General features: G+C 74.1%; 55 protein-coding genes and 2 pseudogenes (1 of these 57 only partly in view). 28 read left to right on the top strand and 29 right to left on the bottom strand.

Going from position 1 to position 56,759, the window contains the following annotated elements; all coding sequences use genetic code 11:
- The 6 genes from CKY47_RS22820 to CKY47_RS22795 all read right to left on the bottom strand — a co-directional run.
- Window positions 1-1,176: the 5' portion of a class I adenylate-forming enzyme family protein gene (locus CKY47_RS22820; protein ID WP_306748018.1), read on the bottom strand. Its footprint begins 234 nt before the window's first position; the window shows 1,176 of its 1,410 coding nt (coding positions 1-1,176); its start codon is at window positions 1,174-1,176; the stop codon falls past the left edge of the window.
- A gap of 319 nt (window positions 1,177-1,495) precedes the next feature.
- The gene (locus tag CKY47_RS22815; RefSeq protein ID WP_306748016.1) at window positions 1,496-2,716 is read right to left on the bottom strand and encodes a cytochrome P450; all 1,221 of its coding nucleotides are present in this window, start codon (window positions 2,714-2,716) and stop codon (window positions 1,496-1,498) included.
- Window positions 2,713-4,350, bottom strand: coding sequence for a condensation domain-containing protein (locus CKY47_RS22810; RefSeq protein ID WP_306748014.1), 1,638 nt, complete (start codon window positions 4,348-4,350; stop codon window positions 2,713-2,715). The genes CKY47_RS22815 and CKY47_RS22810 overlap by 4 nt, the downstream gene beginning before the upstream one ends.
- Before the next feature lie 3 nt (window positions 4,351-4,353).
- Window positions 4,354-6,000 carry a class I adenylate-forming enzyme family protein gene (locus tag CKY47_RS22805; protein ID WP_306748012.1) on the bottom strand — a complete coding sequence of 549 codons (1,647 nt, stop codon included), beginning with the start codon at window positions 5,998-6,000 and terminating at the stop codon, window positions 4,354-4,356.
- A 263-nt stretch (window positions 6,001-6,263) separates the two neighbouring features.
- The gene (locus tag CKY47_RS22800; RefSeq protein WP_306748009.1) at window positions 6,264-7,133 is read right to left on the bottom strand and encodes a thioesterase domain-containing protein; all 870 of its coding nucleotides are present in this window, start codon (window positions 7,131-7,133) and stop codon (window positions 6,264-6,266) included.
- Between the two features lie 31 nt (window positions 7,134-7,164).
- Window positions 7,165-8,310 (bottom strand): glycosyltransferase, encoded by a 1,146-nt coding sequence (locus tag CKY47_RS22795; RefSeq protein ID WP_306748006.1) that lies wholly within the window; start codon window positions 8,308-8,310, stop codon window positions 7,165-7,167.
- 57 nt (window positions 8,311-8,367) lie between these two features.
- Here CKY47_RS22795 and CKY47_RS22790 point away from each other — a divergent pair, with 57 nt between their 5' ends.
- From CKY47_RS22790 to CKY47_RS22780, 3 genes are read left to right on the top strand one after another with little or no spacing between them, the layout of a single operon-like run.
- Window positions 8,368-9,297, top strand: coding sequence for a 3-oxoacyl-[acyl-carrier-protein] synthase III C-terminal domain-containing protein (locus CKY47_RS22790; RefSeq protein ID WP_306748005.1), 930 nt, complete (start codon window positions 8,368-8,370; stop codon window positions 9,295-9,297).
- 27 nt (window positions 9,298-9,324) lie between these two features.
- Entirely contained in the window at window positions 9,325-9,606 is a 282-nt protein-coding gene (locus CKY47_RS22785) for a phosphopantetheine-binding protein (protein WP_306748003.1), read from the top strand.
- The gene (locus tag CKY47_RS22780) at window positions 9,603-10,394 is read left to right on the top strand and encodes a hypothetical protein (RefSeq protein WP_306748002.1); all 792 of its coding nucleotides are present in this window, start codon (window positions 9,603-9,605) and stop codon (window positions 10,392-10,394) included. The genes CKY47_RS22785 and CKY47_RS22780 overlap by 4 nt, the downstream gene beginning before the upstream one ends.
- 12 nt (window positions 10,395-10,406) lie before the next feature.
- Here the strand turns inward: CKY47_RS22780 and CKY47_RS22775 are convergent, their stop codons facing one another.
- From CKY47_RS22775 to CKY47_RS22765, 3 genes are read right to left on the bottom strand one after another with little or no spacing between them, the layout of a single operon-like run.
- Window positions 10,407-11,828 (bottom strand): condensation domain-containing protein, encoded by a 1,422-nt coding sequence (locus CKY47_RS22775; protein WP_306748001.1) that lies wholly within the window; start codon window positions 11,826-11,828, stop codon window positions 10,407-10,409.
- Window positions 11,821-13,056 carry a beta-ketoacyl-[acyl-carrier-protein] synthase family protein gene (locus CKY47_RS22770; protein WP_306748000.1) on the bottom strand — a complete coding sequence of 412 codons (1,236 nt, stop codon included), beginning with the start codon at window positions 13,054-13,056 and terminating at the stop codon, window positions 11,821-11,823. Before CKY47_RS22770 ends, CKY47_RS22775 begins: the two co-directional genes overlap by 8 nt.
- A complete protein-coding gene (locus CKY47_RS22765) occupies window positions 13,053-13,268 on the bottom strand; it encodes an acyl carrier protein (protein WP_306747999.1) in 216 nt (71 codons plus the stop codon). Before CKY47_RS22765 ends, CKY47_RS22770 begins: the two co-directional genes overlap by 4 nt.
- Window positions 13,269-13,453: 185 nt before the next feature.
- On the opposite strand from CKY47_RS22765, the gene CKY47_RS22760 reads away from it, so the two are divergent.
- The 9 genes from CKY47_RS22760 (at window position 13,454) to CKY47_RS22720 (ending at window position 22,001) form a co-directional block, all read left to right on the top strand.
- Complete coding sequence (locus tag CKY47_RS22760; RefSeq protein WP_306747997.1) at window positions 13,454-14,884, top strand: AMP-binding protein; 1,431 nt, start codon at window positions 13,454-13,456, stop codon at window positions 14,882-14,884.
- Entirely contained in the window at window positions 14,875-15,651 is a 777-nt protein-coding gene (locus CKY47_RS22755; protein WP_306747996.1) for a hypothetical protein, read from the top strand. The genes CKY47_RS22760 and CKY47_RS22755 overlap by 10 nt, the downstream gene beginning before the upstream one ends.
- Window positions 15,645-16,154, top strand: coding sequence for a phosphopantetheine-binding protein (locus tag CKY47_RS22750; RefSeq protein WP_306747994.1), 510 nt, complete (start codon window positions 15,645-15,647; stop codon window positions 16,152-16,154). The genes CKY47_RS22755 and CKY47_RS22750 overlap by 7 nt, the downstream gene beginning before the upstream one ends.
- Window positions 16,155-16,156: 2 nt before the next feature.
- On the top strand, window positions 16,157-17,614 hold the full coding sequence (locus tag CKY47_RS22745) for an AMP-binding protein (protein ID WP_306748274.1): 1,458 nt from the start codon (window positions 16,157-16,159) through the stop codon (window positions 17,612-17,614).
- A complete protein-coding gene (locus tag CKY47_RS22740; protein ID WP_306747992.1) occupies window positions 17,611-18,546 on the top strand; it encodes a thioesterase domain-containing protein in 936 nt (311 codons plus the stop codon). Before CKY47_RS22745 ends, CKY47_RS22740 begins: the two co-directional genes overlap by 4 nt.
- A gap of 6 nt (window positions 18,547-18,552) precedes the next feature.
- Entirely contained in the window at window positions 18,553-20,328 is a 1,776-nt protein-coding gene (locus CKY47_RS22735) for a condensation domain-containing protein (RefSeq protein WP_306747991.1), read from the top strand.
- 37 nt (window positions 20,329-20,365) lie between these two features.
- Window positions 20,366-20,725, top strand: coding sequence for a Cd(II)/Pb(II)-sensing metalloregulatory transcriptional regulator CmtR (gene cmtR, locus CKY47_RS22730; protein WP_306747990.1), 360 nt, complete (start codon window positions 20,366-20,368; stop codon window positions 20,723-20,725).
- Complete coding sequence (locus CKY47_RS22725; RefSeq protein ID WP_306747989.1) at window positions 20,722-21,432, top strand: cation efflux transmembrane domain-containing protein; 711 nt, start codon at window positions 20,722-20,724, stop codon at window positions 21,430-21,432. The genes cmtR and CKY47_RS22725 overlap by 4 nt, the downstream gene beginning before the upstream one ends.
- A gap of 89 nt (window positions 21,433-21,521) precedes the next feature.
- The gene (locus CKY47_RS22720) at window positions 21,522-22,001 is read left to right on the top strand and encodes a GNAT family N-acetyltransferase (protein ID WP_306747987.1); all 480 of its coding nucleotides are present in this window, start codon (window positions 21,522-21,524) and stop codon (window positions 21,999-22,001) included.
- A 112-nt stretch (window positions 22,002-22,113) separates the two neighbouring features.
- Here the strand turns inward: CKY47_RS22720 and CKY47_RS22715 are convergent, their stop codons facing one another.
- On the bottom strand, window positions 22,114-23,355 hold the full coding sequence (locus CKY47_RS22715) for an acetyl-CoA hydrolase/transferase family protein (RefSeq protein ID WP_306747986.1): 1,242 nt from the start codon (window positions 23,353-23,355) through the stop codon (window positions 22,114-22,116).
- Window positions 23,356-23,461: 106 nt separating this feature from the next.
- Window positions 23,462-23,857, bottom strand: a pseudogene (locus tag CKY47_RS22710) (hypothetical protein); the annotation flags it as partial.
- On the opposite strand from CKY47_RS22710, the gene CKY47_RS22705 reads away from it, so the two are divergent.
- On the top strand, window positions 23,805-24,515 hold the full coding sequence (locus tag CKY47_RS22705; protein ID WP_306748287.1) for a hypothetical protein: 711 nt from the start codon (window positions 23,805-23,807) through the stop codon (window positions 24,513-24,515). The pseudogene CKY47_RS22710 and the gene CKY47_RS22705 overlap by 53 nt on opposite strands.
- 83 nt (window positions 24,516-24,598) lie before the next feature.
- On the opposite strand, the gene CKY47_RS22700 is transcribed toward CKY47_RS22705, so the two are convergent.
- Both CKY47_RS22700 and CKY47_RS22695 read right to left on the bottom strand, forming a co-directional pair.
- Window positions 24,599-24,979: a universal stress protein gene (locus CKY47_RS22700; RefSeq protein WP_306748272.1), complete on the bottom strand. Its 381-nt coding sequence runs from the start codon at window positions 24,977-24,979 to the stop codon at window positions 24,599-24,601.
- Entirely contained in the window at window positions 24,877-25,500 is a 624-nt protein-coding gene (locus CKY47_RS22695) for a universal stress protein (protein ID WP_306747985.1), read from the bottom strand. The genes CKY47_RS22700 and CKY47_RS22695 overlap by 103 nt, the downstream gene beginning before the upstream one ends.
- Window positions 25,501-25,655: 155 nt before the next feature.
- Here CKY47_RS22695 and CKY47_RS36950 point away from each other — a divergent pair.
- The 3 genes and pseudogenes from CKY47_RS36950 to CKY47_RS22680 all read left to right on the top strand — a co-directional run.
- Window positions 25,656-25,907 (top strand): annotated as a pseudogene (locus CKY47_RS36950) (alcohol dehydrogenase catalytic domain-containing protein); the annotation flags it as partial.
- A 746-nt stretch (window positions 25,908-26,653) separates the two neighbouring features.
- Complete coding sequence (locus CKY47_RS22685; protein ID WP_306747982.1) at window positions 26,654-27,595, top strand: hypothetical protein; 942 nt, start codon at window positions 26,654-26,656, stop codon at window positions 27,593-27,595.
- 20 nt (window positions 27,596-27,615) lie between these two features.
- A complete protein-coding gene (locus CKY47_RS22680) occupies window positions 27,616-28,953 on the top strand; it encodes an MFS transporter (RefSeq protein WP_306747981.1) in 1,338 nt (445 codons plus the stop codon).
- Here CKY47_RS22680 and CKY47_RS22675 read toward each other — a convergent pair.
- From CKY47_RS22675 to CKY47_RS22630, 10 genes are all read right to left on the bottom strand, one after another.
- Complete coding sequence (locus tag CKY47_RS22675; RefSeq protein ID WP_306747980.1) at window positions 28,847-30,070, bottom strand: condensation domain-containing protein; 1,224 nt, start codon at window positions 30,068-30,070, stop codon at window positions 28,847-28,849. The two genes, CKY47_RS22680 and CKY47_RS22675, sit on opposite strands and share 107 nt — an antisense overlap.
- On the bottom strand, window positions 30,067-31,125 hold the full coding sequence (locus CKY47_RS22670; RefSeq protein ID WP_306747978.1) for a hypothetical protein: 1,059 nt from the start codon (window positions 31,123-31,125) through the stop codon (window positions 30,067-30,069). The genes CKY47_RS22675 and CKY47_RS22670 overlap by 4 nt, the downstream gene beginning before the upstream one ends.
- Window positions 31,122-32,123 (bottom strand): phosphotransferase family protein, encoded by a 1,002-nt coding sequence (locus CKY47_RS22665; RefSeq protein WP_306747977.1) that lies wholly within the window; start codon window positions 32,121-32,123, stop codon window positions 31,122-31,124. The genes CKY47_RS22670 and CKY47_RS22665 overlap by 4 nt, the downstream gene beginning before the upstream one ends.
- A complete protein-coding gene (locus CKY47_RS22660; RefSeq protein WP_306747976.1) occupies window positions 32,120-33,100 on the bottom strand; it encodes a Gfo/Idh/MocA family protein in 981 nt (326 codons plus the stop codon). The genes CKY47_RS22665 and CKY47_RS22660 overlap by 4 nt, the downstream gene beginning before the upstream one ends.
- Complete coding sequence (locus CKY47_RS22655) at window positions 33,090-34,325, bottom strand: hypothetical protein (RefSeq protein WP_306747975.1); 1,236 nt, start codon at window positions 34,323-34,325, stop codon at window positions 33,090-33,092. Before CKY47_RS22655 ends, CKY47_RS22660 begins: the two co-directional genes overlap by 11 nt.
- Window positions 34,322-34,582: an acyl carrier protein gene (locus tag CKY47_RS22650; protein WP_306747974.1), complete on the bottom strand. Its 261-nt coding sequence runs from the start codon at window positions 34,580-34,582 to the stop codon at window positions 34,322-34,324. The genes CKY47_RS22655 and CKY47_RS22650 overlap by 4 nt, the downstream gene beginning before the upstream one ends.
- A 3-nt stretch (window positions 34,583-34,585) precedes the next feature.
- Complete coding sequence (locus CKY47_RS22645) at window positions 34,586-35,761, bottom strand: radical SAM protein (protein ID WP_306747973.1); 1,176 nt, start codon at window positions 35,759-35,761, stop codon at window positions 34,586-34,588.
- Window positions 35,734-37,038: an MFS transporter gene (locus tag CKY47_RS22640; RefSeq protein ID WP_306747972.1), complete on the bottom strand. Its 1,305-nt coding sequence runs from the start codon at window positions 37,036-37,038 to the stop codon at window positions 35,734-35,736. Before CKY47_RS22640 ends, CKY47_RS22645 begins: the two co-directional genes overlap by 28 nt.
- Before the next feature lie 137 nt (window positions 37,039-37,175).
- On the bottom strand, window positions 37,176-37,547 hold the full coding sequence (locus tag CKY47_RS22635) for a peptidase inhibitor family I36 protein (RefSeq protein WP_306747971.1): 372 nt from the start codon (window positions 37,545-37,547) through the stop codon (window positions 37,176-37,178).
- Window positions 37,544-38,494: a streptomycin biosynthesis protein gene (locus CKY47_RS22630; protein WP_306747970.1), complete on the bottom strand. Its 951-nt coding sequence runs from the start codon at window positions 38,492-38,494 to the stop codon at window positions 37,544-37,546. Before CKY47_RS22630 ends, CKY47_RS22635 begins: the two co-directional genes overlap by 4 nt.
- A gap of 566 nt (window positions 38,495-39,060) precedes the next feature.
- On the opposite strand from CKY47_RS22630, the gene CKY47_RS22625 reads away from it, so the two are divergent.
- The 12 genes from CKY47_RS22625 to CKY47_RS22570 all read left to right on the top strand — a co-directional run bounded on the left by CKY47_RS22625 (window position 39,061) and on the right by CKY47_RS22570 (window position 51,849).
- The gene (locus tag CKY47_RS22625) at window positions 39,061-40,164 is read left to right on the top strand and encodes an aspartate/ornithine carbamoyltransferase family protein (RefSeq protein ID WP_306747969.1); all 1,104 of its coding nucleotides are present in this window, start codon (window positions 39,061-39,063) and stop codon (window positions 40,162-40,164) included.
- Window positions 40,165-40,169: 5 nt separating this feature from the next.
- Window positions 40,170-42,068, top strand: a complete 1,899-nt coding sequence (asnB, locus tag CKY47_RS22620) for an asparagine synthase (glutamine-hydrolyzing) (protein ID WP_306747968.1) — start codon at window positions 40,170-40,172, stop codon at window positions 42,066-42,068.
- A gap of 13 nt (window positions 42,069-42,081) precedes the next feature.
- Window positions 42,082-43,056, top strand: a complete 975-nt coding sequence (locus CKY47_RS22615) for a cupin-like domain-containing protein (protein ID WP_306747967.1) — start codon at window positions 42,082-42,084, stop codon at window positions 43,054-43,056.
- 13 nt (window positions 43,057-43,069) lie between these two features.
- Window positions 43,070-43,783, top strand: coding sequence for a TenA family protein (locus tag CKY47_RS22610; protein WP_306747966.1), 714 nt, complete (start codon window positions 43,070-43,072; stop codon window positions 43,781-43,783).
- Window positions 43,780-45,318, top strand: a complete 1,539-nt coding sequence (locus CKY47_RS22605; protein ID WP_306747965.1) for an HAD-IA family hydrolase — start codon at window positions 43,780-43,782, stop codon at window positions 45,316-45,318. The genes CKY47_RS22610 and CKY47_RS22605 overlap by 4 nt, the downstream gene beginning before the upstream one ends.
- Window positions 45,315-46,238 carry a deaminase gene (locus CKY47_RS22600; RefSeq protein ID WP_306747964.1) on the top strand — a complete coding sequence of 308 codons (924 nt, stop codon included), beginning with the start codon at window positions 45,315-45,317 and terminating at the stop codon, window positions 46,236-46,238. Before CKY47_RS22605 ends, CKY47_RS22600 begins: the two co-directional genes overlap by 4 nt.
- Entirely contained in the window at window positions 46,235-46,738 is a 504-nt protein-coding gene (locus tag CKY47_RS22595) for a nucleoside 2-deoxyribosyltransferase (RefSeq protein ID WP_306747963.1), read from the top strand. Before CKY47_RS22600 ends, CKY47_RS22595 begins: the two co-directional genes overlap by 4 nt.
- On the top strand, window positions 46,735-47,670 hold the full coding sequence (locus tag CKY47_RS22590) for a phosphotransferase family protein (RefSeq protein ID WP_306747962.1): 936 nt from the start codon (window positions 46,735-46,737) through the stop codon (window positions 47,668-47,670). The genes CKY47_RS22595 and CKY47_RS22590 overlap by 4 nt, the downstream gene beginning before the upstream one ends.
- A gap of 22 nt (window positions 47,671-47,692) precedes the next feature.
- Window positions 47,693-48,700: a thymidylate synthase gene (locus CKY47_RS22585; protein ID WP_306747961.1), complete on the top strand. Its 1,008-nt coding sequence runs from the start codon at window positions 47,693-47,695 to the stop codon at window positions 48,698-48,700.
- Window positions 48,701-48,765: 65 nt separating this feature from the next.
- Complete coding sequence (locus tag CKY47_RS22580) at window positions 48,766-49,689, top strand: glycosyltransferase family 2 protein (protein ID WP_306747960.1); 924 nt, start codon at window positions 48,766-48,768, stop codon at window positions 49,687-49,689.
- Window positions 49,690-49,691: 2 nt separating this feature from the next.
- Window positions 49,692-50,483: a bifunctional hydroxymethylpyrimidine kinase/phosphomethylpyrimidine kinase gene (gene thiD / locus CKY47_RS22575; protein WP_306747959.1), complete on the top strand. Its 792-nt coding sequence runs from the start codon at window positions 49,692-49,694 to the stop codon at window positions 50,481-50,483.
- A 115-nt stretch (window positions 50,484-50,598) separates the two neighbouring features.
- On the top strand, window positions 50,599-51,849 hold the full coding sequence (locus CKY47_RS22570; protein WP_306747958.1) for an MFS transporter: 1,251 nt from the start codon (window positions 50,599-50,601) through the stop codon (window positions 51,847-51,849).
- Window positions 51,850-51,856: 7 nt separating this feature from the next.
- Here CKY47_RS22570 and CKY47_RS22565 read toward each other — a convergent pair whose 3' ends face one another.
- The 6 genes from CKY47_RS22565 to CKY47_RS22540 form a co-directional block, all read right to left on the bottom strand.
- Window positions 51,857-52,648: an energy-coupling factor ABC transporter ATP-binding protein gene (locus tag CKY47_RS22565; protein ID WP_306747957.1), complete on the bottom strand. Its 792-nt coding sequence runs from the start codon at window positions 52,646-52,648 to the stop codon at window positions 51,857-51,859.
- The gene (locus tag CKY47_RS22560) at window positions 52,645-53,511 is read right to left on the bottom strand and encodes an energy-coupling factor ABC transporter ATP-binding protein (protein ID WP_306747956.1); all 867 of its coding nucleotides are present in this window, start codon (window positions 53,509-53,511) and stop codon (window positions 52,645-52,647) included. Before CKY47_RS22560 ends, CKY47_RS22565 begins: the two co-directional genes overlap by 4 nt.
- On the bottom strand, window positions 53,508-54,254 hold the full coding sequence (locus CKY47_RS22555) for an energy-coupling factor transporter transmembrane component T family protein (protein ID WP_306747955.1): 747 nt from the start codon (window positions 54,252-54,254) through the stop codon (window positions 53,508-53,510). Before CKY47_RS22555 ends, CKY47_RS22560 begins: the two co-directional genes overlap by 4 nt.
- Window positions 54,251-55,072, bottom strand: a complete 822-nt coding sequence (locus CKY47_RS22550) for a hypothetical protein (protein WP_306747954.1) — start codon at window positions 55,070-55,072, stop codon at window positions 54,251-54,253. Before CKY47_RS22550 ends, CKY47_RS22555 begins: the two co-directional genes overlap by 4 nt.
- A 399-nt stretch (window positions 55,073-55,471) precedes the next feature.
- Window positions 55,472-56,182, bottom strand: a complete 711-nt coding sequence (locus CKY47_RS22545) for a cation:proton antiporter (RefSeq protein WP_306747952.1) — start codon at window positions 56,180-56,182, stop codon at window positions 55,472-55,474.
- 54 nt (window positions 56,183-56,236) lie between these two features.
- Window positions 56,237-56,716, bottom strand: coding sequence for a cation:proton antiporter regulatory subunit (locus tag CKY47_RS22540; RefSeq protein WP_306747950.1), 480 nt, complete (start codon window positions 56,714-56,716; stop codon window positions 56,237-56,239).
- Between the last annotated feature and the right edge of the window lie 43 nt (window positions 56,717-56,759).

Below are 56,759 nucleotides of genomic sequence, written 5' to 3'. Positions count from 1 at the left end.
GGCGAGCGTCGCCTCGACCTCGGTCAGGTCGACCTTCAGCCCGCCGACCGACACCTGCGAGTCGAGGCGCCCCTTGACGGTGACCAGGCCGGTGGCCGGGTCGACCACGCCCGCGTCCTTGGTGCGCAGCCAGCCGTCCGCCCACCGGTCCGGGTCGGACGGGCCGACGTACGGCGACTCCGGCCGGCTCACCAGCAGCTCCCCGTCGCGTTCGACCACCGCGAGCCCGGGCGCCGGGGTGAGGGCGGGCCGGTGCTCGCCGGACAGGTCGGTGGCGATCACGCCGACCTCGGTCATGCCCCACATGTTGCCCAGCGGCACGCCGTACTTGGCGGTGAAGGCGGCGGCGGTCGCGGCGGGCACCGCCTCGCCCCCGGTGGTCATCCGCTTGAGCTGCGGCAGCGGGGGCGGGTCCGCCACGGAGGCGAGCAGTCCGATGTGGAACGGCACGCCGAGCACGGTCGCGGGGGCGGGGTCGGCGGCGATCGCGTCGAGCACGCCGTCGCCGGTGAGCCGTTCGGGCGGTCTGACCTGCACGCCGGCGTGCAGGCCGTACAGCAGGCCGCCGACCAGGCCGAGCACGTGCACCATGGAGGCCAGCACGACGACCCGCTCGCCCGGCAGCGGCACGCCGTCGATCCGGGTGTACCGCTCGATCTCGGCGACCAGGTCGGCGGCCGTCCGGCCGATCACCTTGGACGGGCCGGTGGAGCCGGAGCTGAGCTGGACCACGGCGTGCGGTGTCGCGGCGTCGCGGCCGTCCCGCACCGTGACGGTCTCCTCCACCTCGGCGAACGCGCTCAACGGGCTGCTCGTGATCCGTCCCGGCTCGACCACCACCCGCGGTGCGAGCCTGCGGAGCGCGAGATCGGCTTCGAACGCGGTGAGGCGGTGGTCGAGGAGGATCACCTGGGCGCCGGTGCGCCACGCGGCGAGCAGGTTCGCCACGTACGCCGTCGACGGCGGCAGTCGCAGGGCGAGCGACCCGCCCGCGCGCAGTCCGGCGTCCGCCAGGCGTGCTTGCCGTTGGGCGACCATCCGCCGCAGCGTCCCCCGGTCGAGCGGTCCGCCCGAATAGAGGCAGATATCGTCGTCCGCGCCGCGCAGCAGGATCTCGTCGACCCATTCCGGACTCGTCGCCAGTTCCGCTCCGGTCGACGCCAGACCTCCGGTCATCGGGTCTCCCGCCTTGTCCGCGCATTTATCGAAACATTTGCGCAATAGTTTCCGCTCAACCGCGGTCCCAGTGAGAAGAATCGTACGTCACGGTTCACGCGGGACACCATCGGCCAATCGGCGGCGGATAATTGCACCGCCGAACGGCCAGGCCCGCCAGTGCGCTCCGTGATGGACCGCGACCAGGTCGCGGAAATTCCCGCCAGCCCCCGCGATATTCTGCGGCGAATTCCCCGGCGCATCCGGTTCGATCAGCCGAATACCGGCGGAACCCCCGGGCGCGGGTGCCCGTCGACCGTATTCGCGCGGGTGCCGGCGTTCACCGGCACAGGACTTCCAAGCGGTCGTGCCCGCGGAGCATGAAGTGGCGGCGCGGGCGCGGCGGGGCCGCGAGGGCGAGGGAGGGGAAACGGGTCACCAGGCGGGCGAGCGCGATCCGCCCCTCCACCCGGCCCAGTGCCGCGCCGACGCAGAAGTGCGGGCCGGCGCTGAACGCGTAGTGGTGGTTGTCGGCGCGGGTCGGGTCGAACCGGTCGGGATCGGCGAACCGGCCGGGGTCCCGGTTGGCGGCGGCGGTGAGGATCAGGACCGTCCGCCCGCGCGGCACCTCTACCCCCGCGACCTCGGTGTCCTCGACCGCGTAGCGGACGGCGAAGTGGACCGGCGGGTCGAAGCGGAGGACCTCCTCGACGCACGAGGACGCCGCGGAGGGGTCGGCGCGGAGGGCGTCGAGCGCGTCGGGGTGCGTGAGCAGGAGGTGCAGGCCGTTGCCGAGCAGGTTCGCCGTGGTGCGGAACCCGGCGTTGAACACGACGACCAGGTTGGCCAGCAGCACGGGCTCGGCCAGGCCGCGGGCCGCGGCCAGGACGGAGATGAGGTCGTCCCGGGGTTCCGCCCGGCGGGCGGCGAGGAGGCCGGCGAAGTAGGAGGTCAGCTCCTCCGCCGCGGTGTCCGCCGCGCGCAGCTCGCGGAAGGTGCGCTGGCCGAGTTCCAGGATCGCGTCGAAGGTCCTGACGCGCTCGGGGAAACCCGCCCGGTCCCCCTCGGGGACGCCCAGCACCTCGCCGATGACGTCGCTGGGCAGGCGCAGGGCGAACCGCGTCATGAAGTCGACCGGCGCACCCCCGTCGCCTTCGGCCGCGAGCAGGTCGAGCAGGTGGTCGGTGCGGCGGGTGATCATCGGTTCCAGGGTGGACACGCGGGTGGCGCCGAACGCCTGGCCGAACACGCGGCGGGTGCGGGCGAGGTGGTCACCGCTGTCGTTGAAGACGGAGTCCTGCATGGTGCGCACGGCGGGGTGCGCGCGCCACCGGGTGCTGCCCCGGTCCAGGTACTCCGCGTCCAGCACGTGGAAGTTCGGGTCGCGCAGGACCCGGCCGACGGCGTCGTGGCCGTGGACGATGGCGGCGTGCCTGTCGCCCGGCGCCAGCGCCACCGCCGGTCCCCGCTCGTGCAGGCGGGCGTAGAGCGGGTACGGGTCGCGGCGCCCGTCCTCGCCCAGCAGCTCCCGCAGCCACGCCGTGCTCGACGTCGCGCTCACCGCGTGTCCCCCTCGGCGGTCCGGCGGCGGTCCCGGGTGGCCGTGACCGCGCGCAGCAGGTCGTCCAGCTCCGCGTCGGACAACGCCGCCAGGCCGGCTTCGACGTCGTCCGCGGGCGTCAGCTCGGCCGACACGAACTCGGCGAGCGCCGCGATCGTGGGCGAGGTGATGATGCGGTCCATCGGCAGGGCGACGCCGTAGGCGTCGGCGATCCGGGACGCGAAGCGGACCGCGGTCAACGAGCCGCCGCCGCGGCCGAACAGGTTGTCGTGCACGCCGATCGGCTCGGTGGTGCGGAGCAGCTCCGCCCAGATCGCGGCCATGGTCCTCTCGATCCCGTCACGCGACGGGACGCCGCCACCCGCCGGCGCGCCGTCGTCGCCCGCGACCGGGCCGGGGGCGTGCGCCACCGCCCGTCCGTCGTACGCCGAGGCCGGGCGCGTCCCGCGCGGCACGCCGGTCGGGAACGCGGCCCCCTCCACCGGCAGCAGCGGCAGGTCCGACAGCGGGGTGTCCGGCGCCCGCCCGGCCTCCTCCACCACCGCCACCACCGATCCCAGCAGCCACTCGGCGAACCGCGGGTCGACGCGGTGCGCCAGGGTCACCACGCCGTCCTCCCCCGCGACCAGGTCGAGGTCGGCCCCGTCGGCCGGCACGGGCAGGACCCGGCTCCGCACACCGGGGAAGTCCGGTGCGAGCACCTCGGGCGGCCGGAACGCGAACCTCACCGCGTCGTCGCGGAGGTCCAGGCCCAGTTCCCCGGCGAGCATGTCGAGCGGCACCTCGTCGTGCGCGATCGCGGTCTCCGCCGCGTCCCGCACCCGTGCCAGCAGTTCGGCGAAGGTCGACGAGCCCGCCACCGACACCCGGACCGGGACCGCGTCGGCGAACGGGCCGACGATCGGCTCCAGCTCCACCCGGGTCCGGCCGCTCACCGGCACCGCGATCACGAGGTCCGCCTGCCCGGTGTGCCGCGCCAGCACCACCGCGTACCCGGCGAGCAGCTCCACCGGCGGCGTGGCGGCGGGTACCACCGCGGTCAGCCGCCCGCCCGGTCCGCGCTCGAAGGACAGCGCCGGGGGCGCGTCGCGCAGCACCGCGCGCCAGTGGTCCAGCAGGCGCTCCAGCTCCTCGCCGCGCAGCCGCTCCCTCTGCCACAGCGCGTAGTCGCCGTAGTCCATCCACGGAGCCGGCGCGGGCGTGCCGCCCCGGTACGCGACGGCCAGGTCGGCGAGCAGCATCCCCACCGCGGCGGCGTCGACGACGGCTCCGTGCGCCACCAGCGCGAACAGCCGGCGTTCCGGTCCGAGTTCGACCAGCGCGACCCGCAGCAGCGGCGCGCGTCCGAGGTCGAACGGTCGCGCGGCCAGGTCGACGGCGATCGCCTCGGCCCGCGCCACGTCGCCGGGACCACCGGGGAGCACGACGTGCTCGACCACCACGCCGCCGGTGGGGGCGACCACCTGCTCGGCGTCGGTGAAGCGGGTCCGGAGCACCGGGTGTCGGGCGACCACGACGTCCAGGGCGCGGCGCAGGGCGTCGGGGTCCAGCGGACCGTCGAGCCACGCGACGCAGGCCGGCGCCGACGGCCGCTCCCGCGACCGCCGCTGCGCGAACGACAGCGGATACCTCACGAGCTACCTCCCGCGTGGCGCGTCCGCCAGGACCCGTTGGCGCATCAGGAACTTGCGCACCTTCCCGGTGGGACCCACCGTCAGCCGGCCGTCGGGCACGACGTCGACCCGGCGCACCGTGCGCGCCACCGCCTCGCCGAGGGCGGAGCGGACCGCCTCACCGCGGTCGAGCTCGGGGTCGCCGCCCTCGTGCAGGACCAGCAGCACGTCGGTGACCGCGGGACCGCCCTCCGGTTTCGCCGCGAGGACCGTGCAGTCGCGGACGTCCGGGCAGCGGGCGAGGACGCGCTCCTCGGACAGCGCGGTGTAGAGCCAGTTCCCGTCGCCCAGGTCGATCGCGTCGTTGGCGCGGTCGAGGTGGTAGTAGTACCCTTCCTCGTCGCGGTACATCAGGTCGCCGGTCAGGTAGTAGCCGTTGAGCCTGTTGCGGTAGGTGGCGGCCGAGTCGTTCCAGTAGCCGGGCGCGAGCGTGGGCGACTTCAGCCCGCATTGCCCGACCTGGCCGACCGGCACCTCCTCGCCCGTCGTCACGTCCAGCAGCGCCACCTCGGCGAACGGGTACGGCTTGCCGACGCAGCGGTCGTAGCGGTCGCTGCCGGGCCGGTGGCTGATGGCGAACGCGCTGTGCCCCATCTCGGTCGAGCCGAGCGTGTCGATGAACTTCGAGCCGGGCCGGTCGACCACTCCGTCCGGGGTCCAGACCGGGTGGCTGCCCACCGCGACCAGCTTCCGGATGTGCGGCTCGTGCGCGCAGTCGCCGGTGCTCGACCAGTTCCGCACCGAGCCGAGGTCCCGCTCCGACAGGTCGAACCGCGCCAGCTCGGCCCAGGTGACCGCGAAGCCGAACACGCCGGTCGGCCGCCACCGCTCGATGGCGTCCAGCACGACCTCGCCGCTGCACTCGAACGGCCCGCCCTGCGCGGACAGGCACAGCAGCTCGTAGCCGTTGCACAGCGCCTGGTTCACCACGATGATCCCGGCCGCGTGCGCGGCGGGCAGCACCGACATCTCGCGCACCGGCCCGTGCGGCCTGGCTTCGGTGAGCCGCACCGCGCGCACGGCGGCGAACAGGCTGTGGTGCGAGTGCACGACCGGCGTGGGCATCCGGGTGGTGCCGGAGGAGTGCGTGATGGCCACGGGGTCGTCGTCGTGGTGGCGGTAGGGCGGCGGCGCCCGGTGCGGGTCGCCGGTGCCGGTGTCCGCCGCGTCGCCCAGGACGGGCACGCCGAGTTCGTGGTCCCGCAGCGCGGCGTGGTCGGCGTCGAGCACCACGCCGACCGCGCGCAGCCGGCGGACGAACTCCGCGGCGACCTCGATCGGCATGCCGCCGTTCATCAGCGCCGGGATCGCGCCGAGGTGGTTGAGCGCGAAGAAGTTGAGGAACACGTCGGCCGCCGAGGTGACGAACACCGCGACCGGGTCCCGCCGCCCGATCCCCTTGCGCGCGAACCAGTCCGCCCGCGCCGCGACCCGTTCGACCAGGTCGCGCAGGGACAGCGGCGTCCACGCGGGGATGCCGTCCACGTCGACGTCGAAGGTCATCCGCGGGGTGTCCGGGTCCGCGCCGTGCTCCAGCAGCATGGGCAGCACGTTGCCCGCGCCGAGCCGCGGGTCCCGCGCCAACGCGGTGCGCAGGTTCGCCCGACTCATGGGACCTCCCGGTCGAAGAACTGGATGGACCACCGACGCTCCCGCGTCGCGACGACGTGCTCCGGGGCCCGCGCCGGCCCCGGTTCGATGTGGACGGTCCGCTCACATCCCCGGCCGCGATCCCGGTCGCCGATCTCGTGGACCGGCGTCGGTGTCCGCGGACCCCTCCACCGAGAGTAGGTACGCGATTCCCCCGTGGCAATCGGGCTTTCGGACGTTTCCGCCGTCCGCGCGGACGCTTCCGGGCGGTCGGGAGGACGCGGTCAGGAGGGTGCGGCCAGGTGGGCGGTGAGGGCCGCGCCGATCCGCGCGACCGGCTCGGGGAGGAGCATGTGCTCGTGCTCGCAGTCCACCTCGACCACGTCGATCGGCCGGCTCACGTGCTCCGCCCAGGACGCCAGCTTCGACCCGGTGGTCCGCGGGCCGGCGGTGGCGGCGAAGAACAGCACCGGGCAGCGCACCCGCCCCGGCCGGTGCCGTTGCGCCACCGCGACGTTGTTCCTGATCACCCTCGGCAGCGCGAGCAGCTGGCGGTCCGGCCACTCGTGCAGCCCCAGCCCCGGCCTTGCCCGGACCACCTCCAGCAGCCGGGCGACGGGGTCGGGGTCGTCCGGCTCGATCACCGGTTGGTAGCCGAACTCGCGGAGCACGAAGTCGCACAGCAGCCACAGGTTGTCGTCGGCCACGCTGAGGGTGTGCGGCAGGTGCGGCGTGGCGTCGGCGATGGCGAGCAGGCCGACCTCGTGACCGCGCCGCTCCAGCTCCTCGGCGATCGCGTGCGCCGTGTTCCCGCCGTTGGACCAGCCGAACAGGTGATACGGGCCGTGTGGCTGGGTGATCCTGATGCGGTCGGCGAAGTCCCGCGCCAACTCGGCCATGTCCACCGGCAGCGGCTCGGGCCTGCGCAGCCCGCGCGACTGGAGCCCGTGCACCGGGTGCTCCGGTGCGAGGTGCGGCAGCAGCGCGAGGTAGCACCAGCTCGCGCCGACCAGCGGCGGCGCGCAGAACAGGGCGGGCCCGTCACCGCCGGCCCGCAACGTCAGCACCGGGTCGAGGACCCCGCCCGCGGCGCGCAGGTCGGCGCGCCGCTGCCTTGCCCACGCGAACTCCCTGGCCGCCGGTAACGCGCTCACCCCGGACCTGTCCACCCGACCGTCCTCTCCGTCATGCGCCGGACGCCAACCCGACGAGGTGCGCCGCGGCCGCGGCCGCTCCTCCGGCGGCGGCGAACTCCGCCGCGATCCGACGGGCGGCGTCCCGGTGGTCGGGTCCGTCGAGGACCGCCCGCAGCGCGGCGTCCAGCTCGGCCACCGTGACGTCGAGGATCGGGACCTCGACACCCGCCCCCGACCTGGCGACCTGCCGCGCCAACGCCACCTGCTCGGCCCGCACCGGGGCCACGACCATCGGGACCCCGAAGGCGAGCGCCTCGTTGACGGCGCCTCCCGCGTGGCACACGACCGCGTCCAGCTTCGGCATCAGGTCGAGCATCGGCACCAGCTCGGCGACGATCGCGTTGTCGGGGAACGACTCCGCGGCCACGCCCGAGGTGACGAACACCGCCTGCACCTCGTCCGCCAGGGGCGCCAGCACCGCCGCCGCCCGCTCGTAGAAGTCGCCGATCATGTGGCCGACGAGGGTGCCGACCGTCACCAGCACGTGGCGGCGGTCGTGGTCCCACAGGTGCCAGGGGAACCCCGGGGCGTTCGGCCTCGGCCCCAGCGCCGCGCCGGTGAGCACGCAGCGGTCGGGCAGCCCGGCGTCGCCCACGAGTCCCCTGGTCATCAGGGCGATCACCAGGTGCGGCGAGAACCGGGGGTCGACCGGGGCGTCGGCGGGCAGCCCGGCCATCGCCACGGCCCGGGCCACCCGGTCCGCGACGAAGTCGTCGAACTCCGGCAGGTCCTCGGGCGGGGTCAGTTCGAGCGTGCCGGTGCACAGGGTCGCCCACCGCACGCCGCGGCGGTGCGCGACCAGACCCCCGGCCAGCGCGTACTGCTCGGTCACGACGACGTCCGGCCGGTGCAGCGCCACCGCCTCGTCCACGGGGCCGAGCGTGAAGCGCGCGAACGGGAGCAGGTAGCCGTCCCAGAGCGCGCGCAGACCGGCCATGCCGGTCTCGTCGTAGCGCCGGTACGCGCGCACGCCGGTGGCGTGCACCGTCGCATCCGGACCGACGAGCGGGCGCAGCACGTTCTCCGGGCCGCACCAGACGACGTCGTGGCCCGCGCGGGCAAGCTCCTGCCCGATCGCGAGCATGGGGTAGAGGTGACCTTGCAGCGGCAGTACGACGAGCAGAAACCGCGACACCACAACATGATGGCACACATTGACGTTCACCGGAACGACGTGGTGTGATCCCGAAGTGTGACCGCTCTCGACGCGGTGTCGGTGTACACACCGGCTTTCCGCGCCCCTCTCGAAGACCTGGCCGCCCCGCTCGGGCTGACCGACATCCAGGTCAGGCTCTTCCGGCGGTTCCACGGGCTCGACCAGGTCCGGTTCGACCCGGAGCGGTCGCTGGTCGAACTGCTGCGCGCCGCGGTCGACGGGCTGACCGCGTTCCGCGGCAACGAACACCGCGTCCGGTACGTCGTCCACGGCCGCGCGATGCCCGTCGTGGCGCCGTACCCGCACAACCCGCTGCACGACCTGTGCCGCGAGCTGGGACTCGGCCACGCCCTCGCTTTCACGGTCACACAACAAAGTTGCGCAAGTGGTCTGCTGGCGGTCGAGCTGGCGGGCCGGCTGCTCGCCGCCGATCCGGCCGATGACGCCCTGGCGCTGGTGCTGACGGGCGAGAAGGCGTTCACCCGCGACGCCCGACTGCTGCCGGGGACGTCGCTGTTCGGCGAGGGCTCGGCCGCGTGCCTGGTGAGCGCCGGTGGTCCGCGCGACCGGCTGCTGTCCTACGTGTGCGCCCAGCGCGGCGAGTTCGACACCGAGTTCGGCGAGCAGTCCGACAGGTTCCAGCGCGAGTACCGCCCGGCGCTGGCCGAGGTCGTGCGCCGGGCCGTGGCCGAGGCCGGTCTCGCGCTGGACGACCTGGACCTCGTCCTGCCGCACAACGTGAACGTCGTGACCTGGCAGCGCCTGTGCCTGCTGCTCGACTTCCCGGTGCGGCGCGTGCTGCTGTCCAACGTGGCCGAGAACGGCCACCTGTTCTGCGCCGACGCGTTCGTCAACTACCGCACGGCCCGGGAACGCGGCCTGCTGCGCGAAGGCGGCCACTACCTCGTCGCGACCGTCGGCGCCGGAGCCGGGGCCACGTTCTCCGCGATGGTGTTCCAGCACTGATCCCCCGTCCCGCACCCGGAGGCCGACATGACCGCACCCGACGCACAGCTCGACGCCGACCTGCGCCACCGCGTGGTCGAGGCCATGACCGCCGTGCTCGCCCGGCTGGTGGAGCGCGACGAGCCGATCACCGAGGACGTCGACATGGCCGACGGGCTCGGCGTCAGCTCCTCGATGGGGTTGGAGCTGCTGCTGGAGGTGGAGGAGCAGGTGGGCATCCAGATCGACGTCGAGAAGATGCGCCCGGACGAACTGCGCACCGTCGGCGAGCTGGCGACGTTCATCGCCGGCCACAGCCGGCCCTGGTGAGCGGGGTGCGCCTGCTCCGCGCCGAGCGCGGGAGCTTCACCGGCAGGGCCGGCGTCCTCGACGACGACGGCCACCGGGACGAGGTTGCCGCCTACTTCGCCGACATGGCCCGGCCCTTCGGGGTGGAAACCGGACCGGAGCCGGCCGGCCAGTCGTACGGCGAGATGGCGAAGGCGCTGGTGGCGGCAGTGCCGGCGGACGAACCGGTCGACCTGCTGGTGCTGGCGTTCTCCGTGCACGACATGTGGCCGGGCCGGGCCACCGCGACCTACCTCAGCCACCTGTGCCCCGGTGCGCCGCTGTCGTTCGCCCTCTGCGACCAGGGCAGCGCGACGCCGTTCACCGGCCTGCGCGTCATCCGCGCCCACGGCGCGCGGCGGGCGTTGCTGGTGGTGGTGGAACAGGCGTCCCTGCCCTACGCGTCCGCAGCGCCCCTGCCTGCCGGGCACCGGGGTGTCGCCCTGCTGTTCGGCGGCGGCCCGGACGCCGGGGCGGAGGACCTGCGCCAGTACACCGGCGTGGAGCCGGGAGCCGTGCCGGGACTGGCCTCCGCCGCGGTCGCCGGGCTGTCGGCCGGCCGGGACGCGCGGGTCGTGCTGAGCGACGCGCTCGCCGCGGTGTGGCCCGGTCCCCCGGAGCACGTGCGGGTACCGGCGGGGCAGCCGACCACGGGCGTGTGGTGGCACCTGGCCGGGGCGCTCGACGCGTCGGCGGACGTGGTGGTCCTCGGCGACTACGACCACGGGTTGCGCTACCTCAGCTTCGCGGCCGTCCCGGTGCGCGCCTGAGCCGCCGCCCGGTCACGGTGCCACGGCTGAGTCCGTTGTGGACGGTGCTGGGCGGAGCGGTGGGCCCGGTGGCGCGTCGGGGTCGAACGCGGCGCGCACCGCCACCTCCTCCACCGAGCGCAACAGGGCTTCCGCCCGCTCCCCGGTGAACGCGGTCGAGTCGTAGACCAGGTGCAGGTACACGGTCTCCGCGCGGTCCTCGACGGCGACGAACAGCTGCTCGTCCACGTCGTACCGGTGCCCGTCCCACTTGACGAACGTCTCCGGCAGCCTGGCACGGACGGCGTCCTCCGTCACGCGCGCCTCGCGCGCCATCGCCTCGGTCGCCGACCTGGTGCTGAAGCGCCGGTCGCTGATCCGGTAGGCGACCCGGGCGGGGTGGCCGCGCTCGGCGTCGAGCCTCGCGATCAGCTCGTCCAGCCGGTCCGGGTCGTAGTACGCCTGCAACCAGGCGACCGTCGCCGCCCGGCGGGTCCGCGCCACCACGTCGTCCACCGTGCCGCCGAGGCCGATGGTCAGCACGGTGTCCTGGCTCAGCGAGCCGATGACGTCGGCGAGGCCGGGCCGGAAGCGGTTGCCGGTGACGAGGTTCGCGACGACCGGGTCGGCGTCGGTGACCGCCCCGATCGCGATGGCGATCAGCGCGAGCAGGACCACCGAGGTGTCGGTGCGGGTCCGGCGGGCGATGGAGAGCACGGCGAGGTGCGCGGCCGGCGAGTGGAACCGCGCGGTCCGGCACCGCCGCGCCGGCCGGTCCCCGGGGCGTCCCGGCCCGCCGGGGGCCGCCGGCGGGAGCGTCCGCAACTGCGTCTCCCAGTAGCGCAGGGCGCGGTCGCCGATCCGCCGCACCCGCGGCGTCCGCTCGTGACGGGCGAGCTCCGCGGTCGTCATCGCGCGCGGGTCCACCGGGTGGCCGACCATCTCGCCGAGCCCGAGGTCCGCCATCACCAGCAGCGCGGCCGTGCCGTCGGCGACCAGGTGGTCCAGGGCGAGCACCAGGTGCACCGCCGCGCCCCGGTGCCGCACCACGGCCATCCGCAGCGGCCACGGCGCGATCGGCTCCACCAGCCAGTCGATCCAGAGCCGGTTGCCGTGGTCGACGGCGTCGGCGCGGTCCAACTCGTCGGCGAAGGTCACGACCTCCAGGTCGACCACGCCCGCCGCGGCCACGACCTGGCAGGCGTCGCCCTCCTCGTCCACGCCCAGCCGGGTCCGCAGCGCGGGGTGCTTGCCCATGGCGCGGCCCAGGCGCTCGGCGAGGTCCTCGACGGTCACCCCCTCGGGCAAGGCGTGCGCGCCGCTGATGTTGTTCGTCCAGCCGCTCGCCCGCACGTCGCGGAGGATCGCCTTCTGCCCCCAGGTCAACGGCGCGGTGCCCACGCCCGGTCCGGAGAAGCGCACGGGGACGCGGGTGACGGTGAACCGCTCAGCCATCGGCGCGCCCGAAGACCACGCTCACGTTGTGACCGCCGAAGCCGAACGAGTTGGACATGACCGCGTCCACCGCGGCGGCCGACGGCTCGCCGCGGACGTGGTTGAGGTCGCAGGCCGGGTCCGGGTCGTCCAGGTTGTGGGTCGGCGGCAGCAGCCCCTCGCGCATGGCCGTGACGGCGATGGCGGCCTCGACGACCCCGGAGGCGCCGAGCAGGTGCCCGGTGACCCCCTTGGTCGAGCTGACCGGTGGCATGCCGTCGCCGTACACGCCCCTGATCGCCTCCGACTCGGCGGAGTCACCGGCCTTCGTGCCGGTGCCGTGCGCGTTGAGGTAGCCGATGTCGCTCGTGGACAGACCGGAATCCCGAAGCGCGATCCGCATGCTCTGCGCGGCGCCGGAGCCGTCCGGGCGGGGCGTGGTCGGGTGGTACCCGTCGCTGGTCGCACCCCAGCCGAGCACGTGGGCGAGCACCGCGGCGCCGCGCGCGCGGGCGAACCCGGCGCGTTCGAGCACGAGCACGCCGGCACCTTCGCCGAGCACGAAACCGTTGCGGCGCCGGTCGAACGGGCGGCTCGCGGTGGTCGGGTCGGACCAGCCCCGGGCAAGGGCGAGGGCGTTGCCGAAGGCATCGGCGAACGTCGGGAACAGCGGGGCCTCGGTGCACCCGCACACCACCACGTCCGCCTCACCGGACCGGAGGATGCGCACCGCCTCGCCGATCGACTGCCCGCCCGCCGCGCACGCCGTGCCGGAGGACGACGTGTACCCCCGGATGCCGAACTTGATGGCGACCCGCGCGGCCGCCATGTTCGGCAGGACGCCGGGCAGCATGAAAGGGCTGACCCCGAGGCGACCGCGTTGCGACCGCTCGACCGCTTGCCGCGCAAGGGTTTCGAGCCCACCGACCCCGGAGAGCACGACCGCGACCCGGTACGGGTCGACATCCTGCCCCACCTCGATCCCGGCGTCCGCCAAGGCGTCTTCGGCAGCCCGCACCCCCATCACGATCGAGCGGTCCACCACGCGGGCTTCCTTCGGCGGGATGACGCTCTCCGGATCGACGGGCGGGCCGATCGCGGCCACGTCCACGACACCGCGCAGCGCGTGCCCCTCGGGTGGCCGCACGAGCCCGGACCGGCCCGCGCAGACCGCCTCGAACACCTCCTCCACGGCCGTGCCGACCGGGCTGACCAGCCCGATTCCCGTCACCGCAACGGTTTCGCTCACGTGGCGGAGGCGGTCTGCACGCGACGCGCCACCTCGGCGCAGAACTCGCCGACCGTCATGGCGGCGAACATCTCCGCCTCGTCCTCGTCGAACCGGACGCCGAAGTGGTCCTCGACCCGCATGGACAGCTCGGCCAGGGCGAGCGATTCGAGGTCGGCCCCGGCCGGGCCCAGCACCGTGTCGTCGTCCATGTCGGCCGTGCTGTATTTCATGACCGTCAACGATTCGAAGAGGAACTGGCGAATCCCAGGAGTCATGGCAAGCGCTTCCCTTCCCGAGAGGTCAACGGGAATGTGCCCTACCGCGACCGAAGCCGTCAAGCACGTCCGCCGGCCCGCATACGGGCTATGGACCGCGGTTCGCACCAGACCGCAGAATGACCTCCATGCCGCCGGCGATGCTCGATCTCGTGACGCACGACCAGGCGTCGCCGCGGTCCCCTGCCGTCCACCTCGTCGGCGGCCGGACGCTGTCCTACGGCGACGTGGCCCGGCTGGTCGCCGAGGCGGAACAGGCTTTGCGGCACAACGGGAAAGCGCTGGTGCTGTGCGCCGGGGACCGCGACCTGCCCACCGTGGTCGCCTATCTCGCCGCACTGCGGCTAGGCCACACGGTCGCATTCCTGCCCGCTTCCCACGAAATACTTTCGCTGTACCGACCGGAGTTCGTCCTGCCGGCTCCCGGCGGCGGGAATCCGGCCGACTCCGATTACGAACCCGTCGACCGCGCGATCGGCGCCGCGAAACTCTTTCGCCGGCGCGCGGCCGAACCCGCCGGGGACGTATTCCCGGAGACGGCGCTGCTGCTCGCGACTTCGGGGACCACGGCAAGCCCGAAGACGGTGCGGCTGTCCTACGGGGCGCTGGCGGGCAACTCCGCCGCCGTCACCCGCGCGCTGGGCATCACCGCGGCGGAACGCGCGCCGACCACGTTGCCCATCACCCGCGCCTACGGGCTGTCGGTGGTGAACAGCCACCTGCTGGCCGGCGCGAGCATCGTGCTCGGCGACGGGTCACCGCTGGCGCTGGCGACGTGGGACCACCTGGCCAGGGCGGGCGCGACCTCGTTCGCCGCCGTGCCGACGACCTACGCGGCGTTCGGCCCCGCTCACGCGAACCTGTTGGAGCGCACGCGTATCCGCACGATGACGCAGGCGGGCGCGCGGTTGGGCGACGAGCTGACGCTGCGGCTCGCGCGGGTGATGGAGCGGCGGCGGGGCCGGTTCGTCCCGATGTACGGCCAGACCGAGGCCACCTCGCGGATCGCCTGCCTCGACCCGGCCGACCTCCCGGACCACCTCGGGTCGGTGGGCGTCGCGGTGCCCGGTGGCACCATCACGATCGAGGAGGCGCGGGCGCACGACCGGGCCGTGCCCGGCGAGGGAGCGGTCCACTACCGGGGTCCGGGGGTCATGCTCGGCTACGCGACCGGTCGGGACGACCTCCGCCGCGGCGCCGAGGTGGACGTGCTGGACACCGGCGACCTCGGGTACCTGCGCGACGGTCGCCTGTACCTGACCGGCCGCACCAAGCGGATCGTCAAGGTCCTCGGCGTCCGCACGAGCCTCGACGACCTGGAGCACCTGGTCGAACGACCGGACCACCCCGCCGCGGTGATCGGCGGTGACGACGTCGTCTACCTGTTCGGCGCCGGGGACGCGGCCGTGCACGAGGGGCAGCGGCGGCGACTCGCCGAGGTGCTGGGCGTGCCCGGCCGGCACGTCGTCGTCCGGCACGTCGACCGGCTGCCCCAGACGTCCGGCGGGAAGGTCGACTACCGGGCGCTGGCGGCGGCCGTGGACACGGGGGAGGTCGGACGGTGGAGTTGACCCACTGGCGGGTACTGGTCGACCGGGGGCCGGATCTCGTGCTGTGCCTCGACTTCCCCGGTGCCAGAGCCGCGGCGGGCTTCGCGGACCTCGCGGCCGGTGTCGCGGTGGACGCCTGCTTCCTGCACCTCGCGCGACCGGGCACCGGTCCGCTGGACGCGTGCGTCGAGCGCTGGGTGGCGGAGGTGTCGGCGACCGGACGCCGGGTCCGCGCGGTGCTGGGGTACTGCGCCGGCGCCGCGCTGGGCACCCGCGTCGCCGACGCGGTCGCCGGGCCGGGCGCGCCGCCGGCGACCGTGCTCTTCGACGCCGTGACGACGAGCGCGGGCTCGATCGCCCACGAGTTCACCTCGACGATCGAAACGTCCGCGGAGCACCTGACCTCCGACGAGCTGGCCGACGCGCGGGCGCTGGCGGACGAGCTGGTCGAAGCGCACCCGGACGACCTGCCCCGCATCGCCGCCGCGCTGGTCGAGCGGTACGACGGGTTGATGGGCGAGGTCGCCCGCAGGCTGTCGCTCAACGAGGTCTTCCGGCAGCAGCTCACCGGCGGGTTCACCGCGTACGTCGAGTTCCTGCTCCTGGCCGGCCAGGGCCGGTTCGACGCGCGCGGCGGAACACCCCTGTTCGTGTCGTCGAAGGGCCACGAGCCGCCGGTGGACGCGGCCGGGAACCTCTCGCTGGACGTGGACCACACCAGCCTGCTGCGCGAGGCCGAGGTGCACGGCCTCGTCGCCGAACTGCTGACGGGAGAGCGCACATGGTGAGCGTGGCCGAGATCTCCGACGCGTTGTCGGCGCACCCCGGTGTCGGTGCGGCGGTGGTCGCCGTCGTGCGCCACGACGGGCGGGACGTCACCGTCGCGGCCGTCGAGCCGACCGAGTACCTGAGCGGCCCGGTGCTGCGCAACCACGTGCGGCGGCGGTTGGGCGAGGACTGCGGGTTGACCGGCGTGCTGGTCGTGGAGCGCCTCCCGGTGGTCGGGGGCGAGGTGGACGTCGGGTTCCTGGTGGCGGCGGTCGCCGACGGCCGGTGCACGCTCTTCGAGGACCCGCGCGACGACGTCGAGCGCCGGGTGGCGGAGATCTGGTCGGCGCAGATGGACGTGCGCCCGGTCGGCGCGACCGACGACTTCCTGGAGCTCGGCGGCGACTCGCTGTCCGCGCTCGGCATCATCGCGGCCCTCGAAGCGGAGTTCGACCGGCCGCTGGACGTGTACGAGTTCATCAGCGCGTCCAGTGTCCGGCGGTTGGCCGAGATCCTGCGGTGACGATGACCCTCTCCGTGCACCGGCGGATCGACGCGATCGCGCGCTCCGCCCCCGGGCGGACGGCGCTCGTCGGGTTCGACGCGGCCCTGGCCGAGCAGTCCCTGTCGTGGCGGGAGTTCGCCGACTCCGTCGGGCAGGCGGTGGCGGCGCTGCGCGCGGCACTCGACCCGGGCGTCCCGTCGTGCGTCGTCGTGGAGGCGGGCAACACCCCGTCGGCGGCGATCGGCATCGCGGCGGCGCTCGCGGCCGAGGTGCCGGTCTTCCCGGTCAACCCCGCCACCCCGCCCGCCGAGCGGGACGTCCTGGTCGGCCTGCTCGGCCGCCGGTTCGGGCACGTGCACCTGGCGGACGCGCTCGACCGGCCGCCGGCCTCGACCGTGCCGACGACCGTCGGCGCCCCGGTGGCGTACCTGCTGGCGACCGGCGCGAGCACCGGTGTCCCCAAGATCTCCGCGAAGCCGGGGCCGCTGCGCTACGACGCCGCCCGCACACCGTCCCTGGTGATCAGGCAGACGGGCTGGCGGACCGGTCAGCGGCAGCTCGTCGTCGGGCCGCTGTACCACGCCGCGCCCTTCACCGCGTACGTGGACGCGCTGCTGGACATGAACACCGTCGTGCTGCAACCGTTCTTCTCCCCGGAGTGGACGGTGGACCTGGTGCGGCGGCACGGGGTCGAGTGGGTGCAGCTGACGCCGACGCACATGCGCGAGATCCTGCTGCTCGCGCGCCCGCGGCCGGAGAGCTTCGCGAGCCTGCGCGCGGTGCTGCACACCGCGGCCCGCTGCGACGCGGACACCAAGCGCGGGTGGATCGACCTGCTCGGCCCGGAACGGGTCTTCGAGCTGTACGGCGCGACCGAGGGCATCGGCGTGACGCTGGCCCGCGGTGACGAGTGGCTCGCCCGACCCGGCACCGTCGGGCGCGGCGTCCTCACCCAGCTCCGCGTCCTGGACGACGGCGGCGAGCAGGTCGCGCCGGGCGTCATCGGCACCGTGTTCATGCGGACGCCGCACCGCGTCGGCCGCTCCGACTACGTCGACGAGCGGGCCATCCGCACCACCCCGGACGGGTTCGCCACGGTCGGCGACCGCGGCAGGCTCGACCGGGACGGCTACCTGTACCTCGAACCGCGCGACCACGACACCATCAACGTGGGCGGTGAGAAGGTCGACCCGCACGAGGTCGAGGCCGCGCTCATGGCCCACCCCGCGGTGGTCGACGCCGTCGCCCTCGCCGTGCCGCACCAGGCGCTCGGGTCGGTGGTCGGCGCGCACGTGGTGCTGCGGCCCGGCGCGAGCGTCCGCAAGGCCGACCTCGCCGCGCACTGCGGACGGCGGCTGGCCGGCTACAAGATCCCGAAGCACTTCACGTTCGTCGACCGGCTCCCCCGGTCGGCGGCCGGGAAGGTCCAACGCTGGAGACTGGCTCCCAGCCACGAGGGCGGTGCACCCACACGATGAACCCGACCGCGGACGACGTGATCGACACCGGCTACCGGCACCCGCGCGACCCGGTGGAGCTGTGGCTGGCCCGGCAGTGGCAGGAGGTCATCGGGTTCTCCGTCGGGGTCCGGGAGAACTTCTTCGAGCTGGGCGGCAACTCGCTGGACGCGGCGCGGGTCGTCAACGCCGTGTTCGAGGAGTTCGGCGTCCAGCTCCCCCTGAACGCGCTGACCGAGCACCCGACCGTGGAGGGCCTCGCCACGCGGCTGCGCGGGCAGAACGAGCGGCTGTCGGACCCGCTCGTCGCGATCCAGCGCGGCGACGGGACCCGACCGCCGCTGTTCCTGGTGCACCCCGCCAACGGGCAGGTGGGCGCGTACGCCCACCTGGCCCAGGCGCTGGGCGAGGAGTTCACCCTGTTCGGGTTGCAGGCGACCGGCCTGCACTCGGACGCGGCCCCCCTCGACACGGTGCCGGCGATGGCCCGCGCCTACGTCGACGCCGTGCTGGCGGTGCGGGCCGAGGGGCCGTACTTCCTCGGCGGCTGCTCGACCGGCGCGGCGGTCGCCCACGAGATGGCCGTCCACCTCGCCGGCACCGGCGCCGAGGTCCGGCTCGTGGCCGTGCTCGACGCCGGGCTGCTGGACGGCATCGCCGAACCCGGGTTCGACGAACCCGATGACGGCGACCCGGAGGTCCTGGAGCGGTGGCGGGCGCGCGGCCTCGTGCCCCCGGACGAGACGCCCGGGTTCGTCGCGCGCGCCCGGCGCGTGTGGCGGGCCGCCCACGACGCCGTGCGCGACTGGGAGCCGCGACCGTACCCCGGGCCGCTCGACGTCTTCCGCGCCCCTTCCGGCGCGCCGTCACCGATCGCGGACTGGCCGGCCGGCGCCGCGCGGCAGGTGCGGGAGCACGACGACCCGGCCGCGCTGCGCGGCATGATCGGCTGACCGGCGATGACCACCTCCACCGACACCGGCCGGGACCGCCGGCGACGCGTGCGGCTGACGCCGGCGGAGCCGGTCCCGGTCGCCTTCACCGGGCGGCGGGCGGGCGAGGGCCCGCTCACCCTCGGCCAGCTCAACACCGTGCAGTGGCTCAAGCCCACCCCGGACCACTTCGCCGCGATCCTCTGCGTCGAGCTCCCGGTGCCCGGCGGCGTGTCCACCGACGACGTGGCCGAGTCGCTCGCCGTGCTGGTGGCCAGGCACGAGGGCCTGCGCACCACGTACGTCGTCGGCGAGCGCCCCCGCCAGGTGGTCGCGGGGACCGGCGTGCTCGTGCTCGACGTGTGCTCCCTCGGCGAGGGGTCGTGGGGACCGCGCGACCGCCCGGCGGTGGCCGCGAAGCTCGTCGGGTGGTTGCGCGAACGACGCGGCACCGTGGCCACCGCGCTGCGGGTCGCGGTCGCCACGGCCGGGGACGGGACGGTGGTCGCCTGCGCCGCCGGGTTCTCGCACCTGGCCGTCGACCTCGGGGCCATCGAGGTCGTCAAGCGCGAGTTCGCCGAGATGCTCGCCGACCCGGCCCTGCGGCAGGTGGGTCCGCCCCGGCACCAACCGCTGGACCAGGCCGAGCTGGAGGCGACACCCGCCGGGCGGCGGCGGGCCGAGTCGGCGCTCGACTACCTGGAGGGGCAGTCGCGGCGGATACCCCGCTGCCTGTACGCCCTGCCGGGCAGGCGGGCCTCCGGCGAGTCGCTGGCGGTGGAGCTGTCGTCCGCGGCGGCGGCGATGGCCGTGCGGCAGGTGGCGGCGCGCACGCGGGCCAGCCGGTCCGCCATCGTCCTCGGCGCCGTCTGCGCGGTGCTCTCCCAGCGGACCGGTTACCGGGAACTGGTGTTCCCCCTGCTGTCGAGCAACCGCTTCGACCGGAGGCTGGCCGGCTACGTCGGCACCCTGGCGCAGGGCGGCATCGCCACCGTCGAGGTCGGCGACCGGACCTTCGACGCGCTGGTCAAGCACACGTGGACCTCGGTGCTGGAGGCGAGCAGGCACGCCGGGTACGACGGCGCCGAGCGGGCCGCGATGGGCGAGCGGCTCGAACACGAACGGGGCCTGCGGTTCCTCTACGACCCGCTGTTCAACAGCCTCGTCCCCGAGTCGTGGTCCGGCGCCAACGCCGGGGTCAGGCACCGGCCGGAGCAGATCACCGCCGCGCTGGCGCACACCGAGCTGCGGTGGCGCCCGGTGCACCGCAACGGGACACCGGTGCGGTTCGGCCTGACCCAGGTCGACGACCGCGTCCGGCTAGACCTGTGGAGCGCGGACACCGGGCTGGTGCCCCGGTCCGAGATGGAATCGCTGCTCCTGGCCGTCGAGAGGCTGCTGGTCGAGGCCGCGTCCGGCGACCTCGCCCCGGGGCGGGTCCGCGACCTCGTCGGCCTGGAGCCCATCGCCCGCACCGCCGACTGGGTGCTGGTCGACTCGTGCTGGGTCGACCTCGTCGAGGTGCAGCGGCTCCTGGACGAGGCGCTGGGCCCTTCGGTCGCCCGCGTCCACGCGTCCGTCGACGGACGCCCCCTGGTCGCCCACCTGACCGCCACGGACGCCGTGCGGACACCGGAGCAGGCGCACGCCCTCTGCATGGCCGCGCTGCCCGACCACCTCAACGCCCTCACCCCCCGCTACTACGTCGTCTGCGCGACCGCCCCGCCGGACCCGGCGGATCCCACCGCCTGGCCGACCCCCCTGAGCGCCGGCACGGGCCGTTCCCCCGTCGACCGGACCTGACCCACCCCGGTACAGCATTGGCTGTACTGTTGTGGGCGTGCTGAAGTGTGAGACGCGCGAGGACGCCCTCGCCCGGCTGGGCAAGGCGCTGGCCGACCCGACCCGCTGCCGCATCCTCGTGGCCCTGCTGGACGGCGTCAGCTACCCGGCCCGGCTCGCCGACCACCTGGGGCTGACCAGGTCGAACGTGTCCAACCACCTGTCGTGCCTGCGCGGCTGCGGCCTGGTGGTCGCCACCTATGAGGGCCGCCAGGTCCACTACGCCCTGGCCGACGCCCACCTGACGCGGGCGCTGGGCGAACTGGTCGAGGTCGTGCTCGCGGTGGACACCACCGAGCCGTGCCTCGACGACGCGCGGCCGGCGGGCGCCGTGACCACGAGGGAGGTCGCCGGATGAGCACCGACCACGACCGCGTCGACCTGGCGCGCACCCCCGCGCCCTCCTCGGCACCGGCCGGGGACGGGTGTGCGGACGGGTGCTGCTCGTCCGGGGCCGCCCCGACGCCGGCCCCGCGGCGGCGGGCGGTGCTCACCCGGCGGGTGCGGCTGCTGGTCGCCGCGACGATCACCTACAACGTGATCGAGGCCGTCGTGGCGATCACCGCCGGGACGATCGCCTCTTCCACCGCGCTGATCGGCTTCGGCCTGGACTCCGTCGTCGAGGTCGCCTCCGCCGCCGCGGTGGCCTGGCAGTTCTCCGGCGCGGACCCCGAGGAGCGCGAGCGCACGGCGTTGAAGGTCATCGCGGTGTCGTTCTTCGCGCTGGCCGCCTACGTCACCGTCGAGTCGGCGCGCTCGCTGCTGGGCGCCGGGACCGCCGACCACTCCACCGTCGGCATCGTGCTGGCGGCCGTCTCGCTGGTGGTCATGCCGTTCCTGTCCGCGGCACAACGCCGCGCCGGGCGTGAACTCGGCTCGGCCAGCGCGGTCGCCGACTCCAGGCAGACGCTGCTGTGCACCTACCTCTCCGGCGTGCTGCTGGTCGGCCTGGTGCTCAACTCCCTGTTCGGCTGGTCGTGGGCCGACCCGGTCGTCGCCCTGGTCATCGCCGCCGTCGCGGTCAGGGAGGGCCGCGAAGCCTGGCGCGGGCGGCACTGCTGCTGACCCTGCCGGCCCGCTGCCGGCGCACACCGGATTGTCGGACGGCGCTGGTACGTTCCCCGCGGCTCGGACCGGAACGAAGGGGGACACCGGTGGCAGAGGTGGCATTGCGGCCGATCGAGGATTCCGACCTCGACGCGCTGTTCGACCAGATGCGCGACCCCGTGTCGGTCCGGATGGCGGCCTTCACCGCCGAGGACCCCGACGACCGCGCGGCGTTCGACGCCCACATGGCCAAGGTGAGGACCTCCCCCGACGTCGTCCTGCGGGCGGTGACCCTCGACGGACGCCTCGTCGGCAGCATCTCCTGCTTCGCCGTGGAGGGCGACACCGAGATCACCTACTGGATCGACCGCCCGGTCTGGGGCCGGGGAGTCGCCGGCCGCGCCCTGGCCCTGTTCCTCGACGCGGTCACCGTCCGCCCCCTGCACGCCCGCGCCGCCGGCGACAACCCCGCATCGCTCAGGGTCCTGCGCAAGGCGGGCTTCGCGGTCATCGGCACCGAGACCTCCTACGCGCCCGCCCGGAACGCCGAGATCGAGGAGAGCGTCCTGCGCCTCGACCAGGGATGAACGGCAGCGGTCCCGGAGTCGCGGCCACGGGTCCGGTCCGCGACTCCGGGACGCGGTCAGGCGGTGTCGCGCGCGTGGGGCGCGTACGACGGACCCGCCCGCGGGATGCCCGTCAGGCCGGCGGCCGGAGCGGGAAGCCGAGGCCGCGGCCGGCCTCGGCGAGCTCGTCGCGGACCCGGGGGTGGGCGACGTGGTCGATGATCTGCTGGGCCTGTTCGCCGGCGTCGTGACCCCAGATGGTGGCGGTGCCCTGTTCGCTGACCAGGTAGCTGTGCTGGAACGAGGTGACCGGGCCGGTCAGGCGGGGCACCACGGTGGACACGTCGGCCTTGGGGTGCCAGGAGGGCAGGGCGACGATCGCCCGGCCGCCCGGCGAGTGCAGGGCCCCGACCACGAAGTCGGTCTGCCCGCCGAACCCCGAGTAGATGACGCCGTGCACCCGGCTGGCGTTGGCCTGGGCGTACAGGTCCACCTGCAACGCGCTGTTGATCGACACCAGGCGTGGCCGACGGGCGATCAGGCCGGGGTCGTTGGTCTTCTCGGTGCGCAGCAGCCGGACCCGCGGGTTGCGGTCCACCCAGCTGTACAGCTCCGGGCTGCCGAACACGAACGACGCGGTGATCGGGGTGTCCGGGTCGAGCGCGCCCGCCCGGTCCAGGCCGAGCACGCCGTCGCTGAACATCTCCGACCACACCGCCAGGCCCTGCCGCCCGGTGAGCGCGGCCAGGACCGCGTCCGGGACGGCGCCGATGCCCATCTGCAGGGTGGCGCCGGCGGGGACGAGCGCCGCCACCCGTTCGGCGATCGCCTGGGACACCTCGCCGATCGCGCGGGGCGCCGGCGAGGTCAGCGGCTCGTCGACCTCGATCGCGTAGTCCACCTCGTCGCAGGGCAGCACCCCGTCGCCGTGGGTGTAGGGCATCCGCGGGTTCAGCTGGGCGATGACCAGCCCGCCCCTGGCCCGGGTCGCCTCGATCGCCGCGGGGAGGATGTTCACCTCCGTGCCCAGTGACACGCACCCGTCGACCGGGGTGGAGGTGTGGATCAGGACGATGTCCGGTGGCAGCGACTGCTGGAGCAGGTGGGGCACCAGCGACAGCCGGGAGGGGAAGTAGCGCAGCATCTTCCGGCCGCGCATGCCCGGCCCGACGAACGGCGTCTCCAGCACCACTCCGTCACGGTCCGGGATGCCCGGTTGGGCGTTCAGCGCGAACAGGCGGTACTCGGCCACCGCCTTGTCCAGCACTCCCAGCACGTGGTGAGGGGTGGCGTGGTTACCGCTCACGACCACTCGCGGGCGGGCCGCGGCCGCGGACACCACGGCGGACAACTGGGACTCGGAGACGATGCGCATGGGTAATGGTCACCTGACCGGGCCGGCGGCGCGAGGCGGCGGGGCGAGGCGGTCGAGGACCGGTGCGGGTGGCGCGGGTCCCGTGGACGCCTCGGAGCGGGCGGGTCGCCCAGCGGCGGGCCGGGCCCCGGGTGGCACCCGCACCGGCGGCGGCCACGGCGATCAGGGCGAGGGCGTAGACGATGTGGTGGTCGATGACCGGGTTGGTCGACATGCCGGGTTCGCCGGCGGAGGTGAACCGGGGCGGGCGGCCATTCGGCGGCCCACATCAGCAGCATCATCAGGGCGGCGGCGGGGCGCAGGGCGACGCCGGCGGTGACGGCGAGGCCGATGGCGAGCAGGCCGGGCGTGAAAGCCAGTCCGCCCACCAGGCACCGGCAGATTCGGTGGCGTAGCCGAGACCGAACAGCTTGTCGAGGAAGGCCCACAGGAACACGGCCCCGGTGGTGATGCGCAGGACCGCGAGCGCGCCGGCCCCGGCCCCGGACTCGGTGCCGACCACCGTCGTGGTGGCGGCCGCTCCGGCGGCGGCGGCGGCGGTGGTGCGGGTGGTCTTGCGGGGGTGGGGATCGAGGTCATGGTGTCGTCGTCTCCTCTGCTTCGTCGTTCACGTCGATCATCGTGTCGCGGGAGGGTCGACGAGACGGGCGAAGGTCTCCACCGCACCGGGACCTCGGGCGGGGATCAACGGCTCCGCTCCGCGCGCCCGTTCACCGTCCGGCCTCTCCGGACGGCAGGTCGGGACACGGTCAGGGCTGGTCGGGGCGCGGGACGCCGGGTGCGGGAGAGCCGGACGTCCCGGCCGCACCGGGGACCGGGTCACCGGGTCGGGGGCCGTCCTGGGCGGTGCCGAGCGCGACGCGGCACTGGACGCCTACCGCCGCGCCTTCCCCCGCGTCACCACCGACGCCCAGGTCCTGGCGGTCACGATCGGGCGATCCCCGGCCGGACGACCCCCGCTGCGGGGTGCGGCGCTGTTCCGCACGTGGCTGCCGATCGTCACCCTCGCCGAGTTCCTCGGCTTCGCGGTGCCGCTGTGGCACCCCGGCCAGGCCCTCACGGCGACCGTGCTCATCGGCATCGCCGGCGGCCTGCTGATGGCCGCGACCACCGCCGCCGTCCCCGGGTTCGCCCTGCGCCGCCTGCTGCCGCAACGGTGAGACCGGGCCCCTGAACGCACGACTCTCGCGTCCTGGACGTACGACTCTCGCGGGGCGTGGGGCGACAGGCCTGTCGGGACCGGTCAGGCCTGGTGCGGCGGGATCACGGCGACGGGGCAGGGCGCGTGGTGGATCAGGGTCTGGCTGGTGGACCCCAGCAGCAGCCCTCGGAAACCGCCGCGCCCCCGCGACCCCACCACGACCAGCTGCGCGTGCTCGGCGTGCTCCACCAACGAGCGCGCCGGCCGGTCGCGGGTGACCAGCGTCCGCACCACCAGCTCCGGGCGCGCCTCGCGGTGCGGGGCCAACCGCTGTTCCAGGAGCCGCTGCTCCGCCGCCTGGATCGACTCCCAGTCCGCGGTCAGGCCGTGCTCCCAGGCGGTGTCCACCGCCAGGTCCGACCAGGTGCGCACCGCCACCAGCTCCGCGTTCCCGGACGCGGCGGCCTCGACCGCGAGCGCCAGGGCGGCCTCGCTGGTGGACGATCCGTCCAGGCCCACCACGACCGGCCTTCGCGCCGCCCGCCCGCCTCGGGCCCGGTCCCCCGCACCACCACGACGGGGCAGTGCCCGTGCGTGGACACCGCGACCGCGATCGACCCGACGAGCAAGCCGGTGAACCCGCCCAGACCGCGCGATCCCAGCACCACCAGCTGGGCCGACGCCGAACGCCCCACCAGGTCCTCGGCCGCACCGCCGAACACCAGTTCGGTGCGCACCTCCACCTCGGGAGCCGTCCCGCGCGCCTCGGCCTCGGCCTCGGCGAGCCGTTCGCGCCCCTGTTCCAGAACCGCTTCGTGGTAGCTGCGGGGCAGCGGGGCGGGCTCGGGGACGTGCCCGGCGACCACCGGGCAGGCGTGCACGATCACCAGCGGGGCCGTCCGGCGGGCGGCCTCCCGCGCGGCCCAGCGCACCGCCCGCGCGGCCGACTCGGAACCGTCGACCCCGACCACGACCGGCCTGCCCACCACAGCGATCTCCGTCATTCCGTCTTCTCCCCGCACGATCCCGACAGACGACATGTCCGTCACCCGTCCGCGGATGACGAGACGACCCGGTGCGGTCACCGCCGCGGCAGCAGTTCGGGACCAAGGACCCTGCGCCGACGGGACCTCGGAGGGCGGTCCCGGAGCGGTGAACGGTGAAAACCGTTCGTGGAACAACGAGAGGAGTCATCGTGAGGACCGCTGCCGTCACAGAGCTGGGTGCGCCTCCGGAGGTGCGGGACGTGCCGGTGCCGCGGCCGGGCACCCGTCAGGTACTGGTGCGGTTGGAGTCGTCGGGCATCTGCCACACCGACACCCACGCCGCCAACGGCGACTGGCCGGTCAAACCCACCCCGCCGTTCGTCCCCGGCCACGAGGGCGTCGGCACCGTCGACGCCGTCGGCGACGGCGTCGGCCCGGCGCTGCTCGGCACGCGCGTGGCCATCCCGTGGCTGGGCACGCCTGCGGCGAGTGCTCCTACTGCGCGTCCGGCTGGGAGGCGCTGTGCGAGCAGCAGCACAACCTCCGCCCCCGCGTCGGCCTGCGCGCCAATCCCTGGCTCCCCGCCAGCATCGCCCTCACCGCCGCCCTGCGACTGCTCTTCACCTACACCCCCGTTCATGAACACGCGCTTCCGCACGGCCCCCATCGACTGGCAGGACTGGGCCCTCGCCGCGGCCATCGCCACCGTCGCCTACGCCGTCGTCGAAGCGGAGAAGTGGTGGCGGCGCAACCGCACCCACCAGAGACGACCACCACCGTCCGGGCGTGCCCACCGGCCACCACCTCCGCCACGCGCCGACCGCGGCACCGCCTTCGCGGAGGTGTCCGCGCACACCGGAGCACCGAAGTCCACGTGGAACGGACGCGGCCCACCCGGTGACACCACCAACCGGTCCACCGCCCCCGACGGGGGGCCGGTGTCAGGAGCACGTGGGGGAACACGTCGGCAACCGGCCCGCCCCGTCCGCCGACTGTCGCTTGTGGACCGTCGAGCCGCGGTGCGGACGGCGCCCCCGGCGCACTCGTCGCGCGGCGCCGTCCGCGGCCGGACACGCTGCGTGATCTCGTCCGGCACCTGTTCGGGCGGTCGTACAGCCGGGAGCCCGTGGGTAGCGTCGGGAGTGGAACCCACGTCACGAGGAGACCTGTCATGGCCGCTCCCTCGCTGTGCTTCCTGGCCTGTGTCAACACGAACCGCCCTCTGGTCGAACTGCTGCTCGACAACCTCCGTCAGGCCGCGCCGGGTCACGACGTCGTCCTGTACAACGGGGGCGGTCCGGAGTTCGACCTGACCGGCATCGGCGCGGACGTCAACCCGTACAGCCGGCGCCTGCGCTACTCGTACCTGACACGGCTGCTGGCGGAGACGGCGCGGTGGCTCACGGAGACGTCGCGCGTGCCCGACTACCTCGTGCTGGTCGAACCCGACATGATGCTCATCAAGCCCGGGTTCGCCGAGTACCTGGGCAGGATCATGGGCGATGCCGCCTACCTTGGCGCCCACTTCCACAAGGTGCGGCCGGGGTGGGCCGACAACCCCATCGGCCGCCGGGCTCGGTGGAAGTGGCACGAGGGGTGGCGCGACCTGACGGGCAGCCCGTCGCCGTACCACAGCTTCAGCCCCGGTCAGGTCTTCGGCCGGGAGTACGTCGAGAAGCTCGCCGCGCTGCCGCAACTCGACCGGATCGTCGAGCGCGCGGAGGCGTCGCGCCTCCAGGTGCTGGAGGAGGTCGTCTACCCGACGCTGGCGGTGAGCATGGGGTGCCGCGCCCTGGCCAACCCGGGTTCGCACGCGCTGACCCTGCGCTGGTACGCCCCGGACGAACTCCAGGAGTTCCTCGACGACGACAGCGTCTACCTGGTGCACCGGGTGTCCGGCGACCCGCGGGCGGGGGACCGCCGCATGATCCAGGACTCCCTCGACGGCAGGCTCCAGCCGCCCGACCGGTACGACGCCGCCCACGTCCCGTCGGGTCCGTGGCAGCGGGCCCGCATCCTGACCGAGCGCTTCGTGCGGCGCAGGCGGCTGGACCTGGTCGCCGCGTTGGCCGACGAGGTGCCCAAGGGGTTCACGGCACAGGGTGGCAGGTGAGGTCCGGTCACGGGGGTCCGGTGGCGCGCAGCCGGGGACGCCCGGTGCTCGTCGGCGCGCTGCTCGTCGACTCGATCGGGAGCGGCCTGTACGTCCCGCTCTCGTTGATCTACTTCGTCGAACTCGCCGGCGTGCCGCAGGTCTCGCTGGGCGCGATGCTGAGCGCGGCGGCCCTGCTCACCCTGCCGCTGCCCGTCTGGGTCGGTTACCTGGCTGACCGGTACGGGGCCTTCCCGCTGGTGATCGGGTCGCACGTCCTCCAGGCGGCCGGGTTCCTCGGCTACGGCTGGGCGTCGCACCCGGCGGAGGTCTTCGCGGTGGTGCTGGCGGTGGCCGCCGGGGTGCGGGTCTTCTGGTCGGTGGTGTTCACCGCGGTGGCCGACTTCGCCGACGGCAGCCCTTCCGCGATGGCGAAGGACCTGTGGTTCGCCTGGGTGAACACCTTCCGACTGGTGGGGTTCGGCACCGGGGTGCTGATCAGCGGCATCGCGCTGTCCGTCGACGAGCCCGGGGCGTACCTGGCGACGTCCCGCTCCGCGGCGGGCTGCTACCTGGTCTCGGCCGTGGCGCTGGCGCTGTTCGTGCGCGTGCCGGCGCGCGCGCACGACCCGGACGACGTGGGCACGGGCTACCGGGCGGTGCTCCGGGACCGGCCGTTCCTCGGCTTCACCGCGCTGAACGCGGTGTTCGCGCTGTCCAGCAGGATGCTCGCCCTCGGCCTGCCCAGCACCGTGCTGTACGAGCTGCGCGGCCCGGGGTGGGTGACCTCGGCGGTCCTGGTGGCCAACACCGCTCTACTGGCCGCGTTCACCGCCCCGGTCACCGCGTTCCTGCGGCGCTTCCGCCGCACGCGGGTGCTGATGCTCGCGGCCTGCCTGTGGTCGGTGTGGGGCTTCTCGTTCGCGGCCCTCGCCCCGGGAGGACCGGTCTGGCTGCTGCCGGTGCTGGCGGGTGGCGCGGCCCTGCTGTTCACCGCCGCGGAGATCCTGCACGGCCCCACGTCCACGGCGCTGGTGAACGACCTCGCGCCGGTCGCGGCGCGGGGCCGCTACCTGGCGGCGTTCCAGTACTCGTTCACGGCGTCCGGCATCGTGGCCCCGCTGTTCTTCACCGCCCTCTTCGACCTCCGCCCCGGGCTGCCGTGGCTCGTGCTGGGGTTGGTGAACCTGGGCGCGCTGGCGGGCGTGCGCGCGTTCGAGCGGGTGGCGGGCGAGCGCCGGCCGGGTGACGCGGTCCGGGCCGGGCCGGGCGTCAGCGGGCCGGGGCGCGGGTGGCGCCGAGCGCGCGGGAGCGACCGGCCACGCCGTCCAGGACCGCGTCCACGATCGGTTCGGTCCAGCCCGCGCCGTCCCCGCTGACGTGCGCGACGAGGGAGCCGGCGTCGTCCTTGCGGAGGCGCAGCCCCAGCTTGGCGGGCCTGCCGTCGTCGCGCGACCCCGCGGCGCGCTCCACCACCGCCCGCGCCGGCCCGAACGGGATCGTCCCCGGCCGCAGCGGCGGGATCAGCTCGACGAACGGCGCGTGCTCGTCGAGGCCGGGGACGCGACCCTCCAGCTCCCACACCGGGTACCGCGAGAACCGCTGGGCCTTCGCCGCCGCCGCGGTGAGCCCGCGGACGTCCGCCGTCGCGTCGAACGGCACCACGAGGTAGGACGGGGTGATGCAGGGACCCGCCAGGGTCCGCCAGCGCGGGTGGTCGCGGCGCAGGAACAGGGTGGAGAACACCACGCGGTCGCCACCGGTGGCGTGCTCGGCCATGCCCGCCACCAGCACGGCCGTCAGCGCGGCGAACGGGCTGCCGCGCAGCGCCCGTGCCCGCGACTCCAGGGCCGCCTGGTCCTCGGCCGCCAGCACGGTGCGCCGCCGGGCGTACGGTTCGCCCACGACCGGGGGCGGGACCGCGAACCGGGAGCCACCCAGGTGACCGCCCCACCAGGCCTCGGCCTCCGCGCGGTGCGCCCGCTCCACCTCGGCCTCGAACTCCGCGAAGTCGCCGAACTGCCCGGTGGGCGGCTCGGGCTCGGGGGCGCCGCAGCGCGCCGAGTAGAGCGCCCCGAGGTCGTCCAGGAGCCGCCACAGCGTGGCCGGGTCGCCGAGCAGGTGGTGCAGGTGCGCCGACAGCACGTGCTCGCGCGGCGACCGGCGGGCCACCCGCAGCGCCAGCGGCGTGGGTGCGGTCGACAGCACGGGGCGGTGCAGCACGTCGACGGCGGCCGGGTCGTCCAGCACCTCGACGTCGGGCACGACGGCGTCCTCGACCACCTGCACCGCGGCGTCGAGGTCGAGCCGGGTCCGCAGCAGCTCGTGCCGCGCCACCAGGTCACCGGCCGCCGCGACCAGCGCGCGGACGTCGAACTCGCCCTCGACGCGCAGGACGGCGTTCAGGGTGAAGTGCGGACCGGTGGAGACGCCGCCACCGAGGGCGCGGACCAGGGCGAAGCGCTGCCACAGCGACGCCGGCCGGGTCGTGCTCACCGCGCGCCTCCCCGCAGCAGCAGCTCGCTGAGGTCCGGCACCCGCCACGCCGCGCCGCGCAGGGCCAGGTGCAGCTCTTCGAGCACGTCCGGCGAGCAGCCGCGGTCGCGCCACGCCTCCAGGGTGATCCCGAACCCGAGGCGTTGCCACAGCTCGCCGTTGCGCTGCTCGTGCGCGCCGAAGGGTTCCAGGAACACCAGCGGCGTCGCCGACCACAGCGAGTCCAGCAGCGTGCCGCCACCGGGCTTGCCGACCGCCGCCATCGCCGTGCGCACGAGGTCGAAGGAGCCGTGGTGGCCGGTCCCCCGCGCGAACGCGGTGGGCCGACCGGGGCGCAGCCTGCCGAACGGCGGGTACCCGTCGTCCAGCCACGGGTGCCACCGCGGGTCGATCAGGTGGTACCGGACGTCGGGGTCGTCCACCTCGGCGTCGGCCTCCTCGTGCGCCACCACGTCGAGCGCGTAGCCGGCGGCGCGCAGCTCGCCGACCCGCTCCCGGTAGGTGCCCATCCCCCAGCCGCCGCCGTGCAGCACCAGCGACCGCCCGCGCCGCGCCCAGGGCACCTGCGGTTCGCGGGACACGGGAATGGTGGCGGGCAGTCGGCCCGCGTCGGCGTCTGCCAGCCACACCTGCCGCGCCGAGGTGTCCCGGTGGCCCGTGAACGACGGCGAGGCGGTCGAGTCGACGTGGCACACGTCGACCTCGACGTGGCCGTACCGGTCCCGGTACTCGGCCACGACGGGCAGCCAGTACCCGGAGAACACCACGAACCGCCGCACGTGCCGCTCGGCCCACTCGACGAACAGCGCGTCGAGCCGGTCGCCGGGCACCGCGTCGACCGGGTCCGTCGCGATCCGCTGCCCCACGAGGGCGACGCGGAAGTCGCGGTGGAACGCCGCCCTCATCGCGGCGGTGGTGGCGAGCTTCTCCGGCGGCAGCAGCCGTTCCAGCACCGTCACCCGCGCCTGCCCGCCGCGCTCGCGGAGGCGGTCGGCGAGCAGCAGGCCGGGCACGTGCACGCCGAGCGCGACCCCCGAGGTGAGCAGTTCGATCACGTCGTCGTCCCCCCGTCGAGCCGGTCGGCGGCGAGGCGCAGTTGCCGGGCCACCAGGTCGCGGAACGCCTCGTCCTCGGGACCGGTCGCGCCGCGCGGCACGGCCTCGACGGCCATGACCAGGTACAGGTAGCAGCGGTACAGGTCCAGCCGGCGCAGGGTGGTGGCGGCGGCGGTGTCCAGCGCACCGCCCGCGCGCCGGTAGCCCGCGAGGAAGTCGGCGTCGTCCTCGACCCGCGCGAACAGCGCCAGCGACGGCATGTCCAGCAGCGGGTCGCCCCAGAGCGCGCGCTCGCCGTCGACCACGCCGGTGACGCGCGCCGCGGCCGGGTCGACCAGCACGTTGCCCGCCCACAGGTCGAAGTGGACCAGCGACGGCGTGGTGACCTCGACGAGCGCCTCCCGGGAGGCGGCGAGCAGCCGCCGCAGCCGGTCCGCGGACACCGGCGGGTCGACGGCGTAGCGGTCGGCGTCGGCCAGCACGGCCTCCAGCATCGCGGTGAACGCCGTCGGCCAGTCCGCCACCAGGCCGTCCTGGGGGTAGCCGAACCCGTCACCGGTGACGCGGTGCAGCCCCGCCACCAGCTCGCCCAGCCGCTCGCGCAGCGCGGCGCGGCCGGTCGCGTCGATCCGGTCGCGGCTGTCGTACCAGTTCTCCCCCGGCAGCTCGGTCATCAGCAGCCAGTCGGAGGGCAGCACGTCCCGGCCGAAGTCGGCGTGCACCACCTCGGGCACCGGCAGGGCGCGTGCCGCGGCGCGGTAGAAGGCCGCCTCGGTGACCTGGAGGTCGTGCTCGTAGGACATGCCGGCGACCGCCGCCGGCGGCGCGATCTTGAGCACCAGTCGACGCCCGTCCGCGGTGACGACCCGGTAGACGGTGTTGAACGTGCCCGCCGTCACCTCCTCGAAGCGCGCCCGCTCCGGGGCCGCCACCCCGGCTCGGCGCAGCGCGCCCGTCAGCTGGTCGCGGTCGGGCCGCACCTTCGCGTCGTCGCTCACCCTGCCTCCTCGGCGTCGTCGTGGATCTGCTCCATCAGCCGCACCCGCTCCGCCGCGGCGGCGAGTTCGCCCCCCGGCCCGACGCCGTCGGCGACGAGCGCGTGGAACCGGCGCAACTGCCGGTCGTAGTAGGAGACCGGTGGGAAGGACCGGACCCGGGAACGGCCGTCGGCGTGCCGCACGGTGAGGTTGAGCGGCAGCGCGCCCGCGATTGGCCGCAGGAAGCCCCGCACCCTCACCAGGGCCTGGTCGAAGCGGAACTCGTGCTCGGCGACGTGCCGGTCGCCGAAGGCGCAGTCCAGCTCGGCGCGCACGCCGCCGGGCAGGTCGAGGTGGGCGGCGAACCCGACGTCGACGCCGCCGGGCACGTCGCGGACGGCCTTCCCGCCGCCGTGCGCGCCCGCCAGGCCGGCGGTGGCCTGGACCGCCTGCGTCCAGTAGCAGGCCGAGTCCCGGAAGACGCCGCCGCCCAGGTCGGGGCGCAGCCGGAAGCCGCCGGGCGCGGGCGGGGCGAAGCGGATGCGGGTGCGCACGGCGCGCAGCGGGCCCCAGCGGTGGTCCAGCACCGCCGCACGCACCTCCCGCTGCCAGGCGTGCCCCGCGGTGGGCACGGCCTCGACGACGTGGACCCCGCCCTCCGCGGCGGCGGCGGCGAGGTCGGCCGCCTCGGCGGCGGTCAGGCACAGCGGTTTCTCCACCAGCACGTGCTTGCCCGCCCGCGCGGCGGCCGAGGCCCAGCGGTGGTGGGCGGAGTTGTGCAGCGACACGTACACCGCGCCCACCTCCGGGTCCTCGACCAGCGCGGCGTAGTCGCGGTGCGCGCGGCGCAGGCCGTGGCGCTCCGCGAACGCGGCGGCCCGGTCGGGGTCGCTCGCCGCGACCGCCACCGGCGAGACGCCGGGGACGGCGCGGCTCGGCGCCACCACCGTGCGCTCCGCGATGCCCGTGGCGCCGATCAGCCCCAGCTCAAGCCGCACGGGCCGCACCCCGTTCCCGCGCCCCGGTGCGGCCGAACGACGTGAGTACCCGCTCCCGGAGGTCGGCGAGGCCGGTGGGCCCGCACAGCAGCGCGCAGTGCACCCGTCCGGTCGGCGGGGCCACCACGCCCCCGCCGAGGACCACGCACCGCTCGTGCAGGTCGTCCTCGCGCACCGCGCGCACGAGGTCGTCGACCCCGGTGCCCGGCGGGACGGCCAGCTCTGCCTGCCACAGGTGGCAGCGCCCCCGCTCCCCGCCCCACCGCCGGTCCAGCTCCAGCGCCAGCCTGCCCAGGGTCACCCGGGCGTTGACCTCCAGCACCGGGACCAGCAGTCCGTCGGCGAGGACCATCGCGTCGACCGACAGCGGTCCGCGGTAGCCCTCGGCGGAGGCCCGCCGCGCGACCTCCCCCGCCGCCTCCCTCAGCGCGGGCTCGACCCGGGCCGCCGCCCCGTCCAGGGGGCCGGAGCCCGCGTAGCGGAACCCCCGGTTGCGGCCCAGGCACGCCCCCCGCCAGCGCCACGCCCCGTCGCGTCCCACGTCGACGTGGGCGGACAGGTCGTGCCGCTTGTCGTACAGCGGTTGCACGACCAGCTCGACCCGCTCGCCCGCGGCGACCCGCCCGTCCAGCACGCGCGTGATCGCGCGCAGCACACCGGGCGTGCGCACCTCCAGCGCGCCGCCGCCGGAGACGCCGTAGGGGTCCTTCACCACCGCGGGGCCGGCCACGGCGGTCACCGCCCGCTCCAGCTCCCGCGACGACCGCACGACCACGCCCGCGCCCGGCAGGCCCAGCTCCACCACCAGGTCGTTGGACCACACCTTCGAGTTGACCCGGGCCACGTCGTCCACCGCCGGCAGGTCCGCGGTCGGGTCCAGGGCGACGACGCCCGCCGTCACCGCGTACGGCGCCAGGTCGTGCCGTCGCAGCAGGTCGGGCGCGGCGGGGTCGGCGCCGAACAGCTCCTCCACCGTGCCGGCGGGTCCGTCGCGGACCACGTGGTGCCGGAACAGCAGGCCGGCGGCGGCCAGCCCCGCGCGCAGCCCCGGGGCCAGGGGACGCCTGGTCACCAGCGTGTCGGTGGGCGCGCACAGGCCCGCGAGGAGTTCGTCCATCGCCTCCACCTGGTGGCCGGCCCGCCGCGCGGCGGGCAGCCGGGCCAGGTCCGCCGGCCGCCACGAGCGCTCGGCGTCGAACGCGCCGAGCCGCAGGGCCGGCCTCACGCCACCACCGCGCCGTCCAGCTCCGCCACCCAGTCCCCGAACTGGCGCACCGAGCGCAGGTGGTCCAGGTCCAGCGACTCGTAGTCCAGCTCCACGTCGAACGCGTCCTCGACGCCCAGCAGGAAGGAGATCATCTGCAACGAGTCCAGCCCGTACTCGTCCACCAGGTCCGCGTCGTCCGCGATCCCGTCGGCGGTGGTGCCGTTGGCGAGCACCTCGACCAGCACGTCCTTGAGCTTCCGGTACACCGCGTCCACGGTTCAGAGTCCATTCAGGTAGAGGAGGATGCACTTGGAGCAGACGGGCATCATGCCGCCCGCCGAGAGGATCTCGCGGACCTTCCGGAACGGTTCGCCGAGCCACAGGTCCGCGACGCCGGTGTCGTAGAGGTTGCCCACGACGAACTCGGGGAAGAACTTGCACGAGCTGACGTTGCCGTCGGCGTGGACCTCCATCCGGTTGGACACCGCGAGGCACTTGCTGCGGTGCTGCGCCGGGCGGGAGGTGCCGAGGATGAAGTCCTCCACCTCGTCGGCCGCCAACTGGGGCTGGTAGCGCACCCGCACCCGCCACCGCCGGGAGGCGAGCCGCGCCATCGACTCGCGCAGCACCGGGAGCTGCTCGGGCGGCAACCGGTAGGTGTAGGAGTGCCAGGTCGGCCGGCCGGTGCCGGTGTCGTTGTCCAGCCAGGCGAACGACTTCTCGTACAGCTCGTCCATGGCCCGCGCGACCTCGGGGCTGATGTACCAGGGGAACTGGAAGTAGACCGTGTTGACGCCCAGGTCCTCGGCCCACTCCATGAACTCGTACATCCTGCCGACGGTGACGTGCGAGACCATGCAGGACAACGAGACCTCGCCGCCGAACTCACCGTCGCGCTTGAGCTCCAGCACCCGCCTGATGTTCTCGGTGGTCCTGGCGAAGGTGCCGCGCCCGCGCAGCGCCTCGTGGTCCTCGCCGAGGCCGTCGAGGCTGACCAGCAGGTTGAGGTTCTCGCCGATGCGCAGCAGGTCGTCGAGCCTGCGCTTGAACAGCAGGCCGTTGGTGCACATGTTGACCGTGCGCGGGTGGCGTTCGAGCAGTTCGGCGATCTCGCCGAACCGGCTGTGCATCAGCGGTTCGCCGCCCCACAGGAACAGCTTGGACCGGATGGGCGCGGTGGTCCGCAGCACGTCCTCCACCACCGCGACGTCCAGTTCGGTGCGCTGCTTCTCGGAGCTGAAGTCCCGGAAGAAGCCTTGTTCGTTCCACTGGTAGCAGTGGGTGCACCGCAGGTTGCAGCGGTAGGTGAGCTGGAGGCTCACCTCCTGCGGCAGCGCGGCGGCGTAGCCTGGGTCGGCGCGCAGGTTGCGCCGCGCCGCCGAGCGGATGGACACCGTGTGCTTGATGTCCGCGAACTCCTTGGCGTTCAGCTTCCGGCTGGTCGTCGGGTGCATCGGTCCTCCCTGGGGGTGTTGGGGCGGTCGGCGGGGATGTGGGACGGGAGCAGGAGAGCCGAGCCGGCGATGCACAGGCCGCCCGCGACGATCACGCAGGCGAGGGCCGTCGGCGGGCCGAGCGGGCCGCTCGCGGCGCCCGCGACCAAGCCACCCCCGAGCGAGCCCAGCGGGATGGCCGATGACACCAGCACCCGGGTCGTGCCGTGCACGGCGGCCTGCCGCTCGGGTGGTGCGAGCCGCTGCCGCACGCTGGTGCCGACCACACCCCAGGCGGGTGTCCAGAACGCGGACAGGACGCGGATCGCGAACAGGACCGGCACGGGGGCGGGCAACACCAGGCACAGCGGGACGGCGCACCAGGTCAGCCCCTCGGCGACCGAGGCGAGCAGCGCGCGGCGCGGCCCCAGGGCGTTCACCAGGGGCCCCACGCACAGCACGCCGACCAGCGCGCCCGCCGCGCCGGCGGCGAGCAGCAGACCCGTGCCCGCGGCCGACATGCCGAGCACGCGATAGGCGAACAGCAGCAGGACCGCGTCCACCGCGCCCGTGCCGAGCGCGCGCACCGCGCCGCTGGTCACCAGCGGCCCCAGCACGGGGTGGCGGCAGGTGAAGCGCAGCCCGTCGCGCACGCGGAGCGCGACCGGCTCGCGCCCCGCTGGTGCGGCCACCGGGGCGGCGACCGTCGGGGCGGGCACGCGGGCGCGACAGGAGGCGGACAGCAGGAACGGCAGCGCGCCCAGCGCCAGCGCCGCCGCGGGACCGAGGGCACCGACGGCGGCGCCTCCCAGCGCCGGTCCGGCGAGCTTGGAGGCGCTGTCCGTGCCCTGGAGCCGGGAGTTCGCGCCGACCAGGCGCCCGGCAGGCACGAGCGCGGGCAGTTGCACCTGGTTGCCGAGGTCGACGAACACCGTGGCCACGCCGGCGAGGGCGACGGCGGCCACCAGCGGCACGACCGAGGTGAGCCACCCGCACACCACCGCCGCCGCGATGGCCGCGAACGCGGTGAACCTGACCAGTTCGGCCCCGACCACGACCCGCCGCACCCTGGCCCGGGCGAGCAGCGCCCCGGCGAGCAGGCCGACCGCCGGGTACGCCAGCCACCCGGCCGCCGCCACGACGCCGACCTCGGCGTCGGAGGCGCCCAGCACCAGGATGGCCACCGTGGGGGCGGTGAAGCCGCTGAGCCGGTCGCCCGCCGCGCCGGCGGCCTGGCTCGCCCAGAACAACCCGAAGCCGCCGCGAGGACGCACCCCACTGGCCGACAACGTTGTCATGACCTCGGTGTCCCCCACCCTGCCTCGCGCTCCCCCTCGTCGAACCGCGGACCCTCGACCACACGCACTCCTCCGGGGCGCCCGGGTCCGTCCCGCCGGCGGGACGGACCCGATCGGTCAGCGCCTCGCGGAACGCGTCAGCGCTGGACCCAGACGCTGTTGGCCGCGATGCCGACCGACGGGGCGCTGCCGCTGACGCCGTAGGGGTGGCCGGTGCAGTCCGTGGTGATGAACAGCGCGGCCGTCTTGGACGAGGTGTTGATGGCCGAGCGGACGCGGCCGCCCCAGCCGTGCGCGGCGAGGTCGACGCAGGTGGCGTTGCTCGGCGGGAGCGGCATGAGGTTCATCTGCGCGCCGTTGAAGTTCGTCTGGTCCCACAGGCAGAGCGTGTCGGCGAAGTCGCACGTGCCCGCCGCCCGGAGGTCGTCCGCCTGCGCGACGCCGGCGTGGGTGAGCCCGATGGCGAGCAGCGCGCTCGCGAGCACGGCGGTCCGCTTGGTCCTGGTCATGCCTTCTCCTCGTGGTGGTCGTGCGGCACCGGTCGGTGCGCGCGGTTCTCGATCGCCTTGGCGAAGTCCTGCCACCTCTGCGCGTACTGCCTGGAGAGCTCGGCGATCAACTGCGCGCAGTGCGGGGGCACCGCCGCCGTCATCCAGGTGTCCGCGTCGAGGCTGAGCAGGTGGAAGTCCAGCCAGCGCAGCAGCCGCCGGCCGTCCTCGGTGAACCTGAGCGAGGGGTCCTTCTTCAGGGAGCCCAGCGTCGACGACAGGTCCCTCGTGCTCATGCGCCTGGTCTGCGCCGGTATGGACACCTCCGGCGCGACCTGCCGCTCCCCCGTCCGTGCCGACCGCTGGGCGGCCGGCACGGGGTCGAGCCCGCGCCGCACGCGGTCCCGCACGTCGCGCGCGGTGGCCACCGCGATCCCGGCCTCCCGGGCGATCTCCCGCAGCGAGGCATCGGGCCGTTCGGCGAGGACCGCCTCGGCCCGCCGCCGTCCCTGGCTGGCGTCCAACGGGCGAACCCGCCCGTCCCGCCCCACCCGCGTGCCGCTCTGCCCGCCCCCGGCCGCCGTGCGTCCGCGGACGGCGGCGACCGTGTCCGAGGACAGGCCGACCAGCGTCGCGATCGCGCGGTCGGACCAGTCGGGGTGCCGGGCGACGATCCGCCCCGCCGCCGCCCGCCGGTCCGCGAGCGAGAGCGGCAACCCGTGGCGCAGGTTGGCCTGCACGGCGCGGATGTCCGCCCCGTCCTCGTCGCCGTCGAAGTACTCGACGGCGATCGTCCGCTGCCCTTTCAGGACCGCGGCGCGCACGCGGTGGACGCCGTCTATGACGCGCATGGTCTGCCGGTGCACGAGGACCGGCGGCAGCGGTGTGTCCACCTCCGCCAGCAGCCTGGTGTGCTCCGGGTCCTCCCCGTCGAGTCGTGGCGAACCCGCTATTTCGAGGTGCTCCACGGGCACGAGCGACGGTGCCCCCGCATTGCGACCCCCCAGGTCGACCGGTCCATCAAAATCAATGCCGTTGTCGATCGGCATGCATATCCCCCTGGCGCCGACATCGATGAGCGGCGGTGCGCACATCCGTACGCGCCACCCGTCCCGATATGCGGCGACAGGCGGCGCGCGGCTTTCACACTGACGATTCACACCTTAATGAAACTCAGTGTACGCCGAACGTCAAGGCGGCTTCAAGGAAGGGCACGAGCCGACGACGGTAACGCGCAGGGCGGGGCGGGCAAAGACCCGGCAGGTAACCACGAAGTGAGACGACAACGCCAAGCGGATGCACGACAGCGCGCTGACCAGCGCGAACGTCGTGCAATCATCGAAATTCGACGGTTGAACGCGCGCCCCCGGTCGAATGCACGCGACCGGTCACGCCTCTCGGGATTCCCGGTACCCGATCTCCGCATCACCCGATCGGCCGACTGACGCCCACCTCTCGTGTGCTATTTTCAATTCTCGCTGGCCCGTCCGAGCATTTACGGACAGGATTGCCGCTTCACACCCACTGGGCATTCATGTACTTTTTCCCACGTCATCGACGCGGTGGAGGGAATATGCCGGTCAACCGGTCACCCGAGAGCGTGACCGCACCCACCCTCGGCCGCCGGGTGACCGATCCGCGACCGTTGGCGACAGGCGTGCCGGCGGCGCTGCACCGAATCGCCGGGAGATCCGTGATATCGACGTCGGACGTGGGTCGCGACGAGTTGCTGGGGCTGTTCTCGGTGGCCGCCGGGCTCCAGGTGGCCGGGACCGCGCCCGCCTCGGCGCTGGCGGGGAAGGTCGTGCTCACCGCGTTCTTCGAACCCAGCACGCGCACGCGGCTGTCCTTCGAGTCCGCGGCGCACCGACTGGGGGCGGCGGTGATCAGCATCCCGGACGCGCGCTTCACCAGCGTGCACAAGGGCGAGTCCCTCGCCGACACCGGCATGATGCTCGACTCCTACGCGGACGTCGTCGTGCTGCGCCACACCGCGGAGGACTCGGTCGACGAGATCCGCTCGTCCGGCACGGCGGTGCCGCTGGTCAACGGCGGCAACGGCTGCCACGAGCACCCGACGCAGGCGATGGCCGACTGGTACGCGCTGCTGAAGTGGCGCCCGGCACTGGCCTCGCCCGACCCCGACCGGGACAGCCGGATCTCGCTGTGCCTCCTCGGCACGCCGCGCCGGATGCGGTCGATGCGCAGCTTCCTGCTCATGACCGCCACCCACTTCCCCCGCGCCGTGCGGGACATCACCGTCGTGTCGGACGACCACCGGCCGCTGGGCGAGGGCCTGGCCGCGGTGCTGGAGGGCGCCGGTGTCGAGCACCGCTGCGACACCGAGTTCGAGCCGCGCGCCGGGGAGTTCGACGTCGTGTACCAGAACTCGCTCACCCTGGTCGACCGGGAGTACCAGGTGCTGGGCTCGAAGACCCGCCTCGACGCCACCGTGCCGCTCAAGCGGGACGCCGTCGTCATGCACCCGCTGGCCCGGCAGGACGAGCTGGGCACGGACCTCGACGACACGCCGCACAACCTGTACTTCGACCAGGCGGCCGGCGCGGTGTTCGTGCGCCAGGCGCTGCTGCTGGCGATCACCGGCCGGCTGGGCGCGCTCGCCCGGAACGGGGGCTGACACCCGTGTGCGGCATCGCGGGGTTCATGACGTGCGAACGGCTCGCGCCGGACGCGCCGCGCGTGCTCGACCGGATGCTGGCCGTGCTCGGCCACCGCGGCCCCGACGGGCCGGGCTCCGGCGCGCGGCCCGCGGCGGGCCTGGCGATGGGCCACACCAGGCTGGCCATCAACGACCTCGGCTCGGGCGGCGCCCAACCGATGACCGCCCCGGACGGGTCGGTCGTCGCGACCGTCGCCGGGGAGCTCTACGGGTTCCGGCGGATGCGGGCGGAGCTGACCGCGCGCGGCGAGCGGTTCGCCACCAAGTCGGACAGCGAGCTGGTGCTGCCGCTCTACCGGCGGCACGGGCTGGACTTCGTGCGCCACCTGCGCGGCGAGTTCGCCATCGCCCTGTTCGACGCCGAACGCGACCGGCTCGTGCTGGCCCGGGACCGGTTCGGCGTGCGACCGCTGTTCTTCCACGTCGGCAGCGCGGTGTTCGGCTGGGCGTCCGAGGCGAAGGCGCTGCTGGAGCACCCCGCGGTGCCGCGGCGGTTGTCGGCGACGGCCGCGGTCAACCAGCTCGTGCAGGTGATGGTGCCCGGCTCGACCGCGTTCGAGGGCGTCGAGTCGCTGCGGCCGGGCCACCTGCTCGTCGTGGACCGCGACGGCGACCGGCTGCGCGTGCGCGCGCACCGGTACTGGGACCTGGAGTTCCCGCACGAGGGCGGGTGGGGCGACGAGGAGCCGGAGGCGCACGTCGACGCGGTGCGCGACGCGGTGACCGACGCGCTCGCGGTGCGCGTCGAGGCCGACGTCCCGGTCGGGCTGTACCTGTCGGGCGGCATGGACAGCGGGGCGCTGCTCGGGATGACGGCGGCCCTGGCGCAGAAGCCGCCGGAGGCGTTCACCATCGCGTTCTCCGACCCGGCCTACGACGAGTCGGGCATCGCGGCCAAGGTCGCCGAGCACGCCGGCGTCGGGCTGGCGGTGCGGCACGTGGACGACGACGAGCTGTACGACGAGCACTACGTCCGGGCGGTGTGGCACAGCGAGCGGACGTTCTACAACACGCTCGGCGTCGCCAAGATGCAGCTCAGCGGCATGGTCGCCGCACGGGGCGTGCGCGCCGTGGTCTCCGGCGAGGGGGCCGACGAGCTGTTCGCGGGCTACCCGGCGTTCGCGCTCGACCACGTGTCCCCCGATCTCAACCGGGCCGACGACCTGTTCGTCGGCGCGATCCTGCCCGCGACGGCGCAACGGCACCCCGGGTTCGAGCGGGTCGTGGGGTTCACGCCCGGTTGGGTGCAGCCGTGGGTGTCGACGTGGCGCCTGGTGCGCCCCCTGCTGGCGGACGGCCTGCTCGCCGCGCTCGGCGACTACGACCCGCTGGAGGCGGTGGCGCAGGCGCTCGACCCGGCCGCGCTGGAGCACCGGGGCCGGTTGGACCGGGCCCAGTACACCTGGGCCAAGACGATGCTGGACGGCCAGATCCTCAGCTGGGGAGGCGACCGGGTGGACATGGCCAACGCCGTGGAGACCCGCCCGGTGCTGCTGGACCACCTGGTCGCCGAGACGGCGGTGCGGGTGCCGCCCGCCCTGCGCATCCGCAACGGCACCGAGAAGTGGGTGCTGCGCGAGGCGCTGCGGCACGCGATGCCCGAATTCCTCTACGAGCGGCGCAAGTTCGCGTTCATGGCGCCCCCCGCCCACCGCTCCGAGGCCCGCGCGCACGGGCGGGCGCGGCTGGTCGGGAAGTACCTCACCCGTGACCGGATCGCCGACGTCGGGATCTGCGACCCGGACCGCACGCTGCGGTTCCTGGCCGAGCTGCCGGCCGACAACGCGACCGCCAACGAACACGACAAGGTCCACAACCACCTGCTGGGCCTGCACATCCTGCACGACCTCTACGTCCGATGAAGGGAAGGAAGCCATGACGAGGCAACCGACGACCCGTCCCGCGCCGCGGATCAGTGGTCTGCCCAGCGCGCGGCCGAACGGGGCGGACCCCGGCGAGTGGGCGGGCTACGGCGGCCTGCCCGTCGTGATCGAGGACGTGGCCGACAAGTGGGCCGCCGTCGGCAAGTGGACCGCCGAGCACCTCGTCGAGCGGTGCGGCGACGAGCAGGTCACCGCGTTCGTGACCGACGAGTCGTTGCAGGGCACCGTCCTCCAGCAGGTCAACGAGAAGGTCACCACCAGCTTCGCCACGGTCGTCAAGCACATCTTCGGCGTCGAGCGCGAGGACCCGGACCGCTCGTACTACCTGCGCGCGGAGCCGGGGTCGGCGGTGTACGAGAACCTGTCCGCCGACTTCGAGATCCCGGACACCGGCCGCGAGTTCAACCCGGCGTGGACCGGCATCTGGATGGGACAGGCGGGCAACGCCACCCCCTTCCACAACGACCAGTGGCACGGCCTGCTGTTCCAGATCTCGGGGCACAAGCGCTACCTGATGGTGCACCCGTTCGACGCGGCCCGGCTGCAGCGGGACTGGCCCGCCGAGGCGCGCTACGACCTGTCGCACGCGGACATCGTGCCGGAGGACGCCCCCGTGCTGGGCGAACTGGAGCAGGTGTACCAGGGCGTGCTCGCACCGGGCGAGGTGCTGTACGTGCCGCCGTTCTGGATGCACCAGGTGGTCACGCTCGACGACGGCAACATCTCGATGCCGGTCCGGTTCAACACCACGCAGTCGCCGGACGTCTCGCTGTTCCAGCTCAGCCAGGGCTCGTCCCTGCGCGACCTGACCAACCAGCCGGTGCACGACGTGGACACGATCGTGGACTTCCTGCGCCGCAACCGCGTCAACTTCGAGGAGCGCGAGCGGGAGTTCGTCGAGGCGCTCGTGCGGGTGCGGAAGCTGGAGGCCACCCCCGACAGCCTGCTGTCCGCCGCGTCGGAATAGGGAGGGGCAGGACATGGGTTCGCTCGTCGACGACTGCATCGAGGCCGCCGGCCCGGCCTGGGCTTACTACGAGAACCACCCCTGGTTCGAGGCGCTGGAGAAGGGGGTGCTCCCGGTCGAGCGGTTCGTCCGCTTCCAACTGGAGGACGCGCCGTTCATCCCGTACCTGCACCAGACTGTGGCCCTGGCCCTGGCCAAGGCACCGGTCGGGTCGGACTGGTCGCGTGCCGCGACCCAACTGCTCAAGGACGTGTTCGTGGCCAAGGAGCTGGCCGCGAAGCGCGAGATCCTCGAATCGCTGGGCGTGCGGAACCCCCGGTTCGACCGCTGGTCGCTGTCACCGCGCCGGGAGGCGTACGCGAACCACCTCCTGCGGGCCGCCCTGGAGGGCACCGCCGGGGACACCGCAGCCGCCCTGCTGCCGTGCACGTTCTTCACCAAGGTCGTCGGCCGGCGGTTCGAGTCGGTGGACGTCCAGGGGCCGGAGGCGTACCGGCGTTGGGCGCGGATCTACGCCGACAAGCAGATGTACAACATGCTGGAGGCGCACGTCGGCCTGATGGAGGACGAGGTCGCGCGCGAGCCCGGCCGGCGCGACCACCTGATCCGCCTGTTCGTGCGCAGCACCCAGCACCAGGTGGCGGTCTTCGACGACGCGCTGGAACCCGGTCCGGCGTGGCCCGTCGTCGGGCACCCGGACTTCCAGCCGCAGGTGCTGGACTTGTGAGCGGGCCGCACTGGTACGTCGAAGCCACCCGGCGGTGCCTGACCGCGCGGTTCGGCGGTCCCGTCCACCTCGACCCGCCGGAGGTGGACTGGGACCGGCGGGCCGTCTGCCGGGCCACGCTGCCCGACGGGCGGCGTGCCGTCGTGAAGGTCGACACCGACGGGGTGCGGCACCACCGCGAGCGCACCGGGCTGCTCGCGGCGGCCGACGCGGGGGCGCCGGTCCCCCTCGTCCTGTGGCACGGGCACGACGGGTTCCACTTCCTGGTGCTGGAGGAGGTGCCCACCACGCGGTCCCTGGTCGACGAGGACGCGCCGTGGCGGGTGGCCGGGGCCGCCGTGCGCGCCCTGCACGACACCCCCGTCCCGCCCGGCACGGCGATGTTCTGCGACGGCGTCGGCGAGTGGGAGCAGCACGTGGACCACCGCGTCGCGGTGGAGTGCGCGGCGGCGGTCGAGCGCGGGCTGCTCGACCAGGCCGAGTCCGACGCCGTGCGCCGCTACGCCCTGCGCACGCTCGCCGCGGCCGGTCCGGCCCCCCGCGCGCTGGTGCACGGCGACCTCCAGGCGAGGCACCTGCTCGTGCACGGGGATCGGGTGGTGCTGGTCGACTTCGGCGACGTCGGCTGGGGCGACCCGGTGATGGACCTGGTCGTGCTGACGCACTTCCACCCGTGGCGCCGGGACGAGGTGCTCGACGGCTACGGCGCCGACGGCGCGCTGCGCGAGCGCGTCGAACTGCTCGCGCCGCTGTACTCGCTGTGGCGCAACCTGTTCGTCTCTCGCTGGTACTTCGAGAACGAGTTCGAGCAGCGGCGCAACAGCGAGACCGCGCGGCGGGTGCTGGAGACCGAGGTGCTGCCCGCCGAGCGGACCCCACCGGTGCGGCTGGAGTGCGACGCCGTGCTGGTCGACTTCGACGGGCTGCTCATCGACACCGAGTACGCCGGCTGGCGGTCGTGGAACGAGCTGTACGGCCGGTACGGCCGGCGGTTGGACACCGCGACCTGGGCTGCGCGGTGCGGCGGCGACGACCCGCTCTCCCCGTGGGACGAGCTGGAGGGGTTCGCGGGCGCGCCGCTCGACCGGGAGGCGATGGAGCAGGCCCGACGGGTCGTGCGGGACGGGATGCTGACCGTGCTGCCCGGCGTCCGGCGGTTCCTGGACCACTGCGCGACCAGCGGGTTCACCCTGTGCCTGGTCAGCAACTCCCCCATGAAGTGGGTCCGGCGCCAGATGGACGCGCTCGGGCTCGACGCCGACGCGTTCGACCTGATCGTGACGAGCGGGGAGCACCCGCCCAAACCCGCCCCGGACGGGTACCTGATCGCGCTGGACGAGCTGGGCGTGGCGGCGTCGCGCGCGATCGCGTTCGAGGACTCCGCGCGCGGGGTGAGCGCCGCCAAGGCCGCCGGGCTGCGGTGCGTGGCGGTGCCCAACCGGATCACCGTGCACAACGACTTCTCGCACGCCGACCTGGTCGTCGGCGGCCTGGACGAGGTGGCCCTGGTGTCCACGAGCGAGGTGCCCCGGTGACGGTGACGCTGGTCAGCGACGAGGGACCGGTCCGCGACCGCCTGGGCATCGGGGGCGGCGCCGCGGCGCCCGGCGGCGCCCGGATCCGGGTCGTGACGACGGAGTCGGCCTTCTCGGGCGCGTCGGCGCACGACCCGCTGTTCGTGACCGACCGGGACGGTACCGGGCTCGACCGGCTGATCGACCTGGTGGAACTGCGCAGGCGGGTCACCCCGAGCCGGGCGGAGTTCGGCATGCACGCCGCCTACGGGGCCGCCCTCCGGTCGGCGGCGCTGCGCGGCGGGCTCGGCGCGGCCCTCACCGACGCGTGGGGCGACGTCGTGGCGGTCGGCACGGTCGAGGTCCCCGCGTGGGGCGGCCAGTACTGGGACGGCGACGAGCACGACGCCCGCGACTTCGTCTTCGGCGTCGACCCGGCGTCCGCCGCGCGCACCGCGACCGTGGAGGTGCTGCTCGACCTGCTGGCGGGCATGGGCGCGCACCTGCCGGCGGAGCCCCCGGAGCTGGTCGGCGGGCTGCTGGCGGCCTTCGACGGCGGACAGGGTTCCTACGGCGTGGGCCACGGCGGTGCGCCGGCGCAGAGCTTCGAGTCGCTGGGGCGCGTGGTGCACGCCGAGATGGCCGCCCTCGTGTGCGCCGCCCGCTCCGGGGTCCGCGTCGCGGGCCTCACGATGTACGTGACGGCCCAGCCGTGCCGCCAGTGCCTGCGCCACCTGGTGTGCGCCGGGCTGGCCCGGGTCGTCTTCCTCGGGCCGCAGCCGGACGCGGCGCCGTCGTTCCACGCCGACTCCGTGACCGTGCGCCCCGACGGGTCCGGTCGGATGCCGCTGGTGCCGTTCACCGGCGTCGGCCCCGGCGCCTACGAGCTGCTCTTCGGCCGTCAGGCGCGACACACCCCTACGAAACCTGGAGAGAGATGAGCACGATCGACAACGCGCCCGCCGACACCGCGGCGCGACGGCTCGGGCTGCGCACGGTCTTCGTGGCCGGACCGTTCTTCAAGCTGGTCGACCCGGAGACGGGGGCGATGCGCCCGCAGGACCGGGAGCGCTTCGAGCTGCTCATCGGCTACTTCGAGGACAGCGGGTGCGAGGTGCACAACGCGCACCGGCGCGAGCGGTGGGGCGAGGCGTTCCTGGAGCCCGACGACTTCACGAAGCTCGACCACGACGAGATCGCGGCCTCGGACGTCCTCGTCGCCGTGCCCGGCCCGCCCGCATCACTGGGCACGCACATCGAGCTGGGGTGGGCCTCGGCGCTGGGCAAGCCGATCGTGCTGCTGCTGGAGAAGGACGAGGACTACGCGCTGATGGTGTACGGCCTGCGGCACATCACGCGTACGGCGATCGTCGAGACGATCGGCGGCAGGTTCGACCGGGCGGCGTTCGAGGACGCCCTGTCGGCGGTCTGCGCGCCGTGAGCGGGGACGACCCCCGGGGCATCGGCGAGCTGAAGACCGAGGAGGTCGCGGCCGTGCTCGCCGAACTCTGCCCGACCACCGCCGTGTCGTCCCTCCAGCCAGGTCCGGCGAGCTACAGCAACCGCCTGTGGCTGGCGGAGACCGACGAGGGCAGGCTGCTGGTCCGCGTGCCCGGCCGCACCGACGACCCCGAGTACGTCCGGGCCACCCTGACCGCCACCAGGCTGGCCGGTGAGGCGGGCGTCCCGACCGTGCGCTACCGGGCCTTCGCGCCGACGACGCGCCTGGGCCTGCCGGTGGTCGTGCAGGAGTTCCGGCCCGGCGAGAACGCGGCCACCGCGCTGCGCCGGAACGGGGCGGACCTGCGGCACCTGGCCGGCCGGCTCGGCGAGTGGGTCGGGCTGCTGCACGGCGTCCGGCGCGACACCTTCGGCGCGGTCACCGACAGCGGCGGCGGCCACTCGTGGAGCGAGGCCGCGGCCGAGGACGTGCGCCGCGTGCTGGCCGCGGTGGACGAGGACCTCCTGCCCGCCGGGCGAGGGGCGGTCGAGTCGGCGTTCCACCGGGCCATCGGCGAACTGGGGCCGACGGGACCGGCCTCGCTCGTGCACGGGGACCTGTACCTGGACAACGTGCTGGTCGACCGCGGCACACCGTCGGCGCTGCTCGACTTCGAGCACGCGCGCTTCCGCGACCGGTTCGCGGACTTCGGCAAGCTGACCGAACTGCTGTTCGAGTGGTGGCCCGGCAGCGAGGAGCCGTTCCTGGAGTCCTACCGGGAGCACTTCCCGGCGGACCCGTCCGACGAACCGCGGCTGCGGCTCGGCACGGGGCTCTACGCGCTGAGCCAGCTCGGGTACTTCGCGCGGTGGCAGGCGGACCTGGTGCCCGTCTACCGGGCACGGCTGGAGAACTGGGTGAGGGGACGATGACGGTTCCACGAGGGGAAGCACCATGACCGCCGCGACGCCGGCGCACACCTACGCCACCTTCCAGGACGCCTACCTCGCGCACCTCCGCAAGATCCGGGACGAACCGGAGTTCCGCAACGCGCCGCGCGGCTTCCGCAGCCGGGAGATCCTCGGGGTCTCCTACCGGCTGGCCGACCCGCGCGAGCGCGTCGTCCGGGTACCCGGCAGGCGCACCAACATCGTGTTCAACTTCGCCGAGGCGCTGTGGTACCTGTCCGCGAGCGACTCGCTGGAGTTCATGAGCTTCTACGCGCCGTCGATCGACAAGTACTCGGCGGACGGCCGGACGCTGCGCGGTACGGCGTACGGGCCGCGGATCTTCAACTTCGGCGGGGCGGGCTTCAACCAGTGGGACAGCGTCGTCAACACGCTGCGCGCCGACCCCGACTCGAAGCGGGCGCTGATCCAGATCTTCGCCCCCGAGGAGCTGCTGGTCACCGACAACCCGGACGTCGCCTGCACCATCGGCCTCCAGTTCGTCATCCGCGAGGGCCGCCTGCACGCGGTGGCGTTCATGCGGGCCAACGACGCCTACCGGGGCACCGCCAGCGACGTCTTCTCCTTCACCCTCCTCCAGGAGGTGCTGGCCCACCAGCTCGGCCTCGAACTGGGCACCTACACGCACGTCGCGGGCTCCTACCACCTGTACGAGTCCGACAGCGCGTTCGCCGACCGGGTGCTGGCCGACGAGGGCTCCGCCGTGCACACGGACCCGTTCCCGGCGATGCCGGCGGGCGACAACTGGCCCGCGATCCGCCGGGTCGTCGAGTTGGAGCGGCAGGTGCGCGCGGGCGCCGTCCGGCTGGGTCGCCGGGACGTCGAGCAGTCCGGGCTGCCGCGTTACTGGGCGCAGGTGCTGGCGCTGCTGTGCCTGCACGCGCGCCGCAAGCACGAGCGGACCGTGGACCCCGACCTGATGGACATGCTCGACCCCCTCTACGCCGGTCTCGTCGGGAACTGCTGGCGCGACCGGGTCGCCGCCGCGCTCTGACGGCGCCGGGCAGGCCGTTCCCACCACACGGGTCCTCCCGTGCCGAACACAAGGAGATCTCGCACGTGTCACCGAAGCTGAGTGTCGTCATCCCGACGCGGGACCGCCCGCGCTCGCTGGCCGAGTCGCTGTCCAGCCTGGCCGGCCAGGGCCTCGGCGACGCCATGGAGGTGGTCGTCGTCAACGACGGCGGCGAACTCGTCGACGAGGTCGTCGCGCCGTTCCGCGACCGCCTCGACGTCAAGCTGATCGGCTACCCCAAGGGGGCGGGCCCCTCTACGGCGCGCAACGCGGCCATCGAGGCGATCAGCGGCGAGTACCTGGCGTTCCTCGACGACGACGACGTCCTGCTGCCCAAGCACTTCAGGTCCACGCTGGAGGTGCTCGACACCACCGACGCCGACCTCGTCTACACCACCACGATGGTCTCCACGACCCGCGCGCCGGTCGGCATGACGCACGAGTCCGGTGGTTGGCCCGCGTTCGACATCCCCTTCGACGCGGATTTCCTGCACGTCACCAACTTCATCCCGCCGGTGGGCGTGACGATGCGCTCACCCAAGGAGCGCGGCGCGCGCTTCGACCCCGAGCTGCTCGTGGTGGAGGACTGGGACTTCTGGCTGACCCTGGCCGACAAGTTCTCCTACCGGTTCGCGCACCTCGACCGGGCCACCGGGGTGTACCACCGGCTGCCCCGCTACGACCAGGCGCCGGACCCGCCCGCCGAGACGGCGCGCGTGCTGCGGATGTTCTACGACTCGCACGTGGCGCAGTTCTCCCGCTGGCCGCTGCCCGCGGGCAGCCGGGCGAAGTCCTCGCGGGAGTACGTCCGGCACACGTACGAGCTGGCGCTGGCCCGCCTCGGGCGCGGCGACATGCTGCCCGCCTACTGGTACGAGCGGATGGTCCGGCTGGTGCACGGCGAGTACGTCGGCGACGTGCCGACCGGTGAGATCCACGACCGCCTCGACCAGGCGATGAACGGCTGACCGTGGCGCGCACGCGGGTGGCGTTGACGATCGGGTCGTCCGATTCGGGCGGCGGCGCGGGCATCCAGGGCGACATCAAGGCGATGGCGTCCGTGGGGTGCTACGCGGCGACGGTGCTGGTGGGGGTCACCGCGCAGAACACCACCGGTGTCACCGGCCGGTTCACCGTCCCGGTCGACTTCGTCGTCGCCCAGCTCGACACCGTGCTGGCCGACATCGGCGTGGACGCGGTCAAGGTCGGGATGACCTGGAGCGCCGCGCACGTCGAGGTGGTCGCGCAGAAGCTGTCGACGGCGGGCGTCCCCGTCGTGGTCGACCCGGTCATGGTCACCGCGGCGGGGGCGAGCCTCGCCGGGGACGACATCGTCGGCGAGGTGCGCCGCCGGCTGTTCCCGGTCGCGACCGTGATGACGCCGAACCGGGCGGAAGCCGAGCTGTTGACCGGGATTCCCGGTGCGCCACCGCGCGAGCTGGCGGAGCGGCTGGTCGCCCTGGGCGCGCGGGCCGCGGTGGTGACGTGCGGCGGCGCGGACGGCGGCGAGTGGTTCGCCGACGGCGCGGGGGCGTTCGCCGTCCCGCGCCCCGGGCACCGCACCGGCGCCGAGCACGGGGCGGGCTGCGCGCACTCGGCGCTGGTCACCGCGCTGCTCGCGCACGGTCTGTCCACCCGCGACGCGGTCGTGCGGGCCACCGAGCTGGCGGCGGACGGCGTGCGCGACGGCCTCGTGACGGTCGGACGGGGCGTGCACCCGGTCGACCTGCTCGCGCTCGGGCACCGCTCGCCGCCTGTGTGATCGCGCCCTTCGACGGTCGCGGCGAAGTCCGGTATGGTCACCAACCGCTACGCAGCCGGGATGGCGCGTGCGCGGACCGTGACCGGGAACCCACAGGACTTCGGAGGGCTCGACCATGCCTTTAACACGGAGCCGGGGCGGCGGGGTGCTGATCTCGGCGCTGATCGTCGACTCGGTGGGCAACGGCATGTTCCTGCCGCTGGCACTGCTGTTCTTCGCCAAGCTGACCGAGGTCCCGCTCACCCTGATCGGCGTGCTGGTCAGCCTCGCCAACGCGCTCACCCTGCCGATCCCGATCCTGGTGGGCTGGCTGGCCGACCGGGTCGGCCCGCTGCCCCTGGTGGTCGGCGCGCAGTTCGCGCAGGGCATCGGGTACCTGGCCTACGTCTGGGTGGACGGGCCCGCGGGCATCTTCGTCAGCTCCGCCCTGGTGGCTCTCGGGGTGCGGTTCTTCTGGTCCAGCGTGTTCACCGCGATCGCGGACTTCGCCGACGGCAGCGGGTCGTCGATGAGCAAGGACAGCTGGTTCGCCTGGGCGACGATGGCCCGCACCGCGGGGCTGGGCATCGGCGGGCTGGTGACGGCGGCCGTCATCACCGTCGGCGACGAGTCGATCTACCGGGCGATCGCCATCGGCACCGCCGCGTGCTTCGTGCTGGCGGGGGCGGCGATCGGCGCGTTCGTGCGCGCGCCGAAGCGCCGTCACGACGACTCCGGGGGCGAGGCCGGCGCGCCGGGGTACCGCGCGATGCTGCGTGACCGCCCGTTCCTGTCGTTCACCGGCATCAACACGATCTTCGCGACCACCAGCATGATGCTCGCCCTCGGCCTGCCGATCTTCGTGGTCGACGCGCTGCGGGGACCGACCTGGCTGGCGCCGGTCGTCCTGGTGGGCAACACCGTCGTGCTGTCGGTGCTGGCAGCTCCCGTGGTCAAGCGGCTGGCCCCCTACCGCCGGACCCGCGTCATCAGCGCCGCCGCCGCGCTCTGGGCGGTGTGGTGCTTCCTCTTCGCCGTGCTGGTGCCCGACCGGCCGGGCTGGGTGATCCCGCTCCTGCTGGTGGCGACGGCGCTGTTCACCGCGGCGGAGCTGATCCACGCCCCGGTGTCGATGGCGCTCGCGACGGCGTTGTCGCCGCCGGCGGCGCGGGGCCGCTACCTGGCGTCCTTCCAGTACTCGTTCACCCTGGCGGGCATCATCGGCCCGGCGTTCTTCGCCGCGCTGTTCGAGGTCCGGCACTGGCTGCCCTGGTTGGCGCTCGGCGTGGTGAACGTCCTGGCGATCCTGGCGATGCGGTGGCTGGAGCGGGCGGTCCCGCCGTCGGTCCAGCGGGCGCAGGACGAGGACGTGGTCACCGCGGGCTGACCCGGTGTCACCCGGCGGCGTGCCGCCGCAGCAGGTCGACGAACTGCGGGACCGTCCGGGCCGCGGTCGGCCACCCCAGCTCCCGGCTCAGCCGGACCACCTGCGGCACCCGCTCGGCGGCACGGGCGAACACCTCCAGGGGAGGCCCGTCGGCCAGGAGCCGGCCGTTGTCCAGCAGCAGCACCCGGTCGAACCGCTCCGCGCAGAAGTCCAGGTCGTGGGTGATCGCGAGGACGGTGCGACCGGCCGCGGTCAGCTCGTCGACCAGTCGCCCGAGCCCGTCGAGGGCGACCCGGTCCTGACCGGCCGTGGGTTCGTCGAGCACGACGATCGGGACGTCCATCGCCAGCACCGAAGCGACGGCGACGAGCTTGCGGCGGGCGGGTGAGAGGTGGTGCGGGTGGACGTCGACGAGGTCGGTGAGCCCGGTGGCCGCCAACGCCCGGTCGACCAGCTCCCGGGCACGCGCGGGCGGGAAGCCCAGGTTGCGCGGTCCGAAGTGGACCTCCGCGCCGATCGTGCGGGCGTGGAGCTGGTCGTCGGGGTTCTGGAAGACGTAGCCGACCTCGGCGGCCAGGCGCGAGATCGGGTGCCGGGCGGTGTCCAGGCCGTTGACCACCACCCGGCCGCCGGTCGGCGTGAGGATGCCGTTGAGCTGCCGGGCCAGCGTGGACTTCCCGGCGCCGTTGGCCCCGATGACCGCCACCCTCTCGCCCAGCTCGACGGTGAGCGAGATCCCGTCGAGCGCCGTCACCCGCTCCCCGTACCGGAAGGTCAGGTCCTCCACCACGATGCTCACGGCAGCTCCTGCCTGGTCGGGGCGAGGACCTCCGCGAAGCCCTCGGCGGCGTCGGGCAGCAGGACGGGCAGCGGCAGCGACGGCGGCCACAGCGACTCGGCGGCGGCCAGCTTGGCGGCCTCGGTGTAGCGGGTCCGGGCGACGCCCAGCCCGTCCAGCGCCGGGTGGGTCAGCACCGCGCGGGGGACGTCGTCGAGCACGACCCGGCCGCGGTCGAGCACCACCACCCGGTCGGCCAGCTCGGCGAGCTGCTCGACCCGGTGCTCGACGAGCACCACCGTGACGTCGTCGTCCTCCAGCGCCCGCAGCGCCTCGAAGACCAGGGCGACGCCGTCCGGGTCGAGCTGCGAGGTCGGCTCGTCCAGCACCAGCACGGTGGGTTCCATGACCAGGATCGAGCCGATCACAACCATCTGCTGCTGCCCGCCGGACAGCTCGAACGGCGGCCGGTCGGTCAACCGGCCCAGGCCCAGCAGCTCGACCACCCGGTCGATCCGGCGGACCATCTCCGCGCGTGGCACGCCGAGGTTCTCCAACCCGAACGCCAGTTCCTCCCGCACGGTGAACTTCGCGCCCGACATCTGCGTGAACGGGTTCTGCATCACCAGCCCCACCGGCGGAGCCGGTTCGCGCGGCGCCGTCCCGGCGGTGCTCCGGCCCGCGACCGCGACCGACCCCGTCAGCTCGCCGCCGGTGACCCGGGGCGCCATGTCCGCGATCACCCCGGCCAGGGTGGACTTCCCGGAGCCGTTGGCTCCCACCACCCCGCACACCTGTCCCGCGGGGACGGACAGCGACAGGTGGGACAGCGCGGGCTCCGACCCGGTCGGATAGGTGAACGACACGTCCTCCAACTCGATCACCTCAACACCCCCAGCACGTTGGCGGCCAGTGCGGCGACCGCGACCAGGCCGAGCGAGATCCGGGCGGCGCGCTGGGCCGCGGAGTCCGCGACGGCCACCAGCGACGTGCGCCGGCACGGCGCGCCGAACGCTCGGGCCTCCATCGCGACCGCCCGCTCGTCCAGCTCGGCCAGCGCGCCGAGCAGCAGCGGACCGGTCAGCGGCAGGACCGCCCTGGCGCGCTTGCGCAGGGTGGTCGTGTCCAGGCCGCGCGCCTGCTGCGACCTCAGCACGCTCTGCGCCCGCGCGCGGAACGCGGGGACGATCTGGAGCGTGGCCGACACGACGTAGCTCGTCTTCGCCGACAGGCCGCGCTCGACCAGCGCTCCCATCAGGGCGCCCGGGTGCGTGGTGAGCACCAGCAGCAGCGTCGCCCCGACCAGGACGAGCACCCGCCCGGCGGTCAGGGCGGCGAACTCCAGCCCCTCCACCGTCACGGACACCGGACCGTGCGCGAAGAGGACGGTGACACCGTCGGGGTAGAACATGCCCTGGAGCAGGAACACCAGCACCACGACGGGGCCGACCAGCACGAGCAGCAGCCGCAGGAATCGGTGCGCCACCCCGGCCAGCACCGCCGCGGGGAGCAGCACCACCAGCAGGAGCGGCGGCCACCACGGCACCGGCACGCAGAACGCGACGACGATGGTGGTCAGCACCACCGCGAGCCGGGTGAGCGGGTTGAGGCGGTCCCAGGCGTTCACGGCGCCACCGCCCGGTCGCGCCGGCCGAACACCGCGTGACGGCGCACGAACGGGTAGCGCTGCGACAGCCGCGCCGGCAACCCGGACAGGACGCTCCAGGCGACGAGGCAGCTGATCGCCTTGTCCAGCGGGTCCGAGATCAGGCCCTGGATGCTCGCGGCGGCCAGCATGCTGTTGCCGTACGCCTGGAGCGTCGCCATCACCACGGAGTGCCCGACCCCGGCGCCGGCGTTGCCGAAGACGAACGCGGTGATCGGCGCGGACACCACCCCGGCGAAGACGCCGATGACGACACCGGCGAGCACCGCGGTGGCCGCCCTGCGGAAGAACCCGAGGCGCGCGAGCAGCCCGGCGAGCAGGCCGATCGCGGCCGCGGTCACCGCGTACGGCAACTGGCCGGGGTTGATCGTCATGCCCACCGTGATGGCGGCCAGCGCGCCGGTCGCCGCACCGGCGGCCGGACCGGCGAGCACACCGACCAGGACCGTGCCGATCGAGTCGAGGTACAGCGGGAGGCCGATGATCCGGACGAGCTGGCCGACGACGATGTTGATCGCGATCGCCACGGGGAACAGCGTCAGGGCCGAAGTGGACAGCCGGGCCATCGCGCCGCTGATGATCAGCGCCGCACCGGTGAGGTAGCCGATCAGGGCGAGCAGCGCGAAGGAGCCGCCCACGCCGTGCGCCGACGTGGGTTTCGCGAGGATCAGCACGAAGTAGGTCGCCACCACGACGAGCCCGCCGGCCGCGGTCCGCGCCCACGGCGGCACCCTGACCGGCGTTCCCCCTGTCGCGGGTCTGGCGAGGTAGTCGGCCAAAGGAGTGCCTCCTCGAACGCGGTGCGCGGGTCTCCGGCAACCCGGTCGACGAAACCCGTTGCGGCGCAACAGGATCGACGGTGACGGTAGTGATTCGCGAAGCTAGCACGGCATTTCCGGGCGGTACAGCGGTGCAAGGGGCACGCGCGCACGGCGACGACCGCCGGCGCCGCGGCCTGTGCCGTGCACGTGCCTTGACGCGTGATCGGGGAAGCGCGAGGCTTCCGGGTGACGTGTGCCGAAAGGACGCGGCTCTCCCCCGGTGCCGCGCGCGATGGGTTTCTTCCACCGGTCCGGGGACACCCGATCGAAATGCCCCCGGGGCCCCGGTCGACCGGGGAAGCTCTCGGACGGCGTCGAGCGCGGTCCCGGACCGCTTCCGGCCGGATGCCCGAACGCCTACCCGGGGGTGGCCTCGCGGCCGACCGGCTTCTTCGCCGGGGCGCCCGACCAGCGGGTGATGAGCGGGCCGGTGGTGGCCGGGACGAGCACGTAGGCGGTGACCAGGGGGCCGAGTTCGGGGTGGGCCGGCCACCTGTCGACGTGGTGGCCGAACCGGTGGGCGACCAGGAACGCGACCGCGACGGCGGTGACGGCGACCAGGACGCCCAGCGCGGCCCGCCACCACGTCCCGCCCGCGACGAGGACTGCCGGCACGGGCAGGTGGACGGCCATGGCGAAGTCCTCCATGACCAGCACGGCCAGCACGGACGGCGTCTCCCGGTTGCCCAGGCTGCGCAGGTCGCCCAGCAGGCGGGCGATGATGCCCGACGAGGACACCCACGTCGCGCCGGCCAGGGCGAGGACGCCGACGGCGTCCAGGCCCGGCAGCCACCCGACGACCGCGCCGGGCCCGGCCCCCAGCGCCAGGTCGAGACCGGCGGAGGGGACGTGGCGGCGCAGGCTGTGGGTGAACTCGGCGGTGGAGAACTCCAGCCCGGGGGTGAGCAGCAGCAGCACGACGCCGATCGAGGCGCCGGCTTCGACGAAGTCGCCGGCCGTGGGCACCGGCGCGATCCCGCCCTCCCCCAGGGCGAGACCGGCCAGCAGGTGGAGCGGGACCGCGGGCAGGCCGAACCGGCGGGCCGTCGTGCCCAGCGCGCTGGGCACGACGAGGATCAGGCCCAGTTCGAGCAGCGGGGCCAGCGAGGTGTGCCCGCCGGTTCAGCCCCCGACGATGCGACGCACGGCGTCGATGCCCTCGGCCGTGCCGATCACCACCAGCACGTCGCCCGCCCGGATGACCTCCGCCGGCATGGGCGCGGCGATGACGTCGGGCCCGCGCACGACCGCCACCACCGACACGCCGGTGCGCGTGCGCGCCCGCATCGTGCCCAGCGGCTGGTCGGCGTGCGGTGACCCGGCCGGCACGTCGACCCGGTCCGACAGCAGACCCGGCACCTCCCGCGACAGGTCGGCGAACCGCTCGACGATGCGCGGGGCGCCCAGGATCTCGGCGACCGCGTCGGCCTCCTCCCTGGTCAGCCGGAACAGCGGCCTCGCCTCGTCGGGGTCCTCCGGCGGGTAGGCCACCAGCTCGAACCCGCCCTCGCGGCGGGCGATCACCCCGATCCGCTCGCCGTCGGCGTTGGTGAACTCGTAGCGCAGGCCCACGCCCGGCAGCAGCACCTCGTTGACGTCCATCGGATCATCATGACGTGGCCGGCGGACGTCGGTGCGAGCGGTG

The sequence above is a fragment of the Saccharothrix longispora genome, assembly GCF_030852425.1.
GTDB lineage: Bacteria > Actinomycetota > Actinomycetes > Mycobacteriales > Pseudonocardiaceae > Actinosynnema > Actinosynnema longispora.
Note: the sequence above shows the minus strand (reverse complement) of the source record. Positions and strands in the feature narration are given on the sequence as shown.

Bases quoted from the DNA above. Each gene is read 5' to 3' on its own strand.
- CKY47_RS22745 (WP_306748274.1), top strand. From the start codon at position 16,157: ATGACCCTCTCCGTGCACCGGCGGATCGACGCGATCGCGCGCTCCGCC.
- CKY47_RS22765 (WP_306747999.1), bottom strand. From the start codon at position 13,268: ATGAAATACAGCACGGCCGACATGGACGACGACACGGTGCTGGGCCCG.
- CKY47_RS22775 (WP_306748001.1), bottom strand. From the start codon at position 11,828: ATGGCTGAGCGGTTCACCGTCACCCGCGTCCCCGTGCGCTTCTCCGGA.
- CKY47_RS22725 (WP_306747989.1), top strand. From the start codon at position 20,722: ATGAGCACCGACCACGACCGCGTCGACCTGGCGCGCACCCCCGCGCCC.
- CKY47_RS22645 (WP_306747973.1), bottom strand. From the start codon at position 35,761: ATGCACCCGACGACCAGCCGGAAGCTGAACGCCAAGGAGTTCGCGGAC.
- CKY47_RS22785 (WP_306748003.1), top strand. From the start codon at position 9,325: ATGACCGCACCCGACGCACAGCTCGACGCCGACCTGCGCCACCGCGTG.
- CKY47_RS22540 (WP_306747950.1), bottom strand. From the start codon at position 56,716: ATGGACGTCAACGAGGTGCTGCTGCCGGGCGTGGGCCTGCGCTACGAG.
- CKY47_RS22705 (WP_306748287.1), top strand. From the start codon at position 23,805: ATGCGCAGGACCGCGAGCGCGCCGGCCCCGGCCCCGGACTCGGTGCCG.
- CKY47_RS22595 (WP_306747963.1), top strand. From the start codon at position 46,235: ATGAGCACGATCGACAACGCGCCCGCCGACACCGCGGCGCGACGGCTC.
- CKY47_RS22570 (WP_306747958.1), top strand. From the start codon at position 50,599: ATGCCTTTAACACGGAGCCGGGGCGGCGGGGTGCTGATCTCGGCGCTG.
- CKY47_RS22685 (WP_306747982.1), top strand. From the start codon at position 26,654: ATGGCCGCTCCCTCGCTGTGCTTCCTGGCCTGTGTCAACACGAACCGC.
- CKY47_RS22585 (WP_306747961.1), top strand. From the start codon at position 47,693: ATGACCGCCGCGACGCCGGCGCACACCTACGCCACCTTCCAGGACGCC.
- CKY47_RS22625 (WP_306747969.1), top strand. From the start codon at position 39,061: ATGTACTTTTTCCCACGTCATCGACGCGGTGGAGGGAATATGCCGGTC.
- CKY47_RS22615 (WP_306747967.1), top strand. From the start codon at position 42,082: ATGACGAGGCAACCGACGACCCGTCCCGCGCCGCGGATCAGTGGTCTG.
- CKY47_RS22635 (WP_306747971.1), bottom strand. From the start codon at position 37,547: ATGACCAGGACCAAGCGGACCGCCGTGCTCGCGAGCGCGCTGCTCGCC.
- CKY47_RS22760 (WP_306747997.1), top strand. From the start codon at position 13,454: ATGCTCGATCTCGTGACGCACGACCAGGCGTCGCCGCGGTCCCCTGCC.
- CKY47_RS22640 (WP_306747972.1), bottom strand. From the start codon at position 37,038: ATGACAACGTTGTCGGCCAGTGGGGTGCGTCCTCGCGGCGGCTTCGGG.
- CKY47_RS22715 (WP_306747986.1), bottom strand. From the start codon at position 23,355: ATGCGCATCGTCTCCGAGTCCCAGTTGTCCGCCGTGGTGTCCGCGGCC.
- CKY47_RS22695 (WP_306747985.1), bottom strand. From the start codon at position 25,500: ATGACGGAGATCGCTGTGGTGGGCAGGCCGGTCGTGGTCGGGGTCGAC.
- CKY47_RS22805 (WP_306748012.1), bottom strand. From the start codon at position 6,000: ATGAGTCGGGCGAACCTGCGCACCGCGTTGGCGCGGGACCCGCGGCTC.
- CKY47_RS22750 (WP_306747994.1), top strand. From the start codon at position 15,645: ATGGTGAGCGTGGCCGAGATCTCCGACGCGTTGTCGGCGCACCCCGGT.
- CKY47_RS22735 (WP_306747991.1), top strand. From the start codon at position 18,553: ATGACCACCTCCACCGACACCGGCCGGGACCGCCGGCGACGCGTGCGG.
- CKY47_RS22740 (WP_306747992.1), top strand. From the start codon at position 17,611: ATGAACCCGACCGCGGACGACGTGATCGACACCGGCTACCGGCACCCG.
- CKY47_RS22610 (WP_306747966.1), top strand. From the start codon at position 43,070: ATGGGTTCGCTCGTCGACGACTGCATCGAGGCCGCCGGCCCGGCCTGG.